Annotated in this window: 57 protein-coding genes and 1 pseudogene; 30 read left to right on the forward strand and 28 right to left on the reverse strand. The window is 43.9% G+C overall.

What is annotated here, in order from left to right:
* Positions 1–405 (reverse strand): annotated as a pseudogene (locus IM456_RS06615) (RNA-guided endonuclease InsQ/TnpB family protein); the annotation flags it as partial.
* A 91-nt stretch (positions 406–496) separates the two neighbouring features.
* Between IM456_RS06615 and IM456_RS06620 the strand changes: the two are divergent.
* Positions 497–1873 carry a cobyrinic acid a,c-diamide synthase CobB gene (locus tag IM456_RS06620; protein WP_287691439.1) on the forward strand — a complete coding sequence of 459 codons (1377 nt, stop codon included), beginning with the start codon at positions 497–499 and terminating at the stop codon, positions 1871–1873.
* Positions 1874–2194: 321 nt separating this feature from the next.
* Here IM456_RS06620 and IM456_RS06625 read toward each other — a convergent pair whose 3' ends face one another.
* Positions 2195–2581: a hypothetical protein gene (locus IM456_RS06625; protein ID WP_149985374.1), complete on the reverse strand. Its 387-nt coding sequence runs from the start codon at positions 2579–2581 to the stop codon at positions 2195–2197.
* Between the two features lie 631 nt (positions 2582–3212).
* On the opposite strand from IM456_RS06625, the gene IM456_RS06630 reads away from it, so the two are divergent.
* The gene (locus tag IM456_RS06630; RefSeq protein WP_149985373.1) at positions 3213–5072 is read left to right on the forward strand and encodes an iron uptake porin; all 1860 of its coding nucleotides are present in this window, start codon (positions 3213–3215) and stop codon (positions 5070–5072) included.
* A 47-nt stretch (positions 5073–5119) separates the two neighbouring features.
* On the opposite strand, the gene IM456_RS06635 is transcribed toward IM456_RS06630, so the two are convergent.
* Positions 5120–5536, reverse strand: coding sequence for a CoA-binding protein (locus IM456_RS06635; protein WP_287691436.1), 417 nt, complete (start codon positions 5534–5536; stop codon positions 5120–5122).
* A gap of 378 nt (positions 5537–5914) precedes the next feature.
* Between IM456_RS06635 and IM456_RS06640 the strand changes: the two genes are divergently transcribed.
* The 6 genes from IM456_RS06640 to IM456_RS06665 all read left to right on the forward strand — a co-directional run bounded on the left by IM456_RS06640 (position 5915) and on the right by IM456_RS06665 (position 12683).
* Positions 5915–6589, forward strand: a complete 675-nt coding sequence (locus IM456_RS06640) for a TIGR04283 family arsenosugar biosynthesis glycosyltransferase (RefSeq protein WP_287691434.1) — start codon at positions 5915–5917, stop codon at positions 6587–6589.
* A gap of 344 nt (positions 6590–6933) precedes the next feature.
* Positions 6934–7581, forward strand: coding sequence for a PEP-CTERM sorting domain-containing protein (locus tag IM456_RS06645; RefSeq protein WP_287691432.1), 648 nt, complete (start codon positions 6934–6936; stop codon positions 7579–7581).
* A gap of 229 nt (positions 7582–7810) precedes the next feature.
* A complete protein-coding gene (locus tag IM456_RS06650; protein ID WP_287691443.1) occupies positions 7811–8521 on the forward strand; it encodes a superoxide dismutase in 711 nt (236 codons plus the stop codon).
* 2 nt (positions 8522–8523) lie between these two features.
* The gene (gene thrB / locus IM456_RS06655; protein ID WP_287691430.1) at positions 8524–9441 is read left to right on the forward strand and encodes a homoserine kinase; all 918 of its coding nucleotides are present in this window, start codon (positions 8524–8526) and stop codon (positions 9439–9441) included.
* 219 nt (positions 9442–9660) lie between these two features.
* The gene (gene crtD / locus IM456_RS06660; protein WP_287691428.1) at positions 9661–11169 is read left to right on the forward strand and encodes a C-3',4' desaturase CrtD; all 1509 of its coding nucleotides are present in this window, start codon (positions 9661–9663) and stop codon (positions 11167–11169) included.
* A gap of 821 nt (positions 11170–11990) precedes the next feature.
* Positions 11991–12683, forward strand: coding sequence for a PEP-CTERM sorting domain-containing protein (locus IM456_RS06665; protein ID WP_287691426.1), 693 nt, complete (start codon positions 11991–11993; stop codon positions 12681–12683).
* A gap of 152 nt (positions 12684–12835) precedes the next feature.
* Here IM456_RS06665 and IM456_RS06670 read toward each other — a convergent pair whose 3' ends face one another.
* Positions 12836–14173 carry a histidine phosphatase family protein gene (locus IM456_RS06670; protein ID WP_287691424.1) on the reverse strand — a complete coding sequence of 446 codons (1338 nt, stop codon included), beginning with the start codon at positions 14171–14173 and terminating at the stop codon, positions 12836–12838.
* Positions 14174–14606: 433 nt separating this feature from the next.
* Between IM456_RS06670 and IM456_RS06675 the strand changes: the two genes are divergently transcribed.
* A complete protein-coding gene (locus IM456_RS06675; protein ID WP_149985364.1) occupies positions 14607–15854 on the forward strand; it encodes a DUF4912 domain-containing protein in 1248 nt (415 codons plus the stop codon).
* Positions 15855–15951: 97 nt separating this feature from the next.
* Here the strand turns inward: IM456_RS06675 and IM456_RS06680 are convergent, their stop codons facing one another.
* Together IM456_RS06680 and IM456_RS06685 are read right to left on the reverse strand one after the other, a co-directional pair.
* Complete coding sequence (locus tag IM456_RS06680; RefSeq protein ID WP_149985363.1) at positions 15952–17604, reverse strand: acetolactate synthase large subunit; 1653 nt, start codon at positions 17602–17604, stop codon at positions 15952–15954.
* 219 nt (positions 17605–17823) lie between these two features.
* Positions 17824–18303 carry a hypothetical protein gene (locus tag IM456_RS06685; RefSeq protein ID WP_002735718.1) on the reverse strand — a complete coding sequence of 160 codons (480 nt, stop codon included), beginning with the start codon at positions 18301–18303 and terminating at the stop codon, positions 17824–17826.
* Between the two features lie 273 nt (positions 18304–18576).
* Here IM456_RS06685 and IM456_RS06690 point away from each other — a divergent pair, with 273 nt between their 5' ends.
* The 6 genes from IM456_RS06690 to IM456_RS06715 all read left to right on the forward strand — a co-directional run bounded on the left by IM456_RS06690 (position 18577) and on the right by IM456_RS06715 (position 23710).
* A complete protein-coding gene (locus tag IM456_RS06690; protein WP_287691421.1) occupies positions 18577–19392 on the forward strand; it encodes a Cof-type HAD-IIB family hydrolase in 816 nt (271 codons plus the stop codon).
* A gap of 79 nt (positions 19393–19471) precedes the next feature.
* Positions 19472–20206, forward strand: coding sequence for a dienelactone hydrolase family protein (locus IM456_RS06695; protein WP_287691419.1), 735 nt, complete (start codon positions 19472–19474; stop codon positions 20204–20206).
* A 96-nt stretch (positions 20207–20302) separates the two neighbouring features.
* A complete protein-coding gene (locus IM456_RS06700) occupies positions 20303–21160 on the forward strand; it encodes a S1 RNA-binding domain-containing protein (RefSeq protein ID WP_287691442.1) in 858 nt (285 codons plus the stop codon).
* Between the two features lie 138 nt (positions 21161–21298).
* A complete protein-coding gene (locus IM456_RS06705) occupies positions 21299–22141 on the forward strand; it encodes a DUF6671 family protein (protein ID WP_149985360.1) in 843 nt (280 codons plus the stop codon).
* 13 nt (positions 22142–22154) lie between these two features.
* The gene (locus tag IM456_RS06710; protein ID WP_149985359.1) at positions 22155–22814 is read left to right on the forward strand and encodes a class I SAM-dependent methyltransferase; all 660 of its coding nucleotides are present in this window, start codon (positions 22155–22157) and stop codon (positions 22812–22814) included.
* 26 nt (positions 22815–22840) lie between these two features.
* A complete protein-coding gene (locus tag IM456_RS06715) occupies positions 22841–23710 on the forward strand; it encodes an NAD(P)-dependent oxidoreductase (RefSeq protein WP_149985358.1) in 870 nt (289 codons plus the stop codon).
* A 441-nt stretch (positions 23711–24151) separates the two neighbouring features.
* Here the strand turns inward: IM456_RS06715 and IM456_RS06720 are convergent, their stop codons facing one another.
* Positions 24152–24502: a DUF760 domain-containing protein gene (locus tag IM456_RS06720; protein ID WP_002803308.1), complete on the reverse strand. Its 351-nt coding sequence runs from the start codon at positions 24500–24502 to the stop codon at positions 24152–24154.
* Positions 24503–24637: 135 nt separating this feature from the next.
* Positions 24638–25156, reverse strand: a complete 519-nt coding sequence (scpB, locus tag IM456_RS06725) for an SMC-Scp complex subunit ScpB (protein WP_287691417.1) — start codon at positions 25154–25156, stop codon at positions 24638–24640.
* Positions 25157–25217: 61 nt separating this feature from the next.
* On the opposite strand from scpB, the gene IM456_RS06730 reads away from it, so the two are divergent.
* Both IM456_RS06730 and IM456_RS06735 read left to right on the forward strand, forming a co-directional pair.
* Positions 25218–26030 carry an inositol monophosphatase family protein gene (locus IM456_RS06730; RefSeq protein ID WP_287691415.1) on the forward strand — a complete coding sequence of 271 codons (813 nt, stop codon included), beginning with the start codon at positions 25218–25220 and terminating at the stop codon, positions 26028–26030.
* Positions 26031–26089: 59 nt separating this feature from the next.
* Positions 26090–26854, forward strand: a complete 765-nt coding sequence (locus IM456_RS06735; RefSeq protein ID WP_149985355.1) for an ABC transporter ATP-binding protein — start codon at positions 26090–26092, stop codon at positions 26852–26854.
* Positions 26855–27133: 279 nt separating this feature from the next.
* Here IM456_RS06735 and IM456_RS06740 read toward each other — a convergent pair whose 3' ends face one another.
* The 3 genes from IM456_RS06740 to IM456_RS06750 form a co-directional block, all read right to left on the reverse strand.
* Positions 27134–27412: a hypothetical protein gene (locus IM456_RS06740; protein ID WP_002735949.1), complete on the reverse strand. Its 279-nt coding sequence runs from the start codon at positions 27410–27412 to the stop codon at positions 27134–27136.
* Positions 27413–27911: 499 nt separating this feature from the next.
* Entirely contained in the window at positions 27912–29495 is a 1584-nt protein-coding gene (gene ndhD1 / locus IM456_RS06745) for a photosynthetic/respiratory NAD(P)H-quinone oxidoreductase subunit D1 (RefSeq protein WP_045360515.1), read from the reverse strand.
* Between the two features lie 433 nt (positions 29496–29928).
* Positions 29929–30666, reverse strand: a complete 738-nt coding sequence (locus tag IM456_RS06750) for a phycocyanobilin:ferredoxin oxidoreductase (protein ID WP_149985353.1) — start codon at positions 30664–30666, stop codon at positions 29929–29931.
* 218 nt (positions 30667–30884) lie between these two features.
* Here IM456_RS06750 and IM456_RS06755 point away from each other — a divergent pair, with 218 nt between their 5' ends.
* Together IM456_RS06755 and IM456_RS06760 are read left to right on the forward strand one after the other, a co-directional pair.
* The gene (locus IM456_RS06755) at positions 30885–33197 is read left to right on the forward strand and encodes a transglutaminase TgpA family protein (RefSeq protein WP_149985352.1); all 2313 of its coding nucleotides are present in this window, start codon (positions 30885–30887) and stop codon (positions 33195–33197) included.
* Between the two features lie 286 nt (positions 33198–33483).
* On the forward strand, positions 33484–33948 hold the full coding sequence (locus IM456_RS06760; RefSeq protein ID WP_149985351.1) for an SRPBCC family protein: 465 nt from the start codon (positions 33484–33486) through the stop codon (positions 33946–33948).
* Positions 33949–34022: 74 nt separating this feature from the next.
* Here IM456_RS06760 and IM456_RS06765 read toward each other — a convergent pair whose 3' ends face one another.
* Positions 34023–34226, reverse strand: coding sequence for a ssl0294 family protein (locus tag IM456_RS06765; RefSeq protein WP_002762986.1), 204 nt, complete (start codon positions 34224–34226; stop codon positions 34023–34025).
* A gap of 70 nt (positions 34227–34296) precedes the next feature.
* Here IM456_RS06765 and IM456_RS06770 point away from each other — a divergent pair, with 70 nt between their 5' ends.
* From IM456_RS06770 to IM456_RS06780, 3 genes are all read left to right on the forward strand, one after another.
* Entirely contained in the window at positions 34297–34812 is a 516-nt protein-coding gene (locus IM456_RS06770) for a DUF1499 domain-containing protein (RefSeq protein WP_287691409.1), read from the forward strand.
* A gap of 37 nt (positions 34813–34849) precedes the next feature.
* Positions 34850–35347 carry a DUF427 domain-containing protein gene (locus IM456_RS06775; protein WP_004163102.1) on the forward strand — a complete coding sequence of 166 codons (498 nt, stop codon included), beginning with the start codon at positions 34850–34852 and terminating at the stop codon, positions 35345–35347.
* Between the two features lie 204 nt (positions 35348–35551).
* Positions 35552–36433 carry a 4-hydroxybenzoate solanesyltransferase gene (locus IM456_RS06780; RefSeq protein ID WP_287691407.1) on the forward strand — a complete coding sequence of 294 codons (882 nt, stop codon included), beginning with the start codon at positions 35552–35554 and terminating at the stop codon, positions 36431–36433.
* A gap of 34 nt (positions 36434–36467) precedes the next feature.
* On the opposite strand, the gene IM456_RS06785 is transcribed toward IM456_RS06780, so the two are convergent.
* On the reverse strand, positions 36468–36809 hold the full coding sequence (locus IM456_RS06785; protein WP_287691405.1) for a hypothetical protein: 342 nt from the start codon (positions 36807–36809) through the stop codon (positions 36468–36470).
* A 147-nt stretch (positions 36810–36956) separates the two neighbouring features.
* Entirely contained in the window at positions 36957–37181 is a 225-nt protein-coding gene (locus IM456_RS06790) for a hypothetical protein (protein ID WP_287691403.1), read from the reverse strand.
* 246 nt (positions 37182–37427) lie between these two features.
* Here IM456_RS06790 and IM456_RS06795 point away from each other — a divergent pair, with 246 nt between their 5' ends.
* The gene (locus IM456_RS06795) at positions 37428–37667 is read left to right on the forward strand and encodes a DUF6737 family protein (protein WP_287691401.1); all 240 of its coding nucleotides are present in this window, start codon (positions 37428–37430) and stop codon (positions 37665–37667) included.
* Here IM456_RS06795 and IM456_RS06800 read toward each other — a convergent pair.
* The 7 genes from IM456_RS06800 to IM456_RS06830 form a co-directional block, all read right to left on the reverse strand.
* The gene (locus tag IM456_RS06800; RefSeq protein WP_287691399.1) at positions 37632–39932 is read right to left on the reverse strand and encodes an ATP-dependent helicase; all 2301 of its coding nucleotides are present in this window, start codon (positions 39930–39932) and stop codon (positions 37632–37634) included. The two genes, IM456_RS06795 and IM456_RS06800, sit on opposite strands and share 36 nt — an antisense overlap.
* 329 nt (positions 39933–40261) lie before the next feature.
* On the reverse strand, positions 40262–41236 hold the full coding sequence (gene tilS, locus IM456_RS06805; RefSeq protein ID WP_287691398.1) for a tRNA lysidine(34) synthetase TilS: 975 nt from the start codon (positions 41234–41236) through the stop codon (positions 40262–40264).
* A gap of 168 nt (positions 41237–41404) precedes the next feature.
* Positions 41405–42427: an oxygen-dependent coproporphyrinogen oxidase gene (hemF, locus tag IM456_RS06810; protein ID WP_002762975.1), complete on the reverse strand. Its 1023-nt coding sequence runs from the start codon at positions 42425–42427 to the stop codon at positions 41405–41407.
* A 169-nt stretch (positions 42428–42596) separates the two neighbouring features.
* A complete protein-coding gene (locus IM456_RS06815; protein ID WP_287691397.1) occupies positions 42597–43385 on the reverse strand; it encodes an ion transporter in 789 nt (262 codons plus the stop codon).
* A 79-nt stretch (positions 43386–43464) separates the two neighbouring features.
* Positions 43465–44382 (reverse strand): NAD(+) kinase, encoded by a 918-nt coding sequence (locus IM456_RS06820; RefSeq protein ID WP_002762972.1) that lies wholly within the window; start codon positions 44380–44382, stop codon positions 43465–43467.
* 23 nt (positions 44383–44405) lie between these two features.
* The gene (locus IM456_RS06825; RefSeq protein WP_287691396.1) at positions 44406–45383 is read right to left on the reverse strand and encodes an SDR family oxidoreductase; all 978 of its coding nucleotides are present in this window, start codon (positions 45381–45383) and stop codon (positions 44406–44408) included.
* A gap of 61 nt (positions 45384–45444) precedes the next feature.
* Positions 45445–46335 carry a S66 peptidase family protein gene (locus tag IM456_RS06830; RefSeq protein WP_287691395.1) on the reverse strand — a complete coding sequence of 297 codons (891 nt, stop codon included), beginning with the start codon at positions 46333–46335 and terminating at the stop codon, positions 45445–45447.
* A 58-nt stretch (positions 46336–46393) separates the two neighbouring features.
* On the opposite strand from IM456_RS06830, the gene IM456_RS06835 reads away from it, so the two are divergent.
* Positions 46394–47254 carry an Rpn family recombination-promoting nuclease/putative transposase gene (locus IM456_RS06835; protein ID WP_149985342.1) on the forward strand — a complete coding sequence of 287 codons (861 nt, stop codon included), beginning with the start codon at positions 46394–46396 and terminating at the stop codon, positions 47252–47254.
* A gap of 324 nt (positions 47255–47578) precedes the next feature.
* A complete protein-coding gene (locus IM456_RS06840) occupies positions 47579–47779 on the forward strand; it encodes a hypothetical protein (RefSeq protein WP_287691393.1) in 201 nt (66 codons plus the stop codon).
* Positions 47780–47796: 17 nt separating this feature from the next.
* On the opposite strand, the gene IM456_RS06845 is transcribed toward IM456_RS06840, so the two are convergent.
* The 7 genes from IM456_RS06845 to trxA form a co-directional block, all read right to left on the reverse strand.
* Positions 47797–48255: a cupin domain-containing protein gene (locus IM456_RS06845; protein WP_002758047.1), complete on the reverse strand. Its 459-nt coding sequence runs from the start codon at positions 48253–48255 to the stop codon at positions 47797–47799.
* Between the two features lie 48 nt (positions 48256–48303).
* On the reverse strand, positions 48304–49146 hold the full coding sequence (gene folP / locus IM456_RS06850) for a dihydropteroate synthase (RefSeq protein WP_149985340.1): 843 nt from the start codon (positions 49144–49146) through the stop codon (positions 48304–48306).
* 127 nt (positions 49147–49273) lie between these two features.
* Positions 49274–50071, reverse strand: a complete 798-nt coding sequence (locus IM456_RS06855; RefSeq protein WP_287691391.1) for a hypothetical protein — start codon at positions 50069–50071, stop codon at positions 49274–49276.
* Between the two features lie 153 nt (positions 50072–50224).
* Positions 50225–50884, reverse strand: coding sequence for an ATP synthase subunit B family protein (locus tag IM456_RS06860; RefSeq protein WP_004163116.1), 660 nt, complete (start codon positions 50882–50884; stop codon positions 50225–50227).
* Positions 50885–50920: 36 nt separating this feature from the next.
* The gene (coaD, locus tag IM456_RS06865) at positions 50921–51394 is read right to left on the reverse strand and encodes a pantetheine-phosphate adenylyltransferase (protein ID WP_149985338.1); all 474 of its coding nucleotides are present in this window, start codon (positions 51392–51394) and stop codon (positions 50921–50923) included.
* Positions 51391–51675 (reverse strand): DUF427 domain-containing protein, encoded by a 285-nt coding sequence (locus IM456_RS06870; RefSeq protein ID WP_002743550.1) that lies wholly within the window; start codon positions 51673–51675, stop codon positions 51391–51393. The genes coaD and IM456_RS06870 overlap by 4 nt, the downstream gene beginning before the upstream one ends.
* 33 nt (positions 51676–51708) lie before the next feature.
* Entirely contained in the window at positions 51709–52026 is a 318-nt protein-coding gene (gene trxA, locus IM456_RS06875) for a thioredoxin (RefSeq protein ID WP_045360722.1), read from the reverse strand.
* A 379-nt stretch (positions 52027–52405) separates the two neighbouring features.
* Here trxA and map point away from each other — a divergent pair, with 379 nt between their 5' ends.
* From map to IM456_RS06900, 5 genes are all read left to right on the forward strand, one after another.
* The gene (gene map / locus IM456_RS06880; RefSeq protein WP_172970463.1) at positions 52406–53251 is read left to right on the forward strand and encodes a type I methionyl aminopeptidase; all 846 of its coding nucleotides are present in this window, start codon (positions 52406–52408) and stop codon (positions 53249–53251) included.
* Between the two features lie 103 nt (positions 53252–53354).
* Complete coding sequence (locus tag IM456_RS06885; protein ID WP_004163121.1) at positions 53355–53756, forward strand: universal stress protein; 402 nt, start codon at positions 53355–53357, stop codon at positions 53754–53756.
* Positions 53757–54194: 438 nt separating this feature from the next.
* Entirely contained in the window at positions 54195–54419 is a 225-nt protein-coding gene (locus IM456_RS06890; RefSeq protein WP_002800048.1) for a DUF2811 domain-containing protein, read from the forward strand.
* A 49-nt stretch (positions 54420–54468) separates the two neighbouring features.
* Complete coding sequence (gene pth, locus IM456_RS06895) at positions 54469–55095, forward strand: aminoacyl-tRNA hydrolase (protein WP_287691388.1); 627 nt, start codon at positions 54469–54471, stop codon at positions 55093–55095.
* 134 nt (positions 55096–55229) lie between these two features.
* Positions 55230–57557 carry a WD40/YVTN/BNR-like repeat-containing protein gene (locus tag IM456_RS06900; protein ID WP_287691387.1) on the forward strand — a complete coding sequence of 776 codons (2328 nt, stop codon included), beginning with the start codon at positions 55230–55232 and terminating at the stop codon, positions 57555–57557.
* The last annotated feature ends 114 nt before the right edge of the window (positions 57558–57671 follow it).

A 57671-nucleotide genomic window follows, 5' to 3' on the forward strand; every position in this document is an offset into this window, starting at 1 on the left:
AATAGGTAAAGGTTCTGTGCATTTAGCTAAATAGATTTGTTTGTCTTTAAATTTAAAAGCAGATTTGGTAAATTCGGCACTTCCTCCCTGATGTTTTTTCTTAAAGTTAGGATACTTAGTACGACCAGCAAAGAAATTAGTAAAAGCTGTTTGTAGGTGTCTTAACCCTTGTTGTAAAAGTACACAGCTAACTTCGTTTCAAAAGTTTAATTCTTCTTGTTTTTTCCAATGGGTTAGCATTGAAGAAGTTTGAGCGTAGCCTACTCTTTCTTGCTTTTCGTACCATGCTTGTGTTCTGACATGGAGAGCTTTATTGTAAACTAATCTTACACAGCCCAAAGTGCGCCGCAATAGCGACTCTTGTTTTGGTGTGGGGTAAAATCGGTAAGAATAGGCTTTTTCCATATCCCGCATTCTAGCATATATCGTGTAAATGCGCTAATATTTGACGGTAAAGCCGTCGTAGAACGACGGGGTTTCAGACCCAAAATTTTCGATGATCATCGCAGGAGAAAGAAGCGGAGTCGGTAAAACTACGATTACTCTGGCAATCTTGGCCTATTTAATCAGTCGTGGCGATCGAGTGCAATCTTTTAAAGTCGGGCCCGATTATATCGATCCCATGTTCCATACTTATTTTACCGGTCGCCCCTGTCGCAATCTCGATCCGGTTTTAACTTCTGAAGACTATGTAAAAACCTGTTTTGCCCAACATTGTCAAAATGTCGATTATGCTCTGATTGAAGGGGTAATGGGGCTATTTGATGGTATTCAATTAAGCGATACTCAATTTCCCGATTATGCCAGTACCGCCCATATTGCCCGTATTTTAGGGCTTCCTCTGCTGTTAGTTATCGATTGTAGTCGTTTATCTACCTCTGTCGCCGCTATTGTCCGCGGTTATCAATCTTTAGACAAAAATCTCCATCTAGCCGGAGTTATCCTCAATCGGGTTGGCAGCGATCGCCACCTGCAATTACTGCAAACCGCCCTAGAATCGATCAATATGCCGATTGTCGGGGTTTTGCGTCGTCAAGATTCCCTGACAATTCCCGATCGCCATCTAGGATTAGTTCCCAGGGATGAACTAGGAGAAATCAGGGAACTGCAAGATCAACTGGCTTCTATTGCCCAAAACTGCTTTAATTGGGACATTCTCTTGCCTTTACTGACTATTTCTCCCCAAGAGAACCCGAAAAATCCCACAGGAGCAAATAAGCTTTTTCCCCCTATCCGTATCGGTATTGCCAGAGATAAGGCTTTTAACTTTTATTACCCCGATAATCTCGATATTTTAGCCAATTTAGGCGCAGAATTAATCTTTTGGAGTCCCTTGCAAGGGGCAAATTTGCCCGAAAACCTGCAAGGGTTGTACTTTGGTGGCGGTTTTCCCGAAATCTTTGCCCCAGAATTAGCGGCTAACACCCCTATCTTAACCCAGGTGAGAAAAGCGATCGCCTCTGGAATGCCCACCTACGCCGAATGTGGGGGATTAATGTATTTATGTGACAAAATAGTTGATTTTGAGCAAAAAAACCATTCTATGTTGCAAATAATCCCCAAATCTGCTATAATGTCCCCGAAATTAACCCTAGGTTATCGGCAAGCCATCGCCAAACAGGAGACGATCCTGCTCAAAGCAGGTCAACCAGTGCGCGGCCATGAATTCCATCGCTCCCAATTAAGCGGGGTGAGCGACGCACCGATTTATCAACTGCAAGCATTCCCCAAAAGTGCTATCAATGCCGAAGGGTGGCAAGGTAAGAATCTGCACGCTTCCTATCTCCACCTACATTTTGGGGGCCAACTAAGCCTGCCGAAAAAATTTTTAGCTGCCGGCCTTGATTTTTTCCGCACAGCTGCGTTAAGCTAGTTGCAGATAAATTTGATAATCAATCCGTTAAGGGATACAGGAGGTGATGTCGATGGTAGAAAGTAGTAAAAGCATGGGTCTCCTAATCGACAATAGCCGGCTGTGCGCCGGGGCTGTTCTCTAGACCCCACGTCTAAACAAGATTTAGACTAGCTGGAGTTCCTTCCGGCAGTCTGGTGTCGATTCCGATGACCCGCTACACCGCCCTTACCGAGCAATTGGTAAGGGCGGATAGTTTTTGAGGGTTTCCCGTCATCTGGGAACCCCAGAACCAGAACTAATACCAATTTTTTCCTAAGTGAGCCTTTCTTGACTTTAACTCTACGGGCGCAAACTAACCCAGCGTCGCTTCTGGTTTGGGGACACCATTTTAACGCCTGTCACCGAGATAATATCATTGGCCAAATTCTCTGCCATCATGGGAATTAATCGATTTATATTATTCTCATAAGCTTTTATCCAGAATTTAGCTAGTTTCTCTCTAGCCTCCTCATTGACGTAGATAGTTTTATCTGGCGTAATCAATACCATTGCCACGTGACCGGAGTTTTCCGTGACGGCAAAGACAAGCTGATCCCGGTCGGACTTGAGACCTTCGTACCAGTAGTCTATGTGTTCTTCTAATTCGTATTCATAGAGAGCGCGTTCCATCTTGCCATCTTCTAGCAAGGCTTTACGCAGTGTATTGGCTATCTTTCTTTTTTTCATGGTCTTGTCCCTGTTTTTGTGGGCGCTAAGTTTTGCCCATTAGGCATCACTCCATATTTAAGAGTGCCACTATAGGAATCATCAATTAACTTTACAACAACCCAGTCCAGTCGTCGTTATCAAAATCACAGAACCTTGCCCGACTCGTCTAGATGAGCCTGTTATTTGAGATTAAGTTTTCTCTCTGCAAGGATTCTAACCTAGGGTTGGCTGAATAATGGTAAAACCCTTTTAAAATAAGGCTTTTGACTTGTTAAAATCCGATGTTCATGCTGCGAAAATAGGATTGGAACCTTCAAAAACCTGGCATTATCCTTCTTTTAGTACAAAAATTGTACAAAAAAGAGGGCAACAAAGCCTGAAACGACCAGCTACTGACTCGGAGACTCCTGACTCCTGACTCCTAACCCCACCAACAAACTTTTTGCCGCAAACCCTAACCTACTTTAGTTTTTGTTTAAGTGCCGTTAGGAGCGACAGGGTGGCCACTTTTTCAACTGGTCAAGGGAAAAAAAATGAGATCGCATCTTTCCCTAAGTAATTAAATTGTGTATAATGGCAAAAGAATAGAAAGGCTATATGCGTCGTCAAACTGTGTAGTCAACCTATAAGGTGTGAGGAAAAAACCATCATGTTAAGAATGTTCTGGAAATCATTGCTGGTTAGCCCAGCGATTTTAGGGGCTACCCTAGTAGCTTCCGCTAATGCTAGTAGCTTCGATCCCGCAAAATCTACCAGTGTTTCTACCGAATTTAACAATCTAGAAATCGCTCAAGTTCAGGACAACGCTGCAGGAACTGGCGAATTACTCAATCAGATCGAACAGTACGGTAACGAAGGTCAAGTTGCACCCGTACAGGGGAACACCATCGATCAAGTCACCAGCGTTAACCAACTGCGGGATGTTTCCCCCACCGCTTGGGCTTTCGAGGCTTTAAGAAGTTTAGTTGAACGCTATGGTTGTATTGTTGGTTATCCCGATCGCACCTTCCGCGGCGACCGAGCTTTAACCCGTTGGGAATTTGCGGCTGGTTTAAACGCTTGCTTAAACGTCATGGAACGTTTAATTCAAGATGGTGTCAACGTCCTCAAGGAAGACTTAGATGCCCTCAAGCGCTTGATGGATGAGTTCCAAGCTGAGTTAGCGGCCTTGGGAGCTAGAGTTGATAACTTAGAAAGCCGGGTGTCTTTCCTCGAAAATAACCAATTCTCCACCACCACCAAATTAGCTGGGGAAGTTATCTTCGCTGTCACCGATACGGTCGGTGCTGGTAGCCCCGCCTCCCAGGCCGCCATGCAATACCGCGCTCGTTTGCTGTTAAACACGAGCTTCACCGGTCAGGACGTACTGAAAACTCGTTTAGCGGCGGGTAGTGCCACTCCCTTCGGATTTGATTACAAATCGACCACCACACTACAAAATGGTGATCCCGCTTCCGTCAGATTCGATAATCTGCAAAGCCCTTCCCTATTCCAAACTTGGACCGCGGCCGGTAACGGTAGCAATGTGGTTCTCGACTGGTTGGCCTACTATACCCCGATTGACTTAGGTTATTTTGGTCGCTTCAATACCTATGTTGCCGCTTGGGGCGGTATTTGGAATGACTTCGTTCCCACCACTAATCCCTTCTTTGAAGACTTCGACGGTGGTAATGGTGCGCTATCTACCTTCGCTTCCGAAAACCCCATCTATCGTATCGGTGGTGGTTCTGGGGCCGGTGTTAGCCTACAGTTAGGCTTCCTCCAAAGCATTGTCGGTCCGACCTCCCTATCCTTGGGTTACTTAGCCGGTGGTGGTGGCTCTAGTTCTGCGGCCAATCCTAACCCGGGTAATGGTCTCTTTAACGGAGATTACGCCGCTTTAGCACAGATTAACGCTAACCTCTTTAACTTCCTCAACGTCGGCTTCACCTACGTTAACGCTTACCAAGGTGCCGATACCGCCATCTTCGGTAACGGTGGTTCCTTCGGTGTAACGGGTACTTCCGCCGCTAACCTTTCCCAAACTCAGTTAAATACCCTGCTCAACGTCAACGGCAACGATCCTGATAGCGTCACCCTACAGGATGAAGTCGGTTTCTTCAACTTCGGAGCCAAAGTATCCAATAGCTACGGTTTAACCGGTGCAGTGGATATTGGTTTCGCCAGCTTGAGTGCCTTCGGTTCCTACTCCACCGTGCGTTTACTCGGTCTCGGTGATGCGGAAGTGTGGACCTACGGTGCTGGTATTGCCTTCCCCGACTTGGGTAAAGAAGGAAATATCTTAGGTCTGTTTGCTGGTGCGCAGCCCTACATCGGTCACTTAAGCTTCCGGGAAATGGGTCTAAAAGTATCTAACATCGTTCCCTACCACGTTGAATTGTTCTACAAGTACCAAGTCACCGACAATATTTCTATCACCCCCGGTGTCATCTGGATTTCTGCACCTGAACAGTTCAAAGGCACTGGTAACGAGTGGATTGGCACTCTCCGCGGAACCTTTACCTTCTAGGATTTCCTAAATTAAACCCGAAACCCCACCCATGGTGGGGTTTTGTTTTAGGCAAATAGACGCTGATATTCTATCTGGATACAAGCATCCATAATTACATTTAAACCCGCCTCGATCGCCTTTTTTTCGGCAACTGGGTGATAAATTTTCAATTGTGTCCAAAGAGTAGCAGCCCGAATAGCAATAGCTGACTCGACAATTTCAGGTAAATAATCAGGATGACGAAAAACGTTAACAATATCCACAGGTTCGGGGATAGCCTCTAGAGAAGGATAGCAGCTTTGACCGTCAATTTGCTTGACCATCGGATTGACAGGATAGACTCGATAACCCACCGCTTGCAGGAATTTGGCTACCTGATAGCTGGCGCGACTCGATTTCTCAGAATGCCCGACCACTGCGATAATTTTACTATTGCTGAAGATGGTTTTGAGCGTACCATCGTCTCCTTTAATATTCGGCATTGTCCCACCTATCTTAGAACAGAGTTTCGCTTTCCATAAAGATGAAGTTTAACCTAATTTGGTATCGACTTTTGACTCCAGCTTTAGCCACTCTGAAGAACTGGCAGCAATGTTTAACTTTTCTACCGAAAAAACAGTTAAGTAGGTAGGTGTTAAAAGTTGTCAGACACCCCCCTTATCAAGGGGGGCAGGGGGGAGCCCCCCGCCTATCGGCACCCCCCTTATTAAGGGGGCAGGGGGGATCAGAGGCAAAATCTATCTTCTATTTAATTATAACTACTTACTTATTACACATCCCAGTCAATCCCGCGGTATCTGTAGGAAAATTTACCCGATGGTCGCCCCTAAATCCTGTGACTTTAGTTAGCGCAAAACCTGATGAATTATCTTAGTATTATCATTCCGACTCTTAATGAGGAGTTAAGAATTGCCGCAACGTTAAAACAGATAGGTGCGGGGGTAGAAATTATTATTGTCGATGGGGGAAGTACCGATAAAACTAGAGAAATAGCCGAACAATTGGGAGCGAAAGTAATTATTTCCCCCAGTAAAGGTCGTGCCTTACAGATGAATTTAGGAGCTAAAATAGCGAAAGGAGATATTTTGTTATTTCTGCACGGAGATACTTTACTTCCCCAGGAATTTCAAGAACAAATTATCGATACTTTATCCCAATCTGGAATAGTAGCGGGGTCCTTTGAATTAAAAATTGATGGAGAGGAAAAAACCCTGCGTTTAGTGGAAAAATTAGTTAATTGGCGTTCTCGCTGGCTTTCCCTTCCCTACGGAGATCAAGGAATATTTTTAAAAGCCTCAATCTTTGCCGATTTGGGCGGTTTTCCTGAGTTACCAATTATGGAAGATTTTGAATTAATACAAAGATTGAAAAAAAGGGGTAAAATAGCCATAGTTTCTGCTCCGGTGATTACCTCGGCAAGACGTTGGCAAAAATTAGGAGTTGGCAAAACCACCTTAGTTAATCAATTAATAATTATTGGTTATTATCTAAAAATTCCGCCGCATTTGTTGAAAAGTTTTTATCGTTTATGGTAATAAAGGCTTGCTTAAAAGGTATTTTAGGTGATTGTGCAATGTAGGGGCGCAACGCTTGCGCCCATAATGTGACATTGTGAACATTTTTCAGCCAATATCCAAGAGAGGCAAAGACAATTATACAATCGAAGAAACCCTACCAAAGAAGAGGTTTCCATGGGCAAAACATTAACAAAAGTAATCAAAAATGTGGGGGGGGTAAGCATTGCTTATTGGTAGCAGGCAGTACCAGTCTTTTGAAAAATACAATTATATAATCGAAGAAAACTTACCAAGGAAGAGTTTTCTATGGTGCAAACATTAACAAAAGTAATCAAAAATGTGGGGGGGGTAAGCATTGCTTATTGGTAGCGGGGGCAACTCTAGCCATCCTAACCCCTTTCCAAGCCGCCCAAGCGAGTGTTATCTTTAGCCAAGCTGCTAACTTCCCCGCTGGCGGCTCGTTCGCATCCCAAAATGATACTAATTCTTTCGGTAATTTTGCCACTGTTTACGACAACTTTAGTTTCTCCAGTGACAATTTAGTTGATGGTGTTGACTGGGTGGGGGGTTATTTTAATCCCCCAACAGCAGCACCCATCTCCTCCTTTGCCCTCTCTATTTTCGGTAATAACGCTGGTCAGCCCGGTTCTTTGCTTTTCTCGGAAACGATAACGGGGAATGCGGGGGAAACTTTTATCGGCACAGACAACAATGGCCGTCTCACCTATAGTTATAGTGCGAGTTTGACCAACACTTTCCTCGCCCAAGCTGGTGCAACCTATTGGCTGGCCATTGTTCCTAGTCTTGGATTTCCGCCCCAGTGGGGATGGTACACCAGCAGTGAGGGCGACGGTGTTGGTTATCAAGACTTTTTCGGGAGCCGCTTTCAACGTGACACGGATTTTGCCTTTAGTCTGACCGGCCAAAAGGTTCCCGAACCTTCGGCAATTTTAGGATTATTAGGTTTAGGACTTTTAGGCATCGTTTCTCAATTCAAACAAAAACGATAAATTGACAAGTGTGGGGATGGGATTTTTTCCCTCCCCACTTGAGGAAAAACGCGCTCTAGAAACCTTCCAAATTTAACTCTTAATTTTAGGTAAACAATTTTTTTAAAATTCCCCAGCAATTACTCAAAAAATTTGACATCTTATAGCGGACAGGTAAAAATTAAAACTTTTGTCTGCCAAGGCACCGATCGATAGGATAATTGATCATCGGAACATCTGCTCTGAGAATATGTCTCTCGATCGCCGTCAATTTCTTTATCTTTTAGGTGCTACCCTTGGCACAGCCACTCTTGCCGGTTTTAACTCTGCAGCTTTTGCCGCTACCGGTCCCTATAGTCTTATTGCCCTACCCTATAGCTATGATGCCCTAGAACCTTATATTGATAAGGAAACGATGCAATTTCATCACGATAAACACCATGCAGCCTACGTTAATAATCTCAATCTGGCAGTGGCAAAATATCCAGAATTGCAGAAAAAAACAGTAGTAGAATTAATTAAAAATCTTGACTCTTTACCCGCCGATATTCGCACCACTATCCGCAATAATGGCGGCGGCGATCTTAATCATACGATGTTTTGGCAAATTATGTCCCCCGATGGTGGTGGCGAAGCAAAAGGAGAAATAGGAGCGGCAATAATCGCTAAATTTGGCAGTTTCGAGGAATTTAAAAACGCTTTCAACCAAGCAGGTACTAAACTTTTTGGTAGTGGTTGGACATGGTTGGTTTTAAATAAGTCAGGACAACTGGAAATTACCAGCACTGCCAACCAAGATAGCCCCCTAATGAAGGGATTACAGCCAATTATGGGCAATGATGTCTGGGAACACGCCTATTACTTAAAATACCGTAATCAACGGGCTGAGTATTTAAAACAGTGGTGGAATGTGGTTAACTGGGAGGAGGTAAATCGCCGCTATGTTCAGGCAAAAGCTTAACGATGACAACTTTTACGGTAACAGTTCCCGCTACCACTGCTAATATTGGGCCCGGCTTCGATTGTCTCGGAGCGGCCTTAACCCTATATAATCAGTTTACTTTTACCCTGCTGCCGGCAACAACAGCTAACCCTGTCAGCATTATTGTCAAGGGAACTGAATCAGCTAAAGTTAGCCAAGGTGCTGATAATTTAATCTATACTTCTTTTTTGCAAGTTTATCAAAAAATAGGACAGAATCCGCCCCCTATCGCCATCGAGATCGGTTTAGGGGTTCCTCTGGCTAGAGGTTTAGGTAGTTCTGCCACTGCTATTGTCGGTGGGTTAGTGGCCGCTAATCAATGCGCCGGAAATCCTTTATCTATGGGGGAAATCGCCGCATTAGCGATCGCATTGGAGGGACATCCGGATAATGTGGTGCCAGCTTTGCGGGGCAACTGTCAGCTATCGGCAGGAGATAGCACAAATTGGGCTATTTGTCAAGTATTTTGGCAAAAAAATCTCATTCCCGTCTTGGCGATTCCCGATTTTGAACTGGCTACGGAAAAAGCTAGGGCGGTTTTACCGGAAAAAATTAGCCGTCAGGAGGCAATTTTCAATATTTCCCGCTTGGGTTTATTATTGCGGGGATTGGAGACGGGTAACGGCGATTGGCTGAGAATTGCCCTAGAGGATAAACTGCATCAACCCTATCGCCAATCTTTGATCCCGGGTTACGAAAAGGTGAAAAAAGCCGCCATTAACGCGGGTGCTTACGGGATGGTAATTAGTGGCGCAGGTCCCACCCTATTGGCTTTAACTAACCCCGACAATGCCCAAAAAACAGCCACAGAGATGAAAAATGCTTGGCAGCAAGTGGGGATTAACTCTGAGGTGAAAATTTTAGCTTTAGATACCCTAGGGGCGCGGGTAAACTGTTAAGAGTCCCTGGCAGATGGGTGTAGGGTGTGGGGTGTAGGGTGTAGGGTGTGGGGTGTGGGGTGTGGGGTGTGGGAAGAATAAATAAAAATAATCTCCTGAATCCTGACTCCTAACTCCTGACTCCTGACTCCTGTCTCCTGCCTCCTGCCTCCTGACTCCTGTCTCCTGACTCCTAACCCCACCAACAAACTTTTTCAGCAAACCCTAATTATTAAGAAAATGACGCGAATTACCGTTATTGGTGCAGGGATTGGCGGACTAACGGCGGCGGCATTATTGGCGCGTCGAGGTTATCAAGTCACAGTATATGATCAGGCGCTCGTCCCCGGAGGTTGTGCCTCGACTTTTTCCCGTCGGGGTTTTACCTTTGACGTGGGGGCAACTCAAGTGGCAGGATTAGAAGTAGGGGGCATTCATCAGCGCATTTTTGCCGAATTAGGGATAGATTTACCCGATTCTGTCCCCTGCGATCCCGCTTGTGCCGTTTTTCTGCCGGGGGAAACCACTGCGATTAACGTCTGGCGCGATCCGCAAAAGTGGCAAGAGGAAAGACAAAAACAATTTCCGGGCAGCGAACCTTTTTGGCAATTATTACAAAAACTCTTTCAAGCAAGTTGGCGTTTTCAAAGTCGCGATCCAGTTTTACCCCCGCGCAACTGGTGGGATTTAGGGCAATTAATCGCCGCTTTGCGTTTAGATACTGCCATTACCTTCCCCTTTACTTTGATGACTGTGGGAGATGCTCTGCGATTATACGGCTTAGAGAGGGATAAACGCCTAAAAACCTTCCTTGATCTCCAGTTAAAGCTTTATTCCCAAGTTACTGCCGATGAAACCGCTTTACTTTATGCCGCCACCGCTTTAGCAGTTTCTCAGTCTCCCCAAGGTTTATCCCACCTTCAGGGTAGTATGCAGGTATTAAGCGATCGCCTAGTAGCAGCTTTGGAAAAATACGGCGGTAAATTGCAAATGCGCCACACAGTGGAAAAAATACTGACAGAAAAGGGAAAAGCCACGGGAATTATCGTCAGAAATCAAAAAAATGGCCAAATACATCCAGAAATGGCCGATGAAATTGTCGCTAATATCCCGATCCAAAATTTACCACAATTAATCGATCGCGAAGCCATTCCCAGTCTTTATCACCGGAGAATCGAAAAACTTCCCCCCGCATCTGGTGCTTTTGTGGTTTACTTAGGAGTCGATCGCGCTGCTATTCCCCCCGATTGTCCTCCCCATTTGCAATTCCTCTACGATTACCATGGCATAATCGGCGAAAATAACTCTTTGTTTGTTTCCGTGAGTAAAGAAGGGGATGGTCGCGCTCCAGTGGGAAAAGCGACGATTATTGCTTCTTCCTTCACCGATACCAGTCTTTGGTGGCGAAAAGGAGAAGATAATTATCAGCAATTAAAAGCAGCATACACCCAAGAGGCGATCGAGCGTCTCGGTAATTATTTCCATCTTAGTCCTGATCACATCGTTCACATCGAATCAGCTACTCCTCGCACTTTTGAACGGTTTACGGGGCGAAATCAGGGCATTGTCGGCGGTATTGGTCAAAGATTGTCCACTTTTGGCCCTTTTGGCGTAGCGACGCGCACTCCGATCCCCCATCTTTGGTTAGTGGGAGATTCCACCCATCCGGGAGAAGGCACTGCCGGAGTCAGCTATTCGGCGCTAACCGTAGTTAGACAGATTGAGAATAAATTATTAGCTTCTAGTTAAGTGGGTGGGTGGAATTAAATCCGACATTCCGCACATCTTCATATACCTTTATATAGGGCTTGCTGAATAATGGTAAAACCCTTTTAAAATAAAGCTTTTGACCTGTTAAAGTCCGATGTTAGTGCAAGAAAATAGGATTGGGACTTTCAAAAACCTTGCATTATCCTTCTTGTAGTACATCGCTTCGTACAAAAAACAAGGGCAACAAAGCCTGAAACGACCGGCTCCTGACTCCTGACTCCTGACTCCTGACTCCTACCCCCAGGAAAAACTTTTTCAGCAGACCCTATATATTTTTACATTCCCCAAGATGTTTTGACGAAAAAGCTTCATTGTAGAAACTACTATTGAGAACATTTTCAATAATTGATTTTTTTTGAGAAAAAAAATTACAATTCTTCACCTTGATGAAAATCGATCCTTGTAGCTACAATCTTTACTGGCAAAGGGTTGTAAGCAATGTATTAGTAAAAATTATCAATTGAATGTTAAGAAGTGTGGAAGGTGGGTTGTAATTAGGGTTTGCTGAAAAAGTTTGTTGGTGGGGTTAGGAGTCAGGAGTCAGGAGTCAGTAGCCGGTCGTCGGGAGTTTCAGGCTTTGTTGCCCTCTCTTTTTGTACCAAACGTGTACTACAAGAAGAATAATGCAAGGTTTTTGGGGGTCCCGATCCGATTTTCGCAGCATGAACATCGGACTTTAACAGATCAAAAGCCTTATTTTAAAAGGGTTTTACCATTATTCAGCAAGCCCTAATTATTCTTTACAAAGATGAGAGGATTTTTCGTACCTGCTCTGATACTCTGGTTTTTATTCACCTTTAATGAGAGGAAATAACCTAGTGAAGCTCAATGCCCTTAATTCTTTAGCTTTCGCCACAGGGACAGTAACTCTACTGTTAAGTAGCGTGTCTTCTGTTAGTGCTTATACCATTTATACAAATCGGACTGCCTGGGAAGCGGCACTCGCCGCTAACCCCTCGTACAAGATTACCACCGATACCTTTAGCAATACTATTTCTTCGGCACAGTCAATTACCCTAGATTCAGGGATTGTTTCCACTAATTCCGCTCCTCCCACACTGCCTAATCCTCCGTTTAATAACAACAGTGTTAACGTCGTCACTTCTGGTGCTTACGATAATGCTACCCAAGCGGGTACAGTTAATAGTGCTTCTAATACGATAACCTGGCAGTTTCCTGCTCCCGTGTGGGCATTCGGTGCTGATTTTTTCAGTACTAATACAGACAGGTTAACCTTGATAGGGAATTTCGATGGCACAGGGAACCAAACCATTCTCGTCAATAATACAATTGGTGGACGTGATGGCTTTCTTGGTATTGTCGGGACGGCAGAATTTAGTTCTGTTGTCTTTAGCAATAATACGACAACTGTCGATGGTTTTGAAATTGACAATGCTTCCTTTGCCACCAAAGTTCCTGAACCCAATGCGGTTGTTGCTTTCGCCATACTTGGGGGTAGTCTGTTCTTAATTAAGAAAGCCAAGGGCAGCTAACCAGCTGATAATCAGTAATCAGTGAAAAGATGGCAAGAAACTGCTATTTAATACTGCACACTTACCACATACTGCTCACTTAAAACTCAAATCTGATAACTGTTAACTTACCCACTGATAACTGATAACTGATAACTGATAACTGATAACTGTTATAAAGCGCCGGCTGCCGTGCGATCGAGTATTCCCGATCCTAGATGAGAGGTAATATTAATTGCTTGCAGGACCGGTTGAGAGTCAACCCCTTTAGGATAATCGATAACGCTAACCGCGCCATTTCCCTGTTTAATATTCCAGAAATTAGCGGGTTTTAAACCCAATAAATAACAAAGAATCACCTTATTAATGGCATCGTGGGCCACTACCATAATTGTCTTAGGACTATCGCTATTACTATAGGTTTTAACGATTTGCCGCCAACAAGCGATCGCTCGATCCCAAACTTCCTGTAAATTCTCCCCTTCCGGCATTTGTACGGTTTCCGGGGCATTTTTCCATTCTTCTAACATCCCGGGGAAACTCGCTTCAATTTCCTCCTCTAATTTGCCTTCCCAAAGTCCGTGACAGATTTCTGTCAGATCGACTTGGGTATCTAAGGTGACATCGGGGTGATATTGCAGGATAATTTGGGCAGTTTCCTTGGGACGGGACAAAGGACTGGTGACAGCGTGATCGATCGCCGTTTCTCGCAGAAATTCGGCGGCTTTCTCAGCTTGAGTCTTGCCATTATCATTGAGAGGAATATCGCGCACCCCTTGAAAACGTTTATCCCGATTCCATTGGGTTTCTCCGTGACGCACAAGCAGCAGCCTAGAACCTTGGAAAGGAGGACGCGGTGGGGGTAAAGCTATCCCTAAGTGTGCCGTTTGATTGAGGGATTCCACCTGGACAGGATCACCAAAATCACCCGTAAAATTGAGAACATTAACGCAACAGTTAGATTGTTGCAGGGAATGGTATAAGGAAACCGGAATACCGATGGCACTGAGGATTAAACAGCGATTAATGCCGTTATGGGCAACAATGAGTATAGTTTGGCCCTCGTGTTGGGGAATAATTTCTCGCCAAAAATCCTGGGCCTGTTGATAGAGGGAGAGAACGGGATAATGTTCTTGACCATCGGGCAGTATCATCTTAAATTCGTGAGGTTTTTGGTGCCAATCCCGATATTCTTGGGGGTATTGAGCTTTTACCTCCTCTTTGACCATATTTTCCCAGATAGGCAGATCGATTTCTAGTAACTGCGAACTGGGTTGAATGACGGGAGAGTTATTTAAACGAGACTGAATCACCTCAGCAGTAGATTTGGCTCTTTGGAGAGGACTACAGTAAAAAGCGGCGATATCGATTTGACTGAGGGCATTTCCTACTTTTTCCGCATCCAGATGGCCTTTTTCCGTCAAAACCGAGCCATCACTGCGACCTTGTATTTTCTGCTCTGCGTTATAACTGCTTTGTCCATGACGAACAATAATCACACGGGTAGCCAAGCGGTTCAGTCTCCTTAACTAAAAGTCTCAATATCAGATTACAGGCGATCGGGATCGGAGTACAGTCTCGTTAGGGGATAGGGATTAGGGGAAATGGGGAAGTGGGGGAGTGGGGACGTGGGGGAATTTCAACTAAAACCCCAACACCCTAAAACCCCAACAGCCAATAAGAATATCAAAACTTCCTGACATAACAATCTTTTTGGGATCAAGGGTTTGGCGGTTTTGTCAAGAAATCATGACAAGGTACTTGGTCAAAATTGGAATCTTACTGTTTAATAGGTATTTATAACAAGCGATTCCCTTGATCCCCATCGAGTGGATCTCTCGTTCACACAGCAATCGATGAGTAGTTAGAAGGATTACCCAGATCACTGCTTTTGCAAATGCTCAAAAACATTTGCCGTCGTAACTAATCGGAGAGTGTCAACTCATGGTCCCAGAATACCCACCCTTAGATGAGATGACCTTGCGGCAGCTGCGACGAGTTGCCAGTCAATACAGCATCTCTCGTTACAGCCGGATGCGGAAAACGCAATTAATTGAGGCAATTACCCAAGCTATGGGAGTAAGCGGCAATTTTAAATCTACTATTAAAGAGGAAAAACCAGTGGAAGCAGCAAAATTTGAATTAGGTCAAGCTAACCCGATCGAAGATATCCTAGGTTCGGTGGATGATGGTTTAGGAGATCTGCCCGGTGGCTACGGTGAAAATCGCATTACCCTCCTACCTCGCGATCCTCAGTGGGCCTATGCTTACTGGGATATCCCCAACGAATCAAAAGAATATCTACGTCGTCAAGGGGGACAACAGTTAGCCCTACGTCTTTATGATGTCACCGATATCGATCTCAATAGCCAAGGCGCGCATAGCGTCCAAGAATATCTCTGTGATGAATTAGCCCGGGAATGGTATTTACCGATTCCGGTCAGCGATCGAGATTATGTTATCGATATCGGTTATCGTTGTGCTGATGGTCGTTGGTTAGTTTTGGCCCGTTCTCCTTTAGTGCGGATTCCTCCCGTCTATCCTTCCGACTGGATTGAAGATGTTTTTGTCACCGTTAACTGGGAAGAAGAACTGGTGGGTAAAACTGTTTACGAACTCGTTCCCCCCAGCAAGCGCTACGGCAGCAGTGCCGGAACCACGGGAACTAGCCCCATCTACGACCAAATTTTCGAGAGTGTCGGCGACATCGAGGCCCTACGGGTGGCCGGTTCCTTGTTTGGTTCCATGCAGCACGTCGCTGGTTCCGTACCGATGTCGGAAGTGATCAGTTCTTATGTATTCCCCTCCGGGGTTGGTATGTGGGCAGTTCCCACGGTATCGGGGCTAACCGCTTCCGGTATCGGCATAACTGCTTCTGGTATCGGTATGGGTGCTTCGGAAACCCTACAACGTCCGCGCAAATTCTGGTTAGTAGCCGATGCAGAATTAATCGTCTATGGTGCTACCGAACCCGATGCCACCGTAACTATCGGTGGTCGTCCGATTAAACTCAATCCCGATGGCACTTTCCGCTATCAGATGTCCTTCCAAGATGGTTTAATCGATTATCCGATTATGGCCGTGGCCGCCGATGGTGAACAAAATCGTTCTATCCACATGAAATTTACCCGGGAAACCCCCTCTCGCAATACCAACACTAAAGATGAGGCGGTTCTAGAATGGTTATTCTAGATCGGGTTTTCTAACGTTACCAAAGCCAACCTAATTACTTCCCCCTAACTGAGATTTAGTTAGGGGATTTTTTGGGGATTGTCAACGCTATCAACTTCTATTCCCAAATCTGACAGCTTAGATCGCCCGATTTTTGGGAAAGACGCAGATTTTCACCGTAATCGACGGGAACATCGATCACCGTAGGCACCTCTTGCCGGAAAGCCTCCTCTAGTGTCGGGATCAAATCCTGAGTAGATTCCACCCGATAGCCTTTTAATCCCATACTTTCGGCAAATTTAACAAAATCGGGATTACCAAACTTAATAAAAGAAGATGTCCCAAAATAGTTTAACTGCTTCCATTCGATTAAACCGTAACCGCCATCATTAAAGATGAGAGTGACGAAGGGAGTTCCCACCCGCAAAGCTGTCTCCAATTCCTGACAATTCATCATAAAACCGCCGTCTCCCGTCACCGCCACAATGCGCTTATCGGGATAAACTAACTTAGCGGCGATCGCACCAGGGATAGCAATACCCATAGCGGCGAAACCGTTAGAAATAATGCAAGTATTGGGACAATCGGAGTGATACTGGCGCGCCATCCACATTTTATGAGCGCCCACGTCACAAATAGCGATATCTTCCGGTCCCATCACCTGACGCAGATCGTAGATCAATTTTTGTGGCTTGATCGGAAAACCCGTATCATTGGCATAGGTTTCGTAATCGGCCCGAATTTCCGTCTTTAATCCCGCGGTGACGGGAGTTGGTTTATTCTGGCGATCAGCCCGTTTGAGGATATCGATGAGAGAATCGGTGATATCACCCACCACTTCCACCACCGGCGCATAACTGCTGTCAATTTCCGCCGGAGTCATGCCGATGTGAATAATCGGTAATTTCCCCTCTGGATTCCATTTTTTCGGGGAATACTCGATTAAATCGTAACCAACAGCGATAATTAAATCACTGCGATCAAAGGCACAACTAATCAAATCCCGTTGCTGTAATCCTACCGCCCAAAGAGCCAGAGGATGGGTATAGGGAATCACCCCCTTACCCATAAAAGTGTTAGCCACAGGGATATTCAAGGCCGTGGCGAATTCCGTTAAAGCCTCACTAGCATTAGCGCGAATTGCCCCATTTCCCGCCAAAATCAAGGGATTTTTCGCTTTAGAAATCACCGCCGCCGCCATATTCAAAGTCCGATAGGAAGCGTAAACTTTTTCCTGACTATCGAGGGGCAAGGGATGACCATCGGCAGCCATAGCGGCGATATTTTCGGGAAGATCGATATGAACTGCCCCCGGTTTCTCACTTTGGGCGGTTTTAAAGGCTCTCCGTACCACTTCTGGGGTGATACCCGGCCGCACGATCTGTTTATTCCATTTCGTCACCGGGGCGAACATGGCCACCAGATCCAGGTATTGATGGGATTCAATGTGCATACGATCGGTTCCCACCTGGCCGGTGATGGCCACCAAGGGTGCCCCATCCAAGTTAGCATCGGCTACCCCTGTCATCAGGTTAGTCGCCCCCGGTCCTAAAGTGGAGAGACAAACCCCCGCTTTTCCCGTCAAGCGTCCATAGACATCGGCCATAAAAGCCGCGCCCTGTTCGTGACGGGTGGTGATAAATTTGATCGAGGAGTTTTTCAGGGCTTCCAAAACATCGAGGTTTTCTTCCCCGGGTAGCCCAAAAATATACTCGACCCCTTCATTCTCTAGACATTTAACTAGAAGTTCGGCTGTGTTTAATTCCCCCATAGTTCCCTCCTGTAGAGCTTACTTCATCAGTAAAGTCTCTAGAGATAGTTCATCCCGGCGGATTGAGGTTGTTGCGCTCAACTCGTCGGGATGATATCAGTAGACTATATGTACCAATGTAGCTGACTAAAATTTTGTTTAAGTCTATCCATATACCATTGTGACTTAGATCTTGACCCTTGGCAGATTATTTATTAGCACAATTGGGGAGAATTTTTTTTAGGCCGTTAATTCTTCGGCGGCGTGGGCTAGTTGGGCGGCGACTTTGGCTAGATAGGGACGACTTAACCACCAGATAAAGGGGGACAGCCAACCCCGCAGGGTGACAGAATAGGAAATATAAGTACCACAGAGGGTTGATTCCACTTGGTAGGTCATTTTTTGTTCCATGCCGGGGATAGCGAGGACTCTTAGGCTGAGGAGTTCCCCAGGCCGGACATTTTCCACGAAAACCCGGATAGGAATGGGAGTCAGACGGGTGACAGCTTGATAGATTAACCCCGGTTTAGCGATTAAACCCAAGGGAACATCAGCCTTGGCAATCAAAGGATGCCAAGAGACATCGGCCACATTGATTAATTTTTGCCAGAGGACATCGACGGGGGCGCTACTGACCACCCGATAGGTTTTGTAGAGTGAAAACTTACAGAATAGTCTGCCTTTGGCCGCTACAATCCTTAGGGAAAAATTGAGAATCACCGATTGCCCCCCGCAAAAATAATCCAGGTAATCTTCTATTCTAGAAAATAAATGGCTTTCCGGGAGTGTGAGCTTTTGATAATTTTAAGATATGGCCGTGAGCTATGATCAGCCGTCAGCCGTCAGCTTTTTTCTCCCCCCTCCCTGATACTTTTTCAACGCAATTAGTAACTATGACCTAGTAGATTTATTTGGCACGACCACTTAATTCTTACCCTTTTTGAGGGGGGAAGTGGCAAACTATTAACTGTTACCGTTGAATGGGAAAAGACTGTGGATATTCGCTTAATCGTTGTCGATGTGGATGGAACGATCGCTGGTAATAACAATCAGGTTAATCCGGCTGTGGTGCAAGCTGTCTCAGCCGTCCAAAAAAAGGGAATTCCCGTCGCTATCGGTACTGGTAGGATGTACCGCTCGGCTTTACGCTTTCATCAACGCCTTAAATCCACTTTACCTTTAATTGCTTACAATGGCGCTTGGATTCAAGACCCTGTTTCCCAAGTTCACCATCGACATACCCCCATTTCCCCCGACTTAGCGATCGATCTTTTAGATTATCTCGAACAACCCCAATGGAAGGAGAAAATCTCCCTTAATTTTTATATGGACGATGTGCTTTATGTGCGGCAATTAAACGCGGAAACGGAATTCTATCGCCAGCGATCGGGTATTATTGCCGAAGCCGTGGGAGATTTACGCAAAGTTGCCCACAAAACCACTAAAATCCTGGCCATGGGAGAAGATAAGCAATTTATCGCCGAGATTTGGCATCATTTACAGCAACGCTATCAAAATCAAGATTTATACTTTACCCAATCGAGTCCGACTTTTTTTGAAGTTACCCACGTTGATGCCACTAAGGGAAGCGCCACCCAATTTTTGGCCGAAGATATCCTAGGATTACAACCGCAAAACGTTATGGCGATCGGTGATAATTTTAATGATGTTTCTATGCTCACCTATGCGGGTGTCGGTGTTGCCATGGGTAATGCTCCCCAAGCTGTTAAGGATCAAGCCGATTGGGTTGCCCCCAGTGTAGACTTAAATGGGGTGGCCGCAGCCTTAGAAAAGTTTGTTTTAATTTGATTTAGGAGTCGGTCGTCGGGAAAATTTTGACTTTTTACTTTAAAACCAAAAAACCAATCCGCTTTTCATCGAGAAAATTATGACTATTAATACGCAAACTGTTACGATTCCTAACAAAGATATTGACATAGATGCCTATTTAGCCATTCCCGATCGAGTGGGAATTTATCCAGCAATTATCGTGATTCAGGAAATATTTGGCGTAAACGACCATATTCGCGATGTCACGCGCAGAATCGCCCAAGAAGGCTATATAGCGATCGCTCCTGCCATTTATCAGCGATTCGCTCCGGGTTTTGAAACGGGGTACAGTATGGCAGATATCGAAATCGGTCGTCAGTACAAAGAACAAACCAAAGCAGCCGAATTAATCAGCGATATCCAAGCCACCATCGATTATCTTTATAGTTTGCCACAGGTGCAAAAAACCGGTGTCGGCACGATCGGTTTTTGTTTTGGTGGTCATCTGGTTTATCTTGTCTCCACTCTAGAGGATATCAAAGTTACTGCCTCTTTTTACGGTGCGGGAATCACCACGGGAACCCCTGGGGGTGGCCAAGCGACAGTGAAGGTGACTCCCCAAATCAAAGGGACAATCTACGCATTTTTCGGGGTGTTAGATGCCAGTATTCCTCAAAAGCAAGTGGATGAGATAGAACACGCATTAACCCGTTATCAAATTCCTCATCGAGTTTTCCGCTATGAAAACGCCGACCATGGCTTTTTCTGCGACCAAAGAGCTAGTTATAATGCTAATGCGGCCAAATCTGCCTGGGATCATGTGCTAGAGTTATTTAGCCTTCTTAAATCTTAATGGTCTGACTCCTCAAGCTTCAGCTTACACTGGAAGCAGATCGAAATTATACTTGTAACCATTCTATTTATCATGACACCGAACCCTGCCTTTTCCATGGACGATTTTGCCAAAGCTCTTGATCAATACGATTATCAATTTGAAAAAGGGCAGATCGTGCGCGGGAGAGTCGATCAACACACCTCCGATGGAGCATTCATCGATATTGGCGGCAAATCCTCCGCTTTTATTTCTTTAAGGGAAATTTCCCTGGAAAATGTTACTTCCATTGCCGAAGCTTTACCCATAGATGCAGAATTCGATTTTCTGATTACCCGTGGACAGGACGCGGAAGGACAAGTTACCCTGTCTCTGCGGCAATTATTACTACAAAAAGCTTGGGAAAATGTTAGGGAAATCTCCGAAAGTGGCAAGTCGGTGCAGCTGCGCGTCACGGGGGTGAATAAGGGGGGAGTGACGGGAGAAGTGGAGGGATTAAAAGGATTTATCCCTCGCTCCCATTTAATCGAAAAAAATGATTTAGATTCCCTCATCGGACAACTTTTAACCGCAACTTTTATTCAAATCGATCAAGAAAATAATAAATTAGTTTTATCTCAACGAGAAATTGCTCGCGCTAACGCTATCAGTCAATTAGCTGTGGGTAAATTATTAAGTGGCACCGTGGTTAAATTACAACCCTACGGTGTTTTTGTCGATTGCGGTGGAGTGACGGGATTACTCCATGCTAAACAGGTGACGGGAGCCTCTTTTAATTCTCCCATGACTTTCTTTAAAGTTGGTCAAGCAATTCAAGTGGTAGTCGCGGAAATTGACGAATATAAAAATCGCATTTCCCTATCCACAAAAATCCTCGAAGCGCACCCCGGCGAAATTCTCGAAAACTTTGCAGAAGTCATGGAAACAGCAGCAGAAAGATTACAACAAGCTCAGGGAAAAACCCCAGAAACTTAGTGTAGGGTGGGTTAGGCGACAATAACTTAGATATTTTACCACCTATTTAGTATTCGCCGTAACCCACCATCAGTCATCAGGTGAATTTGTCTCCTGTCTCCTGTCTCCTGTCTCCTGTCTCCTTTTTACTTGACAAAGATGTTTCAAGATCGGATAGCAATTTTAGGGACTATGCACGGAAAAGAGCGGGTGATTGCACCGATTTTAGCGCAAGAAATAGGCCTTAAGGTGATTGTACCCGATAATTTTGATACCGATCGCTTTGGCACTTTTACCCGGGATATTAAGCGCATCGGGACACAAATTGAAACCGCTCGCAGCAAGGCACAACAAGCGATCGAGCTTTCGGGATACGATATCGGAATTGCTAGTGAGGGTAGTTTTTATCCCTATCCCCACTTGCCGTTGATTTCCTGTAATCGTGAATTGATTTTATTGCTCGATCGAGTCCATAATCTAGAAATAATTGGTCAAGCAATAGTCACGGAAACTAATCACGCTCACCAAACTGTAACTAATCTAGCAGATGCTTTAGAATTTGCCGAAAAAATCGGCTTTCCTAGTCATGGTTTAGTGGTGATGTTTGATAAAAATTCTCTCGACTCTGAGCATATTTTTAAGGGAATTACTGACCAGAAAAATTTAGTTAAAATTGTTGAAGATATTCTTGACAAAAACGGCAAAGTACACCTAGAAACCGATATGCGCGCTATGCACAATCCCACGCGGATGAAAGCAATTGTTGCCGCAACAGCAAATCTTGTTCAGAAACTTAATCAATTATGCCCTAATTGTGGTTGTCCGGGGTTTGATATTATCGAAAGAACATCGGGTTTACCCTGTGGTTTATGTCACTTTCCCACCTCTTTGATTAAACTGGAACTATACGGTTGTCAAAAGTGTGATTATCGAGAGGAAAAACTCTTTCCCAACGGTCAAAAAACTGCCGATCCGATGTATTGTGAATATTGTAATCCTTAAAGATAGCTTTTCTATGGAAAGAATTTTAGAACCAGAAGTAATGGATGATCGGGAAGAAGCGATCGAATATGATGCCATGGACTTCACGGAAGTTAATACTAATTTTGCTAAAGAAGCCGTACAATTGGCTGGTATTAATGCTAGGGTGTTAGATGTGGGAACTGGTACTGCACGCATTCCGATTATGCTCAGTCAAATACGTCCCCAATGGCAAATTATCGCTATTGATCTGGCCGATTCTATGTTAGAAATTGGTCAAAAAAATATCCTGAATGCTAACTGTCAAGAACAAATCAAATTGGAGAAAGTTGACGGAAAAAATCTTCCCTACCAATCCGAGCAATTTGATTTAGTTATTTCTAATAGTTTAATCCATCATCTCGAAAATCCTCTACCTTTTTTACAGGAAATTAAGCGAGTTTTAAAACCGAATGGCGGCATCTTTTTAAGAGATTTATTCCGTCCCGATTCCGAGGAAATAATTAAGGGGATGGTGAGAGAAATCGATCCTAATTTTTCTCCCCGACAAGCGCAACTATTTAAGGATTCTCTCCAGGCAGCTTTTACCCTAGCAGAAATCGAAGATTTAATCCAGCAATCGGGATTAAAAAATGTTAAAATTTATCAGTCTTCCGAACGTCATTGGACAGCCATAAAAACAAGTAAAAACTAATCACTAAATCAGGAAAAAATTGAGTTATGAAAGTTGGATTTTTGGGAACAGGATTAATGGGAACGCCAATGGTAGAAAGATTATTAAATCAGAAAATTCCTGTTATTGCCTATAATCGCACCTTAGAAAAATTAGCACCTTTACAGCAGTTAGGAGCCAAAACAGTTAGCTCCCCTGAACAAGTTATTCAAGAGGCAGATTGTCTAATTTTAATGTTAACTAATGCTGCCGCTATCCAAGAGGTTTTAGGATTAAATTCCGAGCAATCTAACTTCAATAATCGGACTATTATCCAGATGGGAACTATTGCTCCTTCTGAAAGTAAACAACTGCGAGATCAAATTGTGGCTAAAGGGGGAGAATATCTAGAAGCACCCGTGTTAGGAAGTATTCCCGAAGCTAAAAATGGGACTCTCTTAGTTATGGTGGGAGCAACGGAGAAACAGTTCCATCAATGGTCAAATTTATTAGCACATTTTGGTCAAGAACCGATGTTAATCGGGGAAGTGGGAACCGCCGCGGCATTAAAATTAGCTTTAAATCAATTAATTGCTTCTCTAACCAGTGCTTTTGCTTTGAGTTTAGCTTTTTTATCCCGGCAAGGAGTAGATCTAGAAAAGTTCATGACTATCCTGCGTCAAAGTGCCTTATATGCGCCTACTTTTGACAAAAAATTAACCAGAATGTTAGAAGAAAATTATGCTAACCCTAATTTTCCCACTAAACATTTACTCAAAGATGTCAATCTTTTTTTAGAGGAATCGGAGAAGTTAGATTTAACCACTTTTCCCCTAACAGGAGTACAGAGCCTTCTTGAAAAAGCTTTAGAAATGGGATTAGCAGAACAAGATTATTCAGCTTTATACGAAGCGCTGAAAAAAGAATTAAGTAGGTAGGCGTTAAAAATTATCAGACACCCCCCTTATCAAGCGTAGGGTTGATTCATGAATCAACCCTACCTTATCAAGGGGGGGCAGGGGGGATCGAACCTAAAATCCATTTTTAATTTAATTATAACCAGCTACTTATAAACCGCTTGGCAACATCAAAAAGACTCTTTTTGGTTTGTCTAGTCGGACAACTGATAGGAAAAAAAACGGTAAAAGGCTTTAAATTTTCCTTAAGCTTTGTTGAGGTAGCCGGAAGAGGGGGTTAGAGTGGGAAGTGATGGAATTTTGGGCATATTTTCCTATGACGTTGACTGAATTTGGATTATTAGCGGGTTTACTTGTCCCCGGTATCCTGCTCTCGATTTTGGTGATGGTGAGTTTTGCCAAAGGGGGTTAAAAACCGATAGAGACACCGATGAAAGTGTCTCTATCTTTTTGGGGTGAAGATTAATCTATTTTTGGTTTTTTGCCTAATTTAATTGATTCTGTAGCTAACAAAATTGATTCTAAATGATGGCGCTTCTCCACTTGACCGAGGAAATAACCTGTCATCATCGCTGAAGCGAGAAGATTCGCCAAATTCTCGCGGTCGGTGGTAATTTGTACCGCAAAATCCTCTGAGGGCAACATTCCCACCAATCCCTTGACGTTTTGCGAGATAATATCTTTAATTTCGCTACTGACCGATTGGGCTATTCTCTCAAGGGTTTCAGGATGCTGCTGCTGGAGATACTGCATCAGACAGTTATCATTTTGTTCTTCGGTTTCCCAGGGAAAAAAATCAGGATTAAAAGTCATCAGAACTCCCACGCTGTAGTGGTTATTAGATTTAGGTTAACAAATCGCTCTTCTTGATTGCCCGAAGTCCCTCCATATTCCTCAAGTTTAGCTCAGTGATCAGAAACATTCACCCCTAATATACCCTCTCTCTCCTTATTCCTGATCGGTAGGTTCCAGAATACCCTGTTCCCTAAGATTGTCAACCTCGAAATATTGATGAAATTTATCGGTTACTTCTAACCAGTAGGATCTACCTTCGTTTTGCTTGCGTTTTCTCACAAATCCTCGTTCTACCAAGTCCTGAACCTGTTGATAGGCCGTACTGCCTCGTAAATTAATTAAATCCGCTTGCAAAATCGGTTCTTTCAGTGCGATCGCTGCTAAAGTACGGAGGGTTCCTGTGCCTAATTCGGCCGGGATCAGGTCTTCGATCAAATTCTGATAAGCTGACCGCAATTGTAAACTATAACCGAGGGGGGTTTCCACCACTTCCAAGGCACTATCCCGGTGGGCATAATCGGACATTAACTCGATCATGGCATCTTCCACCGTCAAGCGATCGCTGTTGGTTAATGTCACCATCTCGGTTAAGGGGACAGGCTGCCCTTTTAGGTAAAGTATCGCTTCTAGACGGGTAGCTAGTCTGATCTCCTGGTGGGCTTCCGCGCTCAATCTCGACTACCTAAGTTTAGACAATGATTTAATATTCTACTAGAAGACGAACGAGAAAATTATGGAAACTTTTTGGAGTCAGGTTTTAGACTTTTGTTATCAGGCTACCGAGCAGGTGGGCGATCGCCTACTAGCTGATTTTGGCAAATTACAGGCCACCAATAAAGCAGACGGGACTTTAGTGACGGCTGCCGACCGTTGGTCCGATGGCGAATTGCGATCGCTAATTGCCAGCACTTTCCAGGATCATGGAGTCCTAACCGAGGAAACTACCCATATTTTCCCAGATCAAGAATGGTGTTGGGTCGTGGATCCGATCGACGGCACGACTAATTTTACTCGCGGTATTCCCATCTGGGGCATTTCCCTAGGACTTCTCTACCGGGGGACTCCCGTGTTCGGATTTGTTTATCTCCCCTGCCTAAAACAGGCCTATTATGGTTATTGGTACGGTGAGACGGGTTTAACCGGTCCAGAGGGAGCCTACCGTGATGGTCAACCGATTCACACCAGCGACGATTTTCCCAGCAAAAATCATCTGTTTAATCTCTGCGCTCGTAGTACAGATATATTAAAAAATCCCTTTCCCTGCAAAGTGCGGATGATAGGAGTGGCTAGTTATAATCTGCTTTTGGTTGCCGATGGCACTGTCTTGGGAGGAGTGGAAGCAACCCCAAAAGTCTGGGATATTGCTGCGGTTTGGGCAATTCTACAGGCCGCTGGCGGGGTATTTATCTCTTTAGGAGAAAAGATTTTTCCCTTGCAGGTGGGGGAAAATTATAGCGATCGATCCTATCCCTGTTTAGCCGTGGCTCGATCGAATTTAGCGCCGGTTTTCTTGCCTTTAGTCGGTTTTCTCAAGGATGTTGCTTGAATGGAGAATTGCTCAGGTTAGAATAGCTGCATTTATTGGTTTTATCTCTATATTATTTCATGAGTTTTGATACTTCCTCTCTCAGCGAACGCAACGATAAAGCCGAAGTCTATCAGCCAGTAATTATTCGCCTCGAAAATGTATCTAAAATCTACGGCAGTGGCGAAACCATGGTTAAAGCTCTTAATAACGTCAATTTAAGCCTGAAAAAAGGGGAATATTGCGCTATTATGGGGGCTTCGGGTTCGGGAAAATCCACGGCCATGAATATTATCGGCTGTCTTGATCGTCCCACCTTGGGAGCTTATTATCTAGAAAATCTGGACGTTTCCACGCTGCCGGATGGGGATTTAGCCCAGATTCGCAATCGTAAAATCGGCTTTGTTTTCCAGCAATTCCATCTTTTACCCCAGATGAGTGCGCTAGAAAATGTCATGTTACCGATGATTTATGGTGGGGTTTCTCCCCAAGAAAGAAAGGAAAGAGCGATCGCTGCTTTAACGAGGGTAAAATTGGATAATCGACTGCACAATAAACCCAATCAATTATCGGGGGGACAACAGCAGCGCGTCGCTATTGCCCGGGCAATTGTCAATCAACCCATATTATTACTTGCTGATGAACCGACGGGGGCGCTAGACTCGAAAACTACCCAAGAGGTGATGGCTATTTTCTCGGAATTGAATAACAGTGGCATTACTATCGTCATGGTAACTCACGAGGCTGATGTGGCGCGTCACTCTCAGCGCATTATCTGGTTTAAGGATGGTGAAGTGGTTTATCCTAATCTCGCACCGACGGATTTACACGAGGTGATTGGGTAGGGTGGGGATTTTTCAGTTATTAGTGAAAAGAAAACGGCAACTTCCTAATTAGGGTTTGCGGCAAAAAGTTTTTCGTGGGGGTAGGGTGTGGGGTGTGGGGTGTGGGGTGTAGGGATTTAGCCATTTTCAGGTGGTCAATTACCTAATTTTCAGGGAAAAAGTCCCTAAATTTTCCCCCTGATCACTCCAATGGTCGGCACTTTTTGAGGGAAAAAAAGTCTAAAAACCTTGTTGGATAAGGTTTTTAGATTTATTTAGCAAACCCTAATTAGATCTCTGTTAGGGATTGGGAAGAAAACCAAAAAGTTTAGCTGCCCCTCCTAAAATGGCAACAACCAAAGCGATTAGAATCCCTCGATTGGTAAATTCCTGATTAGCGACTCTTGCAGTTAATCCTTTAATTTCTGTGGTTAGTCGCTCATCTAGGGCTTTAATCTCCCCTTTTAACTCCGATTGTCCTATCTCTAGCTTGTTAACATCTCTTTGTAGAGAGTCTATTTTCCCCTCAATCCTTGTCAGAACAGCTTCTAGGGAATAAGTCACGGTTTCGTTAGACATGAGCTAAACTCCTATATTTTGCTATGTTGCGGTCTCGCGTAGCGAGCGCGTTGCGACCGCCTAATCTTCTTTGGGCGCGATTGCTCCAGTGGGGACTAATTCTGATAATTCTCCAGGCTGTACTCGGTAGCGATCGCATTAAAATAATGACACAATCAATTAAAAGTATAATAAGCTAAACGGCGCTTAACCTGCATGATCCAACAGCTATAACCCTTTTGGAGTCTATATCGGTGATCCGAAGTAAAAGCCGTTTAGCTTAATACTAAATCCGTTGAGTAACGCACAGAAAACGGGTTTCTCGGAGAAACCCGTTTTCTACTCATGCAAAAGGCAAAAGGGAGAATAAATAATCATTCTTTAATAACCGGATATAATATTAGTAAAAATTATCAATTGAATGTTAAGAAGTGCGGAAAGTGGGATTTAATACTGCTCACTTAAAACTCAAATCTGATAACTGGTAACTGATAACTGATAACTGATAACTGATAACTCCTTAGATTTCGGGGGCTTTTAGGGAATAAAGGGAGAAACTAGCGGTTTTTGCCTTTGCCTGTTGCACTAAACTGGGGACAGAATTACGCGCTAGGGCGGTTAATTTATTGGTGGTAGCATCGTAAATCGTCGTCGCCACTTTGGGATAGAGTCCAATGCCGATAATTGGCACTAATAGAGAAGCGATGATAAAGACTTCCCGGGGTTCCGCATCCACTAGGGCATGGTGTTCTTCTAATTCCTTATTTTCCGGCCCGTAGAGAATTTCTCGCAACATGGACAAGAGATAAATCGGGGTGAGAATGACACCGATAGCTGCTAAAAAGACGATAATGACGCGGAAAGTGGGACTATAGGCATCACTGGTGGCAAAACCGATAAATACCATTAATTCCGCCACAAAACCGCTCATACCGGGCAAAGCCAGGGAAGCGAGGGAACAGGTGGTCCACATGGCAAAAACTTTCTTCATTTTCTTGCCGACACCGCCCATCTCGTCTAACATCAGGGTATGGGTGCGATCGTAGGTACAACCGACCATAAAGAATAAACTCGCCCCAATCAGTCCGTGGGAAATCATCTGTAACATCGCCCCACTTGTACCAATATCGGTAAAGGAAGCCATACCAATCAGGACAAATCCCATGTGAGAGATGGAAGAATAGGCAATTTTGCGCTTAAGATTGCGTTGGGCAAAGGAGGTTAAGGCGGCGTAGATAATATTAACTACCCCTAAAATCACCAAAACGGGGGCGAAAACGGCGTGAGCATCGGGTAACATCCCCATATTCATCCGTAAGAGCGCATAACCACCCATTTTAAGCAAAATTCCCGCTAGTAACATATGGGCGGGGGCAGTGGCTTCGCCGTGGGCATCCGGTAGCCAAGTATGAAGGGGGAAAATCGGCAGTTTTACCCCGTAGGCAATCAGGAAACCAGCGTAGAGGAATAATTGCAGTTTCAGGGGAAAATCCTTGCCGGCAATAGTCACCATGTCAAAGGAGACGGTATCGCCATAAAAAGCCATCGTCAGCGCCGCTACAAGGATGAATAGGGAGCCTCCGGCGGTGTAAAGGATAAATTTGGTGGCCGCGTAGAGACGGCGTTTACCGCCCCAAATAGAGAGGATCAGATAGACGGGGACCAATTCTAATTCCCAGACGAGGAAGAACAGTAACAGATCCTGTACGGCAAACACCGCAATCTGTCCCCCATACATCAACAGCATCAGGAAGTAGAATAGTTTCGGTTTAAAAGTCACCGGCCAAGCCGCTAAGATAGCCAGAGTGGTAATAAATCCCGTTAAGATAATCAGAGGCATGGAGAGGCCATCGGCTCCTAAAGACCATCTTAGGTCAATTTCGGGCAACCATTGGTAACTTTCCACTAATTGCAGATTGGGATTAGCGAAATCGTAACTGGTATAGAAAGCGTAGATAATTAGGGCAAAGTCGATTAATCCCACCGTCAGAGCAAACCATCTCACGGTTTTACCGTCTTTATCGGGAATTATGGGAACCAATAAAGCGGCGACGATGGGAAAAAGGATGATGGCAGTTAACCAAGGAAAGTTCGTTAGATTCATCGGCTGTTTTAATATTTATTTAATTGTCAGAATCGAGAAATTAAGCTAGGGCTTTTTGGCGGTTTTACCGGGGAAAACCGCTTTTTTTCTCTTGTTCTCGCGGTTACAGTTAACTGTACCTAAATCAATCTAGCAATTATTTTCCCGTCCTTGTCTGTTAATATTGTTAAGTTTCAAGAGACTTCTGGCCTAATTAATTTTTAAGAGTTCAAAAATGGGAAAAATAGCGATGAGGTTGCAGAAAATCTCTAAATAAGTGGGTAGGTGTTAAAAATTGTCGGCTCCCCCCTTATTAAGGATAGGGTTGATTCATGAATCAACCCTACGATGAATCAACCCTACGATGAATCAACCCTACGATGAATCAACCCTACGATGAATCAACCCTACGATGAATCAACCCTAGTAGCAAAGGGGAAAGGGATAGTTCAGTTTAATCGGGCAGATCAAAGAGAACACCCGTCATATAACGCTCTGCCCATTCCCAACCGAAGGCTTTTTCTAGTACACGCCGAGTTTTATCGTTTTTTTGCTGTTGACTACAATAATCCCGTTGTCCCTGTAAATAAATGCGCGCCGCTTCCCCAGAAAGAGGCTGACTTTCCCTAGCACATTTGCAGTGAATTGTCAAGAAATCTGTTACTCTTTGTAAAAATTGTCGTTCCTCGGCGGCGGTTTCGGGACGAATAAACAGACAATATTCGGAGAAAATATGACCCCAAGGCGGTAAATCACGAGCTTGGGCGAAATCAGCCCCAGGTAGAGCCGCTAAAGCTTGATTATAGGCACTAGGGAGGGTTTTATCGCCACTGGTGGGAGAAAGATCCACAATAGCGGCACTGATTCCCGCTTTGCCAGAGACTATATCACATCCGAACATCGGCAGCGGATATTCTGGACGGGGGAACATGACACAGTGAAGGATATCCAAACCATTGCCCAGTTTAGCCAGTTCTAGGTGCATTTTGCGGAACTGGGGAGTTTGATAGCAGCGATTCTCGATAATTAATTTTTCCCCTTCTAAACGTCCCTCCACATAGCCTAAACCTTCCGGCAACTCAAAGGGCGACAAATCAAGATAATTTTCCCAGTGGGACAGAATTGCCGTGGCTAATTGTCCAATCAGGGGATGAAGTAACGGTAAAATTTCAGGCTTGGTAACGGCTATCATGGGTCAGTAATCAGTAATCAGTAATCAGTTATCAGTTATCAGTTATCAGTCATCAGTAATCGGCTTTTTTCTCCCTATCTCCCCTGCTCACCTCTCCCTGCTCCCTTCTCCTGTATCCTGACTCCTGACATCTAAAATCCACTTTACCTCATGGAGCGATCGAGATTAGAACTGGGAAACATAAAATTAACTTCTTGATCCTTCTCCCAATTTAGCCTATGGTTAGCAGTGCCGCTCGTCCAAGACTTTCCTTAAAAACCCTCTGGCAAAAGATAGAATCTTCTCCGTTGCCAGAAACCGAGGAATCGATTATTTTAAGAATTCTGGTGCAAGCTTTAGTAATCGTCGGTATTATCGCCACCGATGTGGCTACTGATAGTTATACCAGTATTTGGGCGGTTCCTCTCAGTATTATCGGCGGAATCTGGAGTTGGCGACGCAGGAAAAAGCGCAATATCGGGGCAAAATTTTGTATAGCGATCGGAATGTTAGTGGTGTTGGCGCTATTCTTGGGTAATATCGTTGCGATGCAGGATAGTCGCATTGCCCTAACACAATTATTAATTCAACTGCAAATTCTCCATAGTTTTGACCTGCCCCGACGCAAAGATTTAGGGTATTCTATGGTAATCGGTTTAATTCTCTTGGGAGTCGCCGGGACAATCTCCCAAACCCTCGCTTTTGCGCCTTGGTTAATCCTGTTTCTGCTTTTAGCCCTACCTACCCTAGTTTTAGACTATCGTTCTCGTTTAGGTTTAGATAATCTCAATCAGAGTCTCCCTTTCTTCTCAAAGAAACCCCCGCGTCTAGCCACAAAAAAATTAGTTTCCCCGCAAAATTCTCCCCTTTCTCCCAAACGTTTCGGGATTTTCTTTCTGACAATTCTCCTCTTGGGATTGACAATTTTTGCCCTGATGCCGCGTTTTCCGGGTTATCAAATTCAATCTTTTCCCGTCAATAGTCCCGAAGGTATGGAAAATCAGGATTTTGAACAGGGAGACCGACAAATCGTTAACCCCGGCTATGTGCGCGAGGGTGAAACGGGGAATGGTGGCGTAAATGGCGGTAATAGTCCCACTACAGGGTCAGGACAGCTAGATTCTACCTTTTATTACGGTTTTAACACCCAAATCAACCAAAATTTGCGGGGAAGTATGACTCCCCAGATAGTCATGCGGGTACGTTCTCAAGCCCCCGGATTCTGGCGGGCGATGGCGTTTGATCGCTATACTGGTCAAGGGTGGCAAATCTCGCGAGATCAAGAAGTAGAGGATTTAAATCGCAGTAGTTGGTCCTATCGTTTTTTTGTGCCGCTACCCGCAACCCAAGCAAAAACCCATCAGGTAGTCCAAACTTACAGCATTGTCTCCAGTTTACCGAATATTATCCCTGCTCTTACTTCGCCTCAGTTTCTCTTTTTTCCTACCCGACAGGTATCTCTGGACCGAGAAAATAGCTTAAGGTCGCCAGGGGGATTAGCGGAAGGGCTAACTTATACTGTAATCTCACAAGTGCCAGAACGCAATCGCAGCCAATTGCGATCGGCCCCAGAAACTTACCCGAAGGCTATTCTCAAGCATTATTTACAAATTCCTGCCGAAATTGCCCCGAAAGTCCGCCGAAAAACCGAGGAATTGCTGGCAAAATCTCCCACACCGTTAACCTCTCCCTACGAGAAGGCCCTATATTTGGCCCAAGCATTAAAGCAAAACTACGAATTAAAAGCCGATTTGCCCTTTTTAGCCGAAAATGAGGATTTAGTCTCGGCCTTTTTGTTTCGTTTTCAGGGGGGTTACGCCGATCATTTTTCCACCGTGTTAACGATTATGTTACGCTCGATCGGTATTCCTGCCCGATTAGCCACTGGTTTTGCCCCTGGCCAGTTTAATCCTTTCACTGGCTTTTATGTTGTCCAAAATACGGACGCTTACGCCATCACAGAGGTGTTTTTCCCCGGTTACGGTTGGTACACTTTCGATCCTATCCCAGGCCACGAATTAATTCCCCCATCCTTTGAGGAAGCGGAACCTTTTAGCGTACTCAAGCAATTTTGGCAATGGGTAGCCGGATGGTTGCCCTCTCCAGTAACGGGTTTTCTCGGTCTTATTTGGGAAAATGTTATCGTTACTATCGGTAAGTTATTGGGATGGTTATGGCGCTTTATTTCTGGCAGTCTTTTAGGGGGAATTCTCGGCGGTTTAGTGGGGGTCGTCTTCGCTTACGCTGGTTGGTTAGGATGGCTACAGTTCCATCGTTGGCGTAGGAGTCGCAGGTTGGCGAAACTAGCACCGATCGAGCGTTTATACCAGCAAATGTTAGGAATCTTAACAGAAGCCGGTTATGGCAAACATCCCGCTCAAACCCCTTTAGAATACGCCACCGCCGCCCGCAGCGTCCAACCGCCGCCAGTGGCGAATATTATCGAGGAGATTGCTCGCGCTTACGTTGATTGGCGTTATGGCGGGAAATCGGCTAATATTGAGAGTTTACGCCAACGTTTTCGAGAATTTGTCAAGTTGGTGAAAAAGTGAGCTTGAGCCTATAGTTAGGGTTTGCGGCAAAAAGTTTTTCAGCAAATCCTAAATAATTAGTCTTTAATAACAGAAAACGGGTTTCTTTAAGAAACCCGTTTTCTAGACAAACCTGACTCCAATAGCAAATTAGGTTACACTTTATCTTGATGAGAAAGGCTATAAACAAGACTATGTTAATAAATGTAACCAAGGCCGAAACCCTTACTGTTGCCTTGTCTGCACAGTTAACTTTATTTTTGTCCGACTACCGATAATTCTCAGCCAGCAATTTATAAGCAGATCAATGTCATCTTGTCAAGTATTTGAACAATCAATTCAGATTAAAGCTAGTGCCACGACGGTAGAGCGTTGTATCACGGATTTGGAGTTAATGCGTCGTTGGTTGAATCCGGTGTTAGTTTGTGAACCTATCGGGGATTGGAAGACCGATATCGGTGGTAGAAGTCGTTTTTTGATTCAAATTCCCCTAATTCAGCCAACGCTAAAAAGTACGGTGATTGAGAGGGAACCGGGGTTAATTGTCTGGCAATTTGAAGGATTTTTTCGCGGATGCGATCGCTGGGAATGTCAACCCAATGATGGCGGCACTTGTCTAATCAATCGTTTTGAGTTTGCGATTCCTAATCCGGTTGTGGGGTGGGGATTCCAGCAATTCGCCGCCAAATGGACTAAAAAGGATATGGAAGCGCAATTAAGACGCTTAAAACGAGTAGCTGAGGAAATTTATCTACTTTCAGCCAAAAGTTAAGCTGATGGGGGGGGGTAAGCGGGGGTTTTGGGGATGGGAGAATACCCTCACCCCCAACAGCTAACCCCCGATACCTAATCGATCGAGATCGACTGGGGACCGTTGCCGTTATCCTGATTATTGTCGTTAAAACTGACTAATCCCTGCTGTTCTAACCATTTTTTGAGGGGATCGTCCGAAAGTTTCAAGCGCAGTAATCCAGAGGCAAAACCACCGAAAAAAGCGATCGGTTGTTGAATCAGTTCTTTAACAACGGGTTGTAATTCATCGAGAAACATCTTATTCTATCTCCTGATATTGCCACACCTATCAATGTTAAGTTAATTGAAGTGATTCTGTAAGACTAGCATGACTGAAACTTCCGACACGGTGAAAAAATCTTTCCGGCTGACCCCGTTTATTTTCCTAGGAATACTGCTCATCTGGCTAGGAATTAGGTTAATTGCTCCCGATAGCGTCAGTTTATTCGCCGGTACTCGTCCCGATTATTTGGGAGTCAGGGAAGGTAAACTGGCTCCTTGTCCAGTCACTCCTAATTGTGTTAGTAGTCAGAGTCAGGATCAGGCTCATTCGATCGAACCCCTTAGTTATCAGGGTAGCGGCAAAGAAGCGATCGAGCAATTAGCTAAAATTATCGCCTCCCAACCGAGAACTAAAATTATTAACCAAGATAGTAACTATCTCTACGCCGAATTTAGCAGTCAATGGATGGGATTTGTCGATGATGTGGAATTTTCTCTCAATCCTAGCAAAAATGCGATCGATGTTCGCTCGGCCTCCCGGTTAGGAGAATCGGATTTAAATGTCAATCGAGAACGAGTGGAAACCCTGAGAAAACTCTTTTCAGTGATCAGTAATCAGTAAACGGTGAACTGAATCAGAGAATACGATAAGAAAAATTATGTTTCGTCCCCAACCGATACCAGCAAAAGCAGGACAGGAATCCGTCTGGGATTATCCGCGTCCCCCGCGCCTAGAATTATCGCCTAAACACCTAAAAATTATCTTTAATGGTGTGATAATTGCCGATACTAAAAGCAGTTATCGAGTTCTAGAAACCAGTCATCCCCCAGTTTATTATCTACCGCCCCAAGATATTAAAATGGAATACCTGCAAGCCACAGCAGAAAAGTCTTTTTGTGAGTGGAAAGGTCTAGCGGGATATTACAATATCACCGTTGGCGACCAACAGGCAATTAACGCCGCTTGGTATTATCCGGACCCAACACCAGAGTTTCAGGCAATTAAGAATTATCTGGCTTTTTATCCTGCCAAAATGACCGCTTGTTATGCCGACGGGGAATTAGTACAACCGCAACCGGGCAACTTTTACGGGGGATGGATAACCTCCGATGTGGTTGGTCCATTTAAAGGCGTTCCCAATAGTTGGGGCTGGTAATCACGTTAAGTAAGTAGGGTTTACTGAAAAAGTTTATTGGTGGGGTTAGGAGTCAGGAGCCGGTCGTCAGGAGATTATTTTTATTTATTCTTCCCACACCCCACACCCCACACCCCACACCCCACACCACACTTCCCCATCCCCCCACTTCCCCACTTCCCCATCTCCCCCTTAACTCCTAGTTTCTACTTTTTACGAGAAATTATGACTATATCCCAACCCGATCTAGAACCCACTTGGATGACGATTATTCGCCTCTTGCGCTGGGATAAACCCGCCGGTAGGTTAATTTTGATGATTCCCGCTTTATGGGCGGTATTTTTGGCGGCAGACGGTGTGCCACCGCTACCCTTGATCGGGGTGATCATTTTGGGAACTTTGGCCACTAGCGCCGCCGGCTGCGTGGTTAACGATCTTTGGGATCGGGATATCGATCCACAAGTCGATCGCACTCGTAACCGTCCTTTAGCGGCCAGAGCTTTATCGATCAAGGTTGGTTTGATTATCGCTCTAATTGCTTTTTTTTGCGCCGCAATTTTAGCTTTATATCTGAATTTCCTGAGTTTTTGCCTATGTTTAGCCGCCGTTCCCCTGATTATCTGCTATCCTCTCGCCAAGCGGTTTTTTCCTGTACCCCAATTGGTTCTTTCTCTCGCTTGGGGTTTTGCCGTTTTAATCTGTTGGAGTGCCGTCACCAGGTCGTTAAATAGTAATACATTTATATTATGGGGAGCGGTGATTTTTTGGACATTGGCATTTGATACAATTTATGCTCTGTCCGATCGAGAGGATGATCTCAAGGTTGGTATTAACTCCAGTGCCATATTTTTCGGCAAATACGCTCCGGAAGCCGTGGGGGTCTTTTTTGCCCTAACAGTGGGTTTATTGGCTTGGGAGGGGCAAAAAATGCAGTTATCAGCCTTTTTTTGGCTAGGGTTGGGTCTAGCGGCGATTGCTTGGTTGCGTCAATACTGGTTGTTACGTCAATCGGATTTACCCAAACCAGTTTATGGTCAAATGTTCGGTCAAAATGTTTGGGTCGGTTTTATTTTATTAGCGGCTATGATTGCGGGAAGTTTGTATTAAAACTCCCCCGAAAATGTCCCTAGAGTCAGTTTGTCTATTCTGACTCTAATAATCCCATTACCTTAGCTGATGCGGGTTCACCAGTCATGAAAGCTACCCGTCTTTGAAAATTTTTTTCCACAGCAATGCAGGTATTTAAGGGATTTAAAATACCCTTTCTGATTTCCCTTTCCCAAGAATAATTTCTTTCTCGGTGTTTAAATCTTGATAATTGCTGGGTGAAAACAGTAACCACTTGATAAATGATTTTTAAATCGTAAAGAGAGTCAATTTGAGAAATTTTAACCGCTAAAGCCCGAAATTGACGGGATATTTCTTGAGCTTGCTCTTGACTACAGCCATGGTCACGATGATAATAATTAACTACTTCTGCCATGTACTGAGCGTGTTTAGCGGCATTTTGAATACTAAGTAGGTGGGTGGAATTAAATATAAGATGAACGTAGGTTGGGTTGAAGCATGAAACCCAACGCCCCGATGGGTTACGCTACCGCTAACCCATCCTACAAATGATTGTGCCTCCCTACTGAGCGTGTTTAGCGGCATTTTGAATGCTATGTTGAGCATTTTCCACGGGAGCAAGAAATCGATCTAATAATAGCTGTTGGGCGTAGGCATCGCGAAGGGACGAATTAGAGATTATTTGCAATTCGGCCATTCTTTCTTCATGTTTACGGCGATTTTCGGCATAAATCTCCGTCAGAATAGTATCTAACAGCTTGGGAATCGGATAAAAGACATCAATCATAGGAAAATTTAGCTTAGTTTGTCTAGAGATAAGAAACTCTATTAATAAGTAGGTAGGCACAATTATTTGTAGGATGGGTTAGCGGTAGCGTAACCCATGCGGGCGTTGGGTTTCATGCTTCAACCCAACCTACGTTCATTTTATATTTAATTCCACCCACCTACTTAGAATTACCCAAAATTATAGCAGTGATCTGAATAGTCAGGTACGATAAAATCAAGTTAGTAAATTACCGCCCCTTAACCAATGTCTAACTCGAAATCTAGTAGCGTTTGGGACCACAAACCCCGTTGGTGTCAACCTTGGTCGATTTTGTTGACAGGAATTACCCTGATTGCCGGGTGTTGGTTTTTAACTCAGCGTCTCTGGTTAACTCTACTCCTATCTATTCCCATACTCCTTTGGTGGTTTTTCTTCCTAATTCTTTATCCGCGGACGCTGCAGCAACAGTTAAACACAGAAAGAATCGGGGAAAGCATTGATTAAAACAGGAAAGACAGGACAGGGATTTTTATCCTGTAATTGACTACTTTCATCCCCGCGAAAAGTGTTCCAACGGAAGGGAGCTTTTTTTTCACTCGACATCCATAAAAGTCTTTTTGCTCGCGTCATCGCTACATACAAAAGTCGGTATTCTTCAGCTTTTTTAAGTTGTCCAGCTTCTAACCAAGCGCTTAAAGGTGGGGGAATAATTGGTATGCTGTCGGGGTTTAAATAGCGTTGATGAACCGCTGCTCGAATTTGCGCCCGGGCCACTTCTGCGAGGGTAAAATCTGCCAAAAATTTTGCCCCATTGGGAACCCAAGGTTTGCCAGGAATAATATCTTCGTGAAGAAAGGGAATAAAAACATAATCCCAGTCTAAACCCTTGGCTTTGTGCATAGTAATAATCGTCAGTTGTCCGGGACGAGTATAACAATCGTCGTTATCTTCTTCCACTCCTTCAAAGCGCTCAGAGGCGATAATTTCATTAAGAGTATTAATTGTATTTTTTAGAGAACTATTACCAGCAGTTTCCTGATAAATACGGGCGGTTAATTTTTGCAAAGTAGCTAATTCTGACCCCGAATATTGGAGAGTCATAGCGAAAAAAGACAGGAGTTGATAATGGGGTAATTCTAATCTAGCTTTTAGTAAACTGCAGCAATAACGACGGGCGATTTTTTCGTTAGATTTCAGTTCGGGATCGAGGGGAGTGGGATAAAGAAATTGTTCGGGATAGGTAACTAAAGGATTTAAGTCTTGGGCAGTAATTAAACCCCTAAATTGTAGCACTTCTAAGGCCGCTTTGAGATAATCGGGAGAGTGGGGACGTTCGACAAAAGCCAATAGTTTCAGCATTTCGGCGGGAATTTGGGAAAAGCGATCGATCTCATTAGCTTCAAAAATTCTGATTTGATAACTTTTATAAAAATGGGCAAATTTTTGAGCAAAAAAGTGTCCCTGTCGATTTTCTCTAACGAGGATAGCCGCATTATGTTGAGGGTTTTCTTGGAGTAATTTAACTAGACGTTTTTCAATTAACTCTACTGTTTGATAAATGTCATCGGGTTGATAAATTTCTAATCCTTTTCCCTCCTTAACTGGATTAGGTTGGGGATCTTCGGCGCTGACGGGAAGAATCGCTTGAACCCGAAAAGGAGCCTCGGTAACTTTATGATTATCTTTCCCCTGTTTCCAATCTCGATCGACCCATTGTAAAACTAAATTAGCAGCTTCAATAATTTTAGTATTGCTGCGACCTGCTTGGTTCATAGTGGATAAATTGCCTTCGCTTTGACAACTTTCACAAAACCAATTAAAGTAAACAGGATCGGCGGGGGTAAAGGTAGAATTAATGGCTTGATTGGGATCGCCGACGCGAATTAAATTAGGTATTTCTCCGTCATTATTTTTTGCTAAAATAGTAATTAGTTTTTCTTGAAGAGGACTAGAATCCTGTGCCTCATCTTCAAAGACTCCAAAGACAGATTTTTGCCATTGTCGGCGAATTTTTTCTTCCTCTAATACTCGCAAGGCTCCTAAAATCATGTCATCATAATCTATATAGTTTTTCTGACGCATCAGGATTTCATACTGTTGGTACAAACCACTAGCAATAGCGAGAATTTGATAATTATCGTCGGTGTAGTGGCTTAATTCCCAAACTTGCTGCGGTGATAATCCCGAACTTTTTAGCTCATGAATGGCCGTATAGGCAAGACTAGGTAAAATTTCGGTTCTCAGCACCGATTGACGGCGTAATCTTTCGGTTTCTTCCCCATCAAATTCCACTCCTTCTAATAACTTTTGATAACGAATTGGGTCGGCAATTAGCCATTTTTCCACCGAGTTTCTAATAATTCTGTGGCTAGGAGTCGGAATAACTAAGGTAGAAGATTCGAGGTCTAATCCCGATAATTCCGGGTAACGACGGGCCAATTGTAGGGCCAGTCCGTGCAGAGTTTGGACGCTGAAACCTTGGGACGAAAGTTGTAAATCTTGCAAGCGTTGTTTAATTTTAGCTTTAATACTAGCGGCAGCTGATCGCGTGTAGGTGACAATAATTAACTGTTTTTTAGCATGAAGTTGCTCACGAGCAATAACCATGGCGGCAGCTACGGCCAAACTGTGGGATTTTCCTGCCCCCGGCACCGCAGAAATGGCCATTTTTCCCCCTTGCCAATCGGCTAATTCCTGTTGTCCGGCTCGCAGTTGTTGCCGGAGATTGACCAGTAAATTTTCTCGATTAATTACTTTAGTTTCGCTCATTATGCCCCGCCAATTTTATTTTTAGTTTAATTGTATTACTAATTATAGTTTCTTCTTAAACCAATTGCTGTAAAAGTTAGCTAGAGATAACTAGAATGGGGAGATGGGGTTTTTCAGTGAACAGTAAACAGTAAGCAGTAAGTAGGGAGGCACAATTATTTGTAGGATGGGTTAGCGGTAGCGTAACATGAGCGGGTGTTGGGTTTCATGCTTCAACCCAACCTACGTTCATCTTATATTTAATTCCACCCACCCACTTAATCAGTGAAAAGAAAGTAGCGAAGTTTTCACCTAACACTGTCCACTTAAAACTGTAATCTGATCACTGATCACTGATCACTGATATATAGCCAATTTTGTTGTACTTCTACCCGAATTTTGCCAGTTAAGGAAGAAGTGGCATCGCGATTAACACCAGTAATGAGATTAACCACTGACTCAACTTCGGCAAAATTAGGGGATGAGGGTAAATATTGAGCCAAAAATAAACGAATCACTCGTCTTTGTATCGCTAGAGGTAGAATTTGTAAAGGGGAGCGATCGAGTCTTTGTTGATCTAGATCGATAACCTGGCGAAAAATATCCCGGGCAATACTATCTAAATAATCGCTTTCTGCTTCCAAAATTTCGGCAGTTTGGGCGAGATGTTTTTCGATTTGGGGATTTAAATTAGTTTGCAGGTAGGGTAATAATTCCTGACGGATGCGATTGCGAGCATAGCGTAAATTCTCATTAGCTCGATCGTACCAGATCGGTAATTCTCGACTTTGACAAAAAGCGAAAGTTTCCCCGCGAGTGACATTTAAGAGGGGACGGACTAAAAAAATATCTGGGGTTAAACTTGTCAACCAAGTTAAGGCAGAAAGTCCATCACTACCCGCCCCGCGCGTGAGATTATAAAGAAAAGTTTCCGCTCGATCGCTCCTCGTGTGTGCCGTGAGAAGATAATTAAAACCCTGTTCTTGGGCGATTGTTTGTAAAGCTTGATAACGCCATTGTCGGGCCTTGGCTTCCGTTTCCGCCATGGGGGGTGCGGTGGTAATATAAACAGGTAATTGCCAAATTTCGGCGATTTCCCGCACATGAGTGACTAATCCTCGGTCGGAGGACCAACGGTGATCACAATGAGCGATCGCTAGTTGCCAACCCCAACGAGGGCGCAAATCCAGCAATAATTGCCCTAAACAGAGGGAATCCTGACCTGCCGACAATGCCACTAATAGAGACGCATTTTTAGGTAGTAATTGTCCCTTTTTGACTGTGGTTTCCAGACGAGTATGGAGAGGTGTCCAAAAATTAGCCAAAATTTTTAGATTTATTTACTTGACAAGGGTGTGGGAAGTATTTTCAGTGAACAGTGAACAGTGAACTGATAACTGATAACTGATAACTGGTAACTGATAACTGGTAACTGATAACTGATAACTGATAACTGATAACTGATAACTGATAACTGATAACTGATAACTGATTTAACCTTGCCAATTAACCCAATCTTGGGGTTTTAGGAAGACATCATAGAGTTTTGCTTCTGGGGTGTTTGGTGCAGGTTGATAACAGTATTCCCAACGGACTAAAGGAGGTAAAGACATCAAAATCGACTCGGTACGACCGTTAGTTTGCAGCCCAAAAATTGTGCCACGATCATAAACTAAATTAAATTCTACATAACGACCGCGACGATAGAGTTGAAACTGACGTTCTCTGTCACCGTATTCCGTCGAGCGCCGTTTCTGGACAATGGGAACATAAGCGGGTAGAAAAGCCCGGCCACAGTCATTAATGAAACTAAAAATTTCTTCCCAGTTGCGCGGTTGTTGGGGAGATAATTTTTCTGAATAGATAGCGGCATCACTTTCGGCAAAAGGACCCCGATAGAGAGGGTCTAAACCGTCTTGGTAATCAAAGAAAATCCCGCCGATGCCTCTGGCTTCCTGACGATGATTGAGATAAAAATATTCATCACACCAGCGTTTAAAAACGGGATAATATTCGGGATGATGTTGGTCGCAAACCTGTTTAAAAGTGCGGTGAAAATGACTAGCATCTTCTTCAAAAGCATAGTAGGGAGTTAAATCAGCGCCACCGCCAAACCACCAAACCGGACCTGCTTCAAAATAGCGATAATTGAGGTGAACCGTGGGAATATAAGGATTGTGAGGATGCAAGACCATCGAGGTTCCCGTGGCATAAAATTGATGACCGGCAGCCTCGGGCCGTTGTTTGGCAATGCTAGGAGGTAATTCTTTCCCCCAAACTTCCGAAAAATTCACCCCTGCTTGTTCAAAAATTGCCCCTTCCCGCAAAACTCGCGAACGTCCGCCGCCACCTTCGGGCCGTTGCCAACTATCTTCGATAAATTTTGCTTGTCCATCCACTTCTTCTAATCCCTGACAAATTTCATCCTGTAGGGATTTCATAAATTCACTGACGCGGCTACGGCTGTCACTGGCGGGCAAATTGGCAAGGGTGGGGGTTGTGGTGAATGCAGTCATACTCAAGGATCAAAGTTGATAACTCAGTGATTATATTACTACTGGGTGATGAAACGGCCGCTCTTCGATACTTAACTTAACATTTAGATGGGTTGGGGGTGGGGAAGTGGGGAGAATAAATAAAAATAATCTCCTGACGACCGGCTCCTGAATTTCGCCAGAATTAGTCTCAATCAGGTTTTTTTAAGAGTTTTGCCCCACAGTTTTTACAAAAATTGGCATCTATATCGTGACGGGGGAAACCACAATCTGGACAAGGATAATCAATTTGAGTGCCAGATTTTAATAGTTGTTTAGTCAGAGTGCTAATTTGCAAGGGAATTAACAAAACTCCCGTTAAAATCATTAAAACTGTCACCATTTTGCCCCCATCAGAAAGGGGAGTCACATCCCCAAATCCCACGGTAGTCATAGTGACAACGGCGAAGTAAAAAGCATCAAAAAATGTCCGATAGACTTGAGGATTAATCGGGTGTTCGATCTGATAAATTAAACCAGCATAGACAAAAATAATCGAGAATAGAGTTAGTAATATGCGAGTAAATACTATCTGATCGGAAGTTTTAATCCGAAAAATAGAGAGATCGGAACCAAAAAAACGAATCACTCGCAAAATTCTAAACCAGCGAAAAATTCTAAAGAACCTAATATCAAAAAATCCAAAAAATAGGGGCAGAATTGACAATAAATCTAGGATGGAAAAAATATTAAAAACAAAGCCTAGTTTTGATTCCGCACACCAAAACCGAATTAAATACTCTAGGAAAAATAAGCTTAAAATTCCCCAATCAAGCTGACGTAACCACATTTGCCAAGTGGCGGATAAGGGATAGGTTTGAGCCACATAAATCCCCAAAGATAGTAAAATTAATGCCAAGATAAGCAGATTTACCGTCAGTCCGATCGCCGTGGTGACATCCTCTAAATAAAAAGCTATTTTGGCACGAAAAGAGAGCATAAATTCAGCTATCAGTAAACAGTAACCAGTAATCAGTGAACTGAAAGCTCACATCTGATAACTGATAACTGATAACTGATTAAGGTAATTCCACCGAAGTTGGTTTAGCAATATGAGGTAAACCCCAACCCAATTTTTCCCGGAGGATGCGGAAGAATTCCGTCGATTGCAGGCGAATAAAATGAACATTGTAGGGGGATTTCTGCACATTAATTCGATCTTCTGGCAAGATATAAGAACCGCCATTACCGTCCACTACCATCACCATCCGATTAGCAGTTGCTGGGAAAATATTCACAGTTTCCTTGTCAGAAAATACCAAAGACCTGGAAGCTAAAGAATGGGGACAAATGGGGGCTAATTGTAATACCGGCACATCGGGAGTTATTACCGGGCCACCGGCGCTGAGAGCATAGGCAGTAGAACCGGTAGGAGTGGAGAGAATCACCCCATCGGCAGCGATATCGACGGGCGCGTGTTCACCAATTTGAATCTCAAAATGACACATACTGGTGAGGGGTTCGCGGTGGACGACCACCTCATTGAGAGAAAGTGCCTCCCAGAGGAGGGTATCTTCGCGAAATAGTCGCACCGTGATCATCGAGCGATTTTCGATGGTGTAATTCCCCTCTAGAACCAGTTCTAAGGCGGGTTCAAGCTGATTTAGGTAAATTTCGGTCAAAAAGCCCATGTGTCCCGTATTGACCGTTAACAGGGGCAAATTGAGGGTGGCCAACTGCCGGGCCGCCGATAGGACTGTACCATCGCCCCCCAACACGATCGCAAAACTTAAATCCTGATCGAAGTGGGGGGGGACTAACTGATCGATCGGGGTAAAACAAACCGGACGAGAGGGTTTAGAATGGCCTAGCAGGCCACCGCTTCCGGTAGCCATAAACACCTGCCAACCTCGGGAAAGTAGCTGATCTTGTATCTGATGGGCTGTTTTACAAGCGATAGGCTTAATATCGTTGTAAATAATGCCGATTTTGGGCATTGACAAATTTTCCTACTGCTGAATCACGCTTTCTTTTTGAAAGGAGTTTTCTTCTTCTTCTGAGCTTTTTGTTTCTCGAAGTCGATTTCCTTGAGCTTCTTGAGAATGCGGCTAAAGTATTCTTGTAAATAGGATTCTAAAGTAGTTGTTTGACTCGGATCAAGGCCAAATACTTGATAAACTTCTGCCATGGGGGCATCAAGAGCTTGACCACTAGCGAGAACTTCCGCAAAAGCTAGTCGGTCAGATATATTATAGGTCCATTGGAAACAATGGCTTATTCCCCGCATAAAACGCAGTAATCCCATGGGTAAACGCCAAATTTTCCCCTCTTTACCCGATAAGCGTTCGCAAACTTCGATAATTTCTTCAGCTTTCCAAGCTTTGCTGCCCACCACGGGATAGGATTGACCGACGGTTTCGGGGACTTCTAGGGCGCGAACGGCGAATTTAGCGATATCTTGGGTGTCCATGTAGGCGATCGCCGTACTTTCCCCCGTGATCCAGACCGTTTGATTATCTAACATCGGGATGGCGTATTGACCGATTAAACCCTGCATAAAGCCACAGGGACGCAGAATTGTATATTTTAAACCCGATTCTGCTAGAAATTTCTCGGTACAGCGTTTTATCTCCATTAAAGGCACGTTGGGATATTTTTCGGCATTGAGAATCGAGAAGAAAATAAAGCGATCGACTCCCGCAGTTTTGGCCGCTTGAATCAGATTAACTTTACCATCCCAATCCACCTGTTTAATGCTGGCTGAGTCCGTCGCCCGGGCAGTAGCGGCATCGATCACCGCGTCCATTCCCTCTAAAGCGGCAATAATGGTAATCTTATCCCGTAGGGTTCCCCCGACTAATTCTGCGCCCCATTCCTTCAAAAAAGCCGCTTTTCTCTGACTGCGTACCAAACAACGCACTTGATGTCCCTGATCGATGGCATGACGCACGATCTGTCGCCCTAGGGTTCCTGTCGCACCGACAACTAATACTTTCATCTATAATTAATTTTTTGTTACATTTGTTAACACTTCTCTAAGATACTATCAAAAAAGTGGATCATTGGGGATAGAAAAATTCTAAGATTCCCCGATCCCCGTCCAGTTCTACCATTGTTCCCACCGGTAAAGCGGCATTATCGCCATCATGCCCGAAAGGTAACTCAGCAATAACCGCAATGCCTAAATCGCCCAAACGCTCTTTTAAGACTTCCTCTACGGTTTGACTATCACTACTGGGGGCTGCCAGACAACGGCTAAAACGACCGAGAGCAATGCCTTTAATTTGGGAGAAAATGCCCAGCATTCGCCACTGAGTTAACATTCGATCGATCCGGTAGGGGGCCTCGGTTACGTCCTCTAGGGCTAAAATTACCCCCTCTAGGGTGGGTTGAACCGAGGTTCCGAGGAGATGGGTGGCTACGGTTAAATTAGCTGGTAATAAGCGTCCCCGCACTTTGCCCCCACCCCAACCTTGACCGATAAGAGGGGCTAAAGGACGACCTTCCAGAAGAGAAAAGAGGCGATCAATTGATTGGGGACTTTCTTGGGCTAAGGTGGTTAAAACTGCCCCGTGAACGCTACAAATGCCCTGTTTCGCTAAACTCCATAAAATCCCCGTCACGTCGGAAAAACCGATTAACCATTTCGGGTTAGTTTTTGCCCATGTCCAATTTTCTAAGAGGCGAGCGCTACCGTAACCCCCCCTAGCGCAGAGAATTGCTTGACAATCGGGATCTTGCCATGCTTGGGCTAAAGCTTGACGACGTTGCTCGTCGCTACCGGCGAGATAACCGAGACGATTAGCCCAATTATCGCTAAATTCCACTTGATAACCCCTCGATCGCCAGATTTCTACGCTTTTTTCGAGGGCGGCTAATTCCTTGACCGCGCCACTGGTGGCCACCAGAGAAACTTTAGCACCGGGTTGCAGAAACGATGGGATGATCATAGGTTAGTTCTCTTTTGTTGGCGGATTAAGCGGAAATTACAGGTCATTTTGTGACAGCATGAAAACTGACAGCATATTTTATCGAATGTTTCTCGATTTTCCCGATTCGTTCTTTGAATTAATCGATCGACCCGATGCTATAGTTAGCAATTATCGATTTACTTCCCAAGAAGTTAAACAACTAGCTTTTCGATTGGATGGTTTATTTTTGCCGCTCGATAATCTAGAAAATTCGCCCTTTTATCTGGTAGAAGTTCAGTTTCAAAAGGATGAAGACCTATATTATCGATTATTTTCGGAACTTTTCTTATATCTTAGACAGTATAAACCTTTATCACCGTGGCAGATAGTTGTTATTTATCCCAGTCGAGAAATTGAGCGAGAACATCCCCAGCAATTTGAAGACTTGTTATCCTTGTCAAGGATTAAAAGAATCTATCTGGATCAATTGGCAAATGACGAGACTCCTTCCTTAGCGATCGCCATGATCAAATTGGTCACGGAAAGTGAGAGTCAAGCTGTTAATTCTGCTAAGATTTTAATTAAACAGGCTCAAAGAGAAGTGAGCGATCGCTTAGTGCAGAAAAATGTCATTGATTTAATCGAAACGATAATCATTTATAAATTACCCCAAAAAAGTCGAGAGGAAATTGAAGCTATGTTGGAACTACAAGACCTAAAACAAACTCGTTTCTATCAAGAAGCTTTTGGAGATGGAATTGAACAGGGAATTGAACAGGGAATTGAACAGGGAATTGAACAGGGAATTGAACAGGGAATTGAACGGGGAATAAACTTGCAAAAATTGAAAACAATTCCTCTACTGCAAGACCTCGGTTTAACCCCGCAACAAATCTCGGAACGCTTAGACTTGACTCTGGAAACAGTGCTTAACTATTTGGCACAACAGCAACAATAATCAATCCTGTTTAAACAGTCTAGAAAAGCAGCAATTGCTAAGTAGTGGGAAAATGAATAGTAGCGAATCAGTGACCTTTAACCTATCAGGGATAACTCGATGAATAACGACTTATTGACTTTTCTCTTTTGTGTTGCCCTTCTTATTCTCTATCTAGTTTTTTCAGCTTTAACCGAGATGGGAACAAAATGGCCTTGGACAAAAAAATAAGATAAATACTTATAAAGGTTAATAAACATAAAATCTGGTCAGGGATTCGGTCATTGGAAAACTTCTAGAGATTTGCTATCTAAACAATTAACTCGATCGCTCTACTGATAAAATATGAAACTAATTGGTGATATTTCCCCGATCTTGGATTTATTCTTATTGCTTTTTTTCTGGCATTGTCTCATCGGTGGCCTTGCTACAGTCATCGCTATCAATAAAGGCTATCCAAGATTAAATTGGCTAATCTTCGGACTTCTGGGAGGAACCTTTACCTTTTTTATCGCCCTCTTTCTAGAAAAAAAGCCCAAAATTTAAGGGATGGTATTGCTTGATTATCCTTTAATAGTTCCCATCAACACCTCTAAATCTTCTGCGTCTAACTCCTCTGGGATACCATTACGAATTAATTCCGAAAAATCCTCATTAGGAACCATAAAACATAGTGCATAAAGTCTTCCGTCCCCCACATTTCTAATCTCGTGAATACCCGTGGGACGGACTAATAAACTATCCCCCGGCCCCAGGGGAATCGGTTTACCATCACAGATAGCCATTCCTTCCCCTTTGAGGATAAAAAACATTTCTACGGCAAAATGATGACGATGGGTAGGGGTGCGACCGTGGGGATCGAAAATTTCCACACAAACGGTCAAGGAATCCCCCGCTACGGTAGAATCGAAGACGATCGCTAAACGATTCGTATCCCCAGCACTAATGCGAAAAACTTGATAATCCCGGGGAGATCGAATCACGGGTAACATACAGTGATCGCTAGTTAGTTGGCTATTCATCGCTAATTTCGCTCGAAGTGTGGATGATTCTAAGACTAGCAAAAATTTTCAACTTCGCTCGATTGCGTCCACCACTTTACTCACATCTACGATCGCGTCCACATCATGAACGCGCAGGATATCGGCCCCCTTAGCGATCGCTATGGCACAGGCCGCCGCCGTTCCGAAAACTCGTTCTTTTGGGTCATCTTTGCCTGTAATCTCGCCGATAAAGCGTTTTCTCGACAATCCAATTAAAATAGGTAAATCTAAATCCCGAAATTGCCCTAATTCTCGCAATAACTCAAGATTTTGTGTCCCAGTTTTGGCAAAACCAATCCCCGGATCGATGATAATATTTTCCCTAGCAATACCCCACTGTAAAGCTTCCTTCACTCGATCCTGTAAAAATTCTTTAATTTCCTTGACTAAATCATCATAATGTGTTAGGGATTGCATGGTTTGCGGATTGCCCCGCAGGTGCATGAGGATGATGGGAACAGCCAATTTAGCCACCGTGGGCAATAATAGGCGATCGAAGGTTCCCCCAGAAATATCATTGATCAAATCGGCCCCGGCGGCGATACCTTGGGCTGCCACGATCGCCCGGGTAGTATCGAGAGAGATAGGAATAGAACTTTGTTGTCGAATAGCGGTGATTACGGGGATAACTCGCGATAATTCTGCTTCTAGGCTAATTTCTTCGGCTCCCGGACGGCTGGATTGACCACCGATATCGATTATATCAGCCCCGGCCTCGATCATTTTCATCGCCTGTAGCAGGGCATTTTCAACATTGTCAAATTCTCCCCCATCACTAAAACTATCGGGAGTAACGTTTAAAACACCCATGATATAGGTGCGTTTTCCCCAAGCAAAAATATGTTCACGAATTGCCGTTAAACTAGACATAATACTAAATCCTGTTGAAAAAGTATATGAATTATGAATTATGAATTATGAAGTGGGGAGAATAAATAAAAATAATCTCCTGACTCCTGAATACTGGCTCCTGACTCCTGAATACTGATAGTCATAGTTAATTTTTAGGTAGAGAAGAATCTTTTAATTCAAAATAAGCTTGTACTTCTTCTTTCCAGAGTTGATATTTTTCTTGAATTAGTTGATATTGACTGGCAAAATCGAGGGGCAAATCAACGAGATTGGTATCGATATCGGATTGCACTAATTCCCGTTCGATCAGGGTTTCTCGGATAAATTTTAAACATTCTTGTCTCAAAGTTTCCGCTTGATCAATAATTAGCTGGACTTGATTAATTGCTCGATCGTACAAGGGGGTTTGTGAATGAAAAATTTCGGAAGATGCGGCCAGATTTCGCAGTCTATGTAATTGATTTTTCTTTTCTACTAAACTGGCAATTTTGGGGTTAATTTCAAAAAGTAAGGTTTTCACCAGAGGAGCCAAGCGGCGAGTGTTAGTATAATCGTAGTTATTAAGGTCTGATTTAATCAGGTGTACCTGTTGTAAATCGACGGTAATATCGTGGAATTGTATCTCGGTTTCGGTGATGGTGGGATGAATCGTTTTAACTTTCCAAGTAGTAACAGAAGTCAACTGCTGGTGATTGCTATTAACTATTTGCCGCTCCATTTTCAGCACATCGAGGGGAATGCTATAAAGTTTTTTCTCAGGAATATAGATGACATCGCTACCGAGAATGCGATCGATTTTAGGACGACGATATAAATAATGATACAGGAATCGATAAAAGCTTTTACTGCCTTGAAATATCTGGACAAATAACCAAATTTTCCAGCTGAATAACCCGCCGAGAAAGCGTCCGAATAGATGGAAATTCGAGGAGGGGTTATTCATGAAATTCCGTTATCAGTTATCAGTGAGGGATTGGGGGTTGATGGCTTTTCAGTGAGCGGTAAATAGTAAACAGTAATCAGGGATAAAGATGAAGATAACTAACTAACTAATTAACTTAAAACTTACATCTGATAACTGATCACTGATCACTGATTAAGGACGTTCTCCGGGTAGATTTTTTGACGATGTTGGTTTCGATCTTACCTGTTGACGACCGTTGCGAATAACTTGTAACATTTCCCCTAATTCTCGATCGAGATGTTCTAAAACCGCTTCGGCATAGTCGTCAGCGCCTTTTTGAATTTCATGACATTCAGCTTGGGTTTTTTGTCGTAACTGTTGCACTTCCTGCAAGGTGCTGTGACGCATCTGTTCGATTTCATCGAGGGTTTGTTGTTGCAAGGATTCACACTCCTGCTGAACCCGTTGACGAATTTGGGCCGCTTGCCGTTCTGCTTGTTGAATAATACCGGACTCATCGAGAATTTGGGCAGCCCTTTGTTGAGCGGAACGAAGGACTTGTTGAGCGTATTCTTCTGCTTTAGTGATAATTTCCTGTTCTTCCTGCAAAATTGCTAAAGCTTTCTGTACTGCTGGTGGCACGGTTTCATAGATGAGATCGATCTGTTCGGCTATCTGTCCCTCATCGATGATTGTCCAACGGGTGAGGGGGATATGGAAACTATCAAAAATCATCTCTTGCAGACGCGCCAAATCCTGATAGATATCGAAATCGACGGGTGGACTGGGAACCCCACTATTAGAAGTGTTAGGTACTGCTTTTCTGCGATCATTAGGTTCTCGGCGCGCCATAGGTTCAGATCGTCCTCATTGCTGTATTCTAGTATGTTAACTGTAGTATGAGTAAATATCCCTAGAAACGTTTTCCGGGACTAGATGGGTGACAGAGCCACCGAATTGAGCGATTTCTTTAACCACGCTACTGCTTAAAAAACTATATTCTTTAGTGGTGGCTAAAAAAACCGTTTCGATCCCTTCCCAGAGGGTTTTATTGGTATGTGCCATTTGCAGTTCTTTTTCAAAGTCCGAGAGAACCCGCAACCCCCGCAACAGCACCTTAGCGCCTTTCAATCTGGCATATTCAACCGTTAATCCTGAAAAACTGTCTATTTCAACGTTTTTCAGGTGTTTTGTACAGTAACTGATCTGTTCTATGCGTTTTTCGACGGTAAATAAGGGGTTTTTATTGGGATTGCAGAGAACTGCCACGATTACTCGCTCGAATAGTGGCACACTGCGTTCGATAATATCTAAATGACCGAGTGTAACTGGATCGAAGCTGCCGGGGTAGATGGCGATCATTTCTCAACCTTCACACCTCGCCAAAAAGCGATATATCCTTTAATATTTTGGGCTTTTGGTTTAGGATCGGGATAATACCAAGCGGCATCTTTATTGTCTTGTCCATCTACCCTGAGAGTATAATAACTAGCCTCTCCTTTCCAAGAACAAATGGTATGGGTGTTACTGGGTTGGAAATATTCAGCTTTGATGGTATCGGGGGGAAAATAGTAGTTTCCCTCGACAATTTCGCAGTTATCGCTTTCCGCTACCACTGCACCATTCCAAATCGCCTTTGCCATGACACTAACTCCTAGTTCTGGTTCAAAATTATCTTACAACAGAGTTTGTAAATGTTGAACCAGTTGGTTAACCTGCACCACTCCCTCGATTCGATCGATCGGTTGACCATTTTTAAAGACTACTAAAGTCGGTAAAGCTTGAATACCGTACTTAGTGGCTAAATTAGGATATTTGTCTGTATCAATTTTGACAATTTGTAGGCGATTTTTGAAATACATTCCCGTTTGTTCTAGAATCGGAGCCATCATTTGACAAGGACCGCACCAAGTGGCATAGAAATCCACTAACACGGGGAGATTAGTGGTTTGCAACAGTTGCTGAAAACTGGAAAACTCTTTTTTGACTGCCATAAATTGTCACCTCGCCGGAAAAATAGCCTTTTCCCTACTATAGCTTTTCTAAATGTCCCTTAGCTCTCCTGCAAAAGTAAGTTCTCGAGGTGCTATCGGCTCAAAATATCTTAAAACTCAGATAAATTTGCGATAATTTTCGGTTTTATGGCTAGGATAGTTGTCTCTTGTCTTTTTTATCCCCATCTCCCCACCTCCCCATTTCCCTACCTCCCCATTTCCTGTCTCCTATCTCCTGTCTCCTTACCTCCCCATCTCCTGTCTCCTGTCTCGGAGTCTCCTGTCTCCTCACCTAAGGTCAGATTTTTGATTTCTCCAGAGCAGTCATCGATCGCCGGGAAAATGCTAAGTTAAGTAAAGACTCGACAGCCAACTCTCCATGAACATCCTAACCAAGCTGCTTTTTCCCGAAACTAAAACTCCAGAGCAAGTAGGTTCGCCGCGAGTACAGAAAAGCCGCCGGGGAATCGAGACTAAATCCGCCGCCGAAATCGTGATTATGCGACAAGCGGGTAAAATTGCCGCCACAGTCCTTAAGGAAATTGCCGAGATCGCTCAACCCGGGATGACGACGGCGGATTTGGATGCCTATGCGGAAAAACGTATCCGCGAAATGGGTGCTACCCCTAGTTTTAAAGGTTATTATGGCTTTCCTGCCTCGATTTGTGCCTCCGTCGATAACGAAGTCGTTCACGGTATCCCTAGCCCGAAAAAACGCCTCAAAGCTGGTTCTGTGTTAAAGGTAGATACGGGGGCCTACTACCAAGGTTATCATGGGGATTCCTGTATCACGATCGCTATCGGTTCCGTCTCTCCAAAAACCGAAAAATTAATCCGCGTGGCGGAAGAAGCTTTATATAAAGGCATAAATCAGGTAAAAGCGGGCAATTATCTGCTCGATATCGCAGCAGCGATCGAAGATCACGTTCAAGCTAACGGTTTCCAAGTGGTAGAAGATTTTACCGGTCATGGAGTCGGCAGAAATCTCCACGAAGAACCCTCGGTATTTAATTTTCGCACTAATCAGTTACCCAATGTCAAACTCCGCACCGGGATGACTCTGGCAATTGAACCAATTGTCAACGCGGGATCTAAACATACCAGAACTTTGCGCGATCGTTGGACGGTGGTGACGATGGATAATGCTCTCTCCGCTCAGTTTGAGCATACTGTCTTAGTAACCGCCACGGGTTACGAAATCTTAACCGAGCGCAATAACCTATAAAATTGTCTATCTAGGCTTATTATCCTTAGATAATGGCAAAATAAAAGATTTTTTGCTCCGGAATCTTAATTGGAAGTTTGTTTAGCGGCAGGATTTAGTCAAAATGTTTAAAAATATCGTTGTTGCCTTAGATTGTGGGGAGTTATCGGATCGAGTCCTTCAGTCCTTGAATTCCCTTTCTCTAACGGCAAATTCTTGCCTCATCCTCACCCATATCCTCGGCAAGGAGGGAGATGAATCGCCAGTTGATCGCCCTCACCCCTCCCGTGAGATTATTGAAGATCAATTGCGCTGCTATCAATCCCAGATTGCTGCCCCTAGTGAAATCGAGGTCATCTTTGGTGATCCAGCGGAGGAAATTATTCGTTTAGCTAATATCTATCATGCCGATTTGATCGTGATCGGCAGTCGGGGATTAACGGGAGTTCAACGGGTGATCGAAGATTCTGTTAGTAGTCTCGTGGTGGCAGAAGCTACCTGTTCAGTATTGGTGGTGAAAGCATAGCAGCCAGCATTCAGCTAAAAAAGGTACTCTGGCAAGAGTGCCTAAGTAGTCTTGATCATCACTACTGACTAAAATTTGCAAATCTTATTTTTCCCCAATGTTTTCCCCCATACATTCCCCGGTATTTCCCCACTCACTCCCAAGTTTTCCACAGTTTACCCAGACTTTTCCACAGGCAACAGCGATAGAATCGGCACTTGCTTCTAGAAAAAATTAATCTTGATTGTCAAAATTCCCATCGATAGATACTGAGTTATTGTTAAGTTGAGTAAATAAAATCTAGCTCTAACCCTTATTCGCTCGTAAATATTAAGTTTTTCTAAAGCATTCCTTTACATCTGGTAATATTGCAACTCCCCCCAACTTGGCTCACAATAGTCCTTACTGTCCACTGCACCAGTCAGGGATTTCCCCACTTCAGATTCAGAGGTAAACGATATGAATACATCAGTCAGTATCTTGGCAGAAATCCCCGAAATCCTCCACCAATCCCTACAACAATATCTAGAAACTCACCCCGGTTGGGATCAAGATGGTGTGTTTACGGCGGCTCTATCATTTTTTCTACTTAATTGTCAATCCTCCGAAAGGATGAATTTTGAGGAGCAAAATAGCTGTGCCAAGGTTTATCTAGAAACTTTGTTCCAGCGCTCGGAGTGCTAATTCGGGGATAATAAGAGTCGGGTCATGGTTAAAAACCCGATTTTCCCCTATGAATTCCGATAAAACCCCTAATTTAATCATTCCTCAGCTAATTATCGGTTTGGGTAATCCCGAACCCAAATATGATCGCACCCGTCATAATATCGGTTTTGAAGCTGTGGACTCATTAGCGCGGGATTGGGGGCTATCTTGGCAGGAAAACAAGCGATTTCAAGGTTTTATTGCCGAAGGTGACAGTCCTCTCCCGGGCAAAATTCGTCTCTTGAAACCCCAAACCTATATGAATCGCTCCGGGCAATCGGTGCGATCGGTGCTGGACTGGTATAAACTAGCTCCAGAGTCGATTTTAGTCATTTACGATGATATGGATCTGCCCCTAGGCCGGTTGAGAATCCGTCTATCGGGATCGGCGGGCGGACACAACGGTATTAAATCGATGATTGCCCACGTTGGCACGGAAAACTTCGCTCGTTTACGCATAGGAATCGGTAAATCAACCGAAAAAGCGACAATTTCCCACGTTTTAGGCCGATTCACCCCCCAAGAAAACCAAGTGATCTTGAAAGTGTTAGACTTGTCCAGAAAAGCGATCGAACTTGCTCTCAAACAAGGATTAGCCAAAGCAATGAGTCTCTACAATAATCAAAGTGTAGAGATTGGTTCTGATCTATGCTGATAGCAAATAAGCCCGATTTTAGTAATGGTTATAATCGCCATTTTCGTCTATACTCTTACAGAACCCTTGGTCAAATTTTGATCGCCCTTTGCTAGATTAGGTCAATTTTTATCCTCGATATTAGCAGTTTAAGTATGATTAATCGCAAAAGTTTACTGAGATTCGCCCACAAGTTTAATCTCATTTTATTGATAATCGCTACAGTTTTTTGTCTTTGGAGTAATGCTGCTTTTGCCCATCGTCCCCATGATGTAATTAGTCAATTGGAAGTTTCTCCCGATTTCCAGACAGATAATACAGTATATATCTTGGTGCGAAATAACTTTTATAAGTCTAGGGATGGAGGTAGCAACTGGACAAGATTAATTCAAGGTTTAGATTATACGGGGGAATTAAGTTCCCTATCCCTATCTCCCCTCAATAAAAATATTCTCTATTTAGCTTCAAGATCCGATGGTATTTATAAAAGTGAAGATGCGGGGGAATCTTGGCAGAAAGTTAATCAGGGTTTGGAAACTAAATTTATTAACTTCCTAGAAATTGCCCCTTCCGATCCCAATATAGTAGCGGCAGTGGGATTAGAAAAAGGGGTTTATTTAACCGAAGATGGCGGTAAAAATTGGTCAAATATTTTCCCCACCACGGCACTGATAACCTCTCTAGCTATTACTCCCAACAATCCCGATCGAATTTTTTTCGGGGATGAACAGGGTAAATTATACAGTTCCTCCGATGGGGGGAAAACTTGGCAGAATCTCCCCTTACCTGCTAATGTGGGGGCAGTGGATACAATTGCTTTTTCTCCTAATCTAGACAGCGACAAAACCTTTTTTGTCGGTACAAAAGAAGCAGGTATTTTTAAAACCGTTGATGATGGTAAAACCTTTCAAGCCGTTAACGAAGGAATTAAAGATAAAATCATCGAAGACATCGTTATTTCTCCCGACTATGCCCAAAACTCCACCCTTTATGCCATCACTTGGTATGACGGAATGTATGTTTCTCAGGATGGGGGCAAAAGTTGGACAAAAATGAGCGAGGGTTTAACCAAAGATCAACAGGCTGATGATTATAAAGTTCCCCATTTTATGGATTTAAAAATAGTTCAAGATACGATGTTTTTAGGGGGATTTAATGGCTTATTTAAAACCACGGATAGGGGCAAACAATGGCAGGAAATAGAAACTTTAGCCCGGGGAACAGTTATCGCCATGGCGGTTTCTCCTAATTATGCCGAGGATGCCACTGTCGTCATGGCTAATTATGTAGGCAATATCTTCATCAGTCGGGATAAAGGGGAAACTTGGACACCAATTAATCGCGGTTTAGAGGTTTATCGACTTGGTAAAGATCCCGAAGAATCAGGACAAGATCCCCGGCGTTTCTTTGACATTGCCTTTTCTCCTAACTATGGAGAAGATAGAACTATTTTTGCGGGGTTTTTACGCAATAAATTTGCCAAATCCGATAACAGTGGTGATTTCTGGAAAATTATCGAAATCGATGAAGGAGTCCGCGGTCCGAGGATAGTTCCTTCCCCAGATTTTGCCAAGGATAAAACTCTTTTTCTCACCAATCAGCAGGGTAGAATATTTCGTTCTACCGATGGAGGAAATACAGTTAAAAATATCAGTGAAGTGGGCAGAATTTTTGGTAATTATGCCCCTGCCATGGTAGCTTCCCCTGATTTTGCTAAGGATAAAACTTTGTTTGTCACGGGAAAAGAGGGTATTTATCAAAGTGTTGATGGTGGACTAACTTGGCAAAATGTCAGCCAAGGAACCCCCCTATCAAAAACCTCTAATGTGCAGTTGGCAATGTCTCCCAATTATCCCAGTGATGGAACTATTTTTGCTGGGACAATTTCTGGTTTGTTTGTCACCAAAGATGGGGCTAAAAGTTGGACAAAATTAGAGAAACCAGGGTTTAATCCGCAGGCATCAGTAGAAACCATTGCTATCTCTCCTGATTATGCTAATGATCGCACGGTAATAGTTAGTTTACAGGGAAATGGCTTGTTTAAATCTACCGATGGAGGAGAAACTTTTAAATCAATTGGTGATCCTAAAATACCCCTAGTGAAAATTCATAGTATCCCTTCCTCTGGTATCTCCGTCCAGTTTTCTCCTAATTACGCTCAAGATAAAACTTTATTCGGTTTTGGTGGCGCTAAAACTACAGTTTTTCGTTCCACCGATGGGGGAGAAACTTGGACAAGTGTAACTATTCCTCCTCACGCGGAAGAAAATACACCCCGCTATAAAATCGGTGAGTTTTTCTCTGGTCCCCTTGGCACAATCTTGCGCGTGGTTATCCCGATTCTCCTAGCAATCGCCGCTTATTTTCTGGTGGGTTTCTTGAAACTGGAGAAAGTTATTAATCTTCCTAAATCCTTCTTCCGCATGGCAGGGGCATTTATGGTTTTTCTCTTTGTTTTCTTCGCTATCATTAGCCAAGTTTAGCGGAAATTTTGACCGGCGGGGCTTGACAAATCCCGCCGCTTGCCTTATACTTATATATATAATGGGAATCCGTGCCTGCCTGCGACCTCTGATTTTTACAGCAGTCAACCCCTC

The organism is Microcystis sp. M079S1 (assembly GCF_020246425.1).
Lineage (GTDB): Bacteria > Cyanobacteriota > Cyanobacteriia > Cyanobacteriales > Microcystaceae > Microcystis > Microcystis aeruginosa.

Excerpts from the sequence above, each read along its gene's own strand:
- IM456_RS06620 (WP_287691439.1), top strand. The coding sequence starts at position 497 with ATGATCATCGCAGGAGAAAGAAGCGGAGTCGGTAAAACTACGATTACT.
- IM456_RS06625 (WP_149985374.1), bottom strand. The coding sequence starts at position 2,581 with ATGAAAAAAAGAAAGATAGCCAATACACTGCGTAAAGCCTTGCTAGAA.
- IM456_RS06630 (WP_149985373.1), top strand. The coding sequence starts at position 3,213 with ATGTTAAGAATGTTCTGGAAATCATTGCTGGTTAGCCCAGCGATTTTA.
- IM456_RS06635 (WP_287691436.1), bottom strand. The coding sequence starts at position 5,536 with ATGCCGAATATTAAAGGAGACGATGGTACGCTCAAAACCATCTTCAGC.
- IM456_RS06640 (WP_287691434.1), top strand. The coding sequence starts at position 5,915 with ATGAATTATCTTAGTATTATCATTCCGACTCTTAATGAGGAGTTAAGA.
- IM456_RS06650 (WP_287691443.1), top strand. The coding sequence starts at position 7,811 with ATGTCTCTCGATCGCCGTCAATTTCTTTATCTTTTAGGTGCTACCCTT.
- thrB (WP_287691430.1), top strand. The coding sequence starts at position 8,524 with ATGACAACTTTTACGGTAACAGTTCCCGCTACCACTGCTAATATTGGG.
- crtD (WP_287691428.1), top strand. The coding sequence starts at position 9,661 with ATGACGCGAATTACCGTTATTGGTGCAGGGATTGGCGGACTAACGGCG.
- IM456_RS06665 (WP_287691426.1), top strand. The coding sequence starts at position 11,991 with ATGAGAGGAAATAACCTAGTGAAGCTCAATGCCCTTAATTCTTTAGCT.
- IM456_RS06675 (WP_149985364.1), top strand. The coding sequence starts at position 14,607 with ATGGTCCCAGAATACCCACCCTTAGATGAGATGACCTTGCGGCAGCTG.
- IM456_RS06680 (WP_149985363.1), bottom strand. The coding sequence starts at position 17,604 with ATGGGGGAATTAAACACAGCCGAACTTCTAGTTAAATGTCTAGAGAAT.
- IM456_RS06695 (WP_287691419.1), top strand. The coding sequence starts at position 19,472 with ATGACTATTAATACGCAAACTGTTACGATTCCTAACAAAGATATTGAC.
- IM456_RS06700 (WP_287691442.1), top strand. The coding sequence starts at position 20,303 with ATGGACGATTTTGCCAAAGCTCTTGATCAATACGATTATCAATTTGAA.
- IM456_RS06705 (WP_149985360.1), top strand. The coding sequence starts at position 21,299 with ATGTTTCAAGATCGGATAGCAATTTTAGGGACTATGCACGGAAAAGAG.
- IM456_RS06710 (WP_149985359.1), top strand. The coding sequence starts at position 22,155 with ATGGAAAGAATTTTAGAACCAGAAGTAATGGATGATCGGGAAGAAGCG.
- IM456_RS06715 (WP_149985358.1), top strand. The coding sequence starts at position 22,841 with ATGAAAGTTGGATTTTTGGGAACAGGATTAATGGGAACGCCAATGGTA.
- IM456_RS06720 (WP_002803308.1), bottom strand. The coding sequence starts at position 24,502 with ATGACTTTTAATCCTGATTTTTTTCCCTGGGAAACCGAAGAACAAAAT.
- IM456_RS06730 (WP_287691415.1), top strand. The coding sequence starts at position 25,218 with ATGGAAACTTTTTGGAGTCAGGTTTTAGACTTTTGTTATCAGGCTACC.
- IM456_RS06735 (WP_149985355.1), top strand. The coding sequence starts at position 26,090 with ATGAGTTTTGATACTTCCTCTCTCAGCGAACGCAACGATAAAGCCGAA.
- IM456_RS06740 (WP_002735949.1), bottom strand. The coding sequence starts at position 27,412 with ATGTCTAACGAAACCGTGACTTATTCCCTAGAAGCTGTTCTGACAAGG.
- ndhD1 (WP_045360515.1), bottom strand. The coding sequence starts at position 29,495 with ATGAATCTAACGAACTTTCCTTGGTTAACTGCCATCATCCTTTTTCCC.
- IM456_RS06750 (WP_149985353.1), bottom strand. The coding sequence starts at position 30,666 with ATGATAGCCGTTACCAAGCCTGAAATTTTACCGTTACTTCATCCCCTG.
- IM456_RS06755 (WP_149985352.1), top strand. The coding sequence starts at position 30,885 with ATGGTTAGCAGTGCCGCTCGTCCAAGACTTTCCTTAAAAACCCTCTGG.
- IM456_RS06760 (WP_149985351.1), top strand. The coding sequence starts at position 33,484 with ATGTCATCTTGTCAAGTATTTGAACAATCAATTCAGATTAAAGCTAGT.
- IM456_RS06765 (WP_002762986.1), bottom strand. The coding sequence starts at position 34,226 with ATGTTTCTCGATGAATTACAACCCGTTGTTAAAGAACTGATTCAACAA.
- IM456_RS06770 (WP_287691409.1), top strand. The coding sequence starts at position 34,297 with ATGACTGAAACTTCCGACACGGTGAAAAAATCTTTCCGGCTGACCCCG.
- IM456_RS06775 (WP_004163102.1), top strand. The coding sequence starts at position 34,850 with ATGTTTCGTCCCCAACCGATACCAGCAAAAGCAGGACAGGAATCCGTC.
- IM456_RS06780 (WP_287691407.1), top strand. The coding sequence starts at position 35,552 with ATGACTATATCCCAACCCGATCTAGAACCCACTTGGATGACGATTATT.
- IM456_RS06785 (WP_287691405.1), bottom strand. The coding sequence starts at position 36,809 with ATGGCAGAAGTAGTTAATTATTATCATCGTGACCATGGCTGTAGTCAA.
- IM456_RS06790 (WP_287691403.1), bottom strand. The coding sequence starts at position 37,181 with ATGATTGATGTCTTTTATCCGATTCCCAAGCTGTTAGATACTATTCTG.
- IM456_RS06795 (WP_287691401.1), top strand. The coding sequence starts at position 37,428 with ATGTCTAACTCGAAATCTAGTAGCGTTTGGGACCACAAACCCCGTTGG.
- IM456_RS06800 (WP_287691399.1), bottom strand. The coding sequence starts at position 39,932 with ATGAGCGAAACTAAAGTAATTAATCGAGAAAATTTACTGGTCAATCTC.
- hemF (WP_002762975.1), bottom strand. The coding sequence starts at position 42,427 with ATGACTGCATTCACCACAACCCCCACCCTTGCCAATTTGCCCGCCAGT.
- IM456_RS06815 (WP_287691397.1), bottom strand. The coding sequence starts at position 43,385 with ATGCTCTCTTTTCGTGCCAAAATAGCTTTTTATTTAGAGGATGTCACC.
- IM456_RS06820 (WP_002762972.1), bottom strand. The coding sequence starts at position 44,382 with ATGCCCAAAATCGGCATTATTTACAACGATATTAAGCCTATCGCTTGT.
- IM456_RS06825 (WP_287691396.1), bottom strand. The coding sequence starts at position 45,383 with ATGAAAGTATTAGTTGTCGGTGCGACAGGAACCCTAGGGCGACAGATC.
- IM456_RS06830 (WP_287691395.1), bottom strand. The coding sequence starts at position 46,335 with ATGATCATCCCATCGTTTCTGCAACCCGGTGCTAAAGTTTCTCTGGTG.
- IM456_RS06835 (WP_149985342.1), top strand. The coding sequence starts at position 46,394 with ATGAAAACTGACAGCATATTTTATCGAATGTTTCTCGATTTTCCCGAT.
- IM456_RS06840 (WP_287691393.1), top strand. The coding sequence starts at position 47,579 with ATGAAACTAATTGGTGATATTTCCCCGATCTTGGATTTATTCTTATTG.
- IM456_RS06845 (WP_002758047.1), bottom strand. The coding sequence starts at position 48,255 with ATGAATAGCCAACTAACTAGCGATCACTGTATGTTACCCGTGATTCGA.
- folP (WP_149985340.1), bottom strand. The coding sequence starts at position 49,146 with ATGTCTAGTTTAACGGCAATTCGTGAACATATTTTTGCTTGGGGAAAA.
- IM456_RS06855 (WP_287691391.1), bottom strand. The coding sequence starts at position 50,071 with ATGAATAACCCCTCCTCGAATTTCCATCTATTCGGACGCTTTCTCGGC.
- IM456_RS06860 (WP_004163116.1), bottom strand. The coding sequence starts at position 50,884 with ATGGCGCGCCGAGAACCTAATGATCGCAGAAAAGCAGTACCTAACACT.
- coaD (WP_149985338.1), bottom strand. The coding sequence starts at position 51,394 with ATGATCGCCATCTACCCCGGCAGCTTCGATCCAGTTACACTCGGTCAT.
- IM456_RS06870 (WP_002743550.1), bottom strand. The coding sequence starts at position 51,675 with ATGGCAAAGGCGATTTGGAATGGTGCAGTGGTAGCGGAAAGCGATAAC.
- trxA (WP_045360722.1), bottom strand. The coding sequence starts at position 52,026 with ATGGCAGTCAAAAAAGAGTTTTCCAGTTTTCAGCAACTGTTGCAAACC.
- map (WP_172970463.1), top strand. The coding sequence starts at position 52,406 with ATGAACATCCTAACCAAGCTGCTTTTTCCCGAAACTAAAACTCCAGAG.
- IM456_RS06885 (WP_004163121.1), top strand. The coding sequence starts at position 53,355 with ATGTTTAAAAATATCGTTGTTGCCTTAGATTGTGGGGAGTTATCGGAT.
- IM456_RS06890 (WP_002800048.1), top strand. The coding sequence starts at position 54,195 with ATGAATACATCAGTCAGTATCTTGGCAGAAATCCCCGAAATCCTCCAC.
- pth (WP_287691388.1), top strand. The coding sequence starts at position 54,469 with ATGAATTCCGATAAAACCCCTAATTTAATCATTCCTCAGCTAATTATC.
- IM456_RS06900 (WP_287691387.1), top strand. The coding sequence starts at position 55,230 with ATGATTAATCGCAAAAGTTTACTGAGATTCGCCCACAAGTTTAATCTC.